Origin of the sequence: Clostridium sp. (assembly GCF_036660475.1) — a bacterium.
Classification (GTDB): Bacteria; Bacillota; Clostridia; order Clostridiales; family Clostridiaceae; genus Clostridium_J.
In genome coordinates, this window is sequence record NZ_JAVXAO010000013.1 from 1 (window position 1) to 57,671 (window position 57,671).

The 57,671-nt window shown below is 30.4% G+C and carries 53 protein-coding genes (1 of these 53 running past the window's edge); 7 read left to right on the forward strand and 46 right to left on the reverse strand.

Features of this window, described 5'->3' with window-relative positions:
• Positions 1–525: 525 nt before the first annotated feature.
• The 12 genes from RSA29_RS15460 to RSA29_RS15515 all read right to left on the reverse strand — a co-directional run bounded on the left by RSA29_RS15460 (position 526) and on the right by RSA29_RS15515 (position 12,645).
• Entirely contained in the window at positions 526–1,761 is a 1,236-nt protein-coding gene (locus tag RSA29_RS15460) for an alpha/beta hydrolase-fold protein (RefSeq protein ID WP_346944135.1), read from the reverse strand.
• A 112-nt stretch (positions 1,762–1,873) separates the two neighbouring features.
• Entirely contained in the window at positions 1,874–3,136 is a 1,263-nt protein-coding gene (locus tag RSA29_RS15465; protein WP_346944134.1) for a nuclear transport factor 2 family protein, read from the reverse strand.
• Between the two features lie 36 nt (positions 3,137–3,172).
• Positions 3,173–3,949: a hypothetical protein gene (locus RSA29_RS15470; RefSeq protein ID WP_346944133.1), complete on the reverse strand. Its 777-nt coding sequence runs from the start codon at positions 3,947–3,949 to the stop codon at positions 3,173–3,175.
• The gene (locus RSA29_RS15475) at positions 3,936–4,652 is read right to left on the reverse strand and encodes a class I SAM-dependent methyltransferase (RefSeq protein ID WP_346944132.1); all 717 of its coding nucleotides are present in this window, start codon (positions 4,650–4,652) and stop codon (positions 3,936–3,938) included. The genes RSA29_RS15470 and RSA29_RS15475 overlap by 14 nt, the downstream gene beginning before the upstream one ends.
• Before the next feature lie 101 nt (positions 4,653–4,753).
• Positions 4,754–5,704 (reverse strand): GNAT family N-acetyltransferase, encoded by a 951-nt coding sequence (locus tag RSA29_RS15480; RefSeq protein WP_346944131.1) that lies wholly within the window; start codon positions 5,702–5,704, stop codon positions 4,754–4,756.
• Positions 5,705–5,763: 59 nt separating this feature from the next.
• Positions 5,764–7,026 (reverse strand): alpha/beta hydrolase-fold protein, encoded by a 1,263-nt coding sequence (locus tag RSA29_RS15485; protein WP_346944130.1) that lies wholly within the window; start codon positions 7,024–7,026, stop codon positions 5,764–5,766.
• Positions 7,027–7,053: 27 nt separating this feature from the next.
• Positions 7,054–7,587: a GNAT family N-acetyltransferase gene (locus RSA29_RS15490; RefSeq protein WP_346944129.1), complete on the reverse strand. Its 534-nt coding sequence runs from the start codon at positions 7,585–7,587 to the stop codon at positions 7,054–7,056.
• Between the two features lie 894 nt (positions 7,588–8,481).
• Positions 8,482–9,339 carry a CAP domain-containing protein gene (locus RSA29_RS15495; protein WP_346944128.1) on the reverse strand — a complete coding sequence of 286 codons (858 nt, stop codon included), beginning with the start codon at positions 9,337–9,339 and terminating at the stop codon, positions 8,482–8,484.
• A gap of 382 nt (positions 9,340–9,721) precedes the next feature.
• Positions 9,722–11,290, reverse strand: coding sequence for a methyl-accepting chemotaxis protein (locus RSA29_RS15500; protein ID WP_346944127.1), 1,569 nt, complete (start codon positions 11,288–11,290; stop codon positions 9,722–9,724).
• 33 nt (positions 11,291–11,323) lie between these two features.
• Entirely contained in the window at positions 11,324–11,767 is a 444-nt protein-coding gene (locus RSA29_RS15505; protein ID WP_346944126.1) for an NUDIX domain-containing protein, read from the reverse strand.
• A gap of 41 nt (positions 11,768–11,808) precedes the next feature.
• Positions 11,809–11,940: a hypothetical protein gene (locus tag RSA29_RS15510; RefSeq protein WP_346944125.1), complete on the reverse strand. Its 132-nt coding sequence runs from the start codon at positions 11,938–11,940 to the stop codon at positions 11,809–11,811.
• A 300-nt stretch (positions 11,941–12,240) separates the two neighbouring features.
• Positions 12,241–12,645: a hypothetical protein gene (locus tag RSA29_RS15515; protein WP_346944124.1), complete on the reverse strand. Its 405-nt coding sequence runs from the start codon at positions 12,643–12,645 to the stop codon at positions 12,241–12,243.
• A gap of 430 nt (positions 12,646–13,075) precedes the next feature.
• Between RSA29_RS15515 and RSA29_RS15520 the strand changes: the two genes are divergently transcribed.
• The 3 genes from RSA29_RS15520 to RSA29_RS15530 all read left to right on the forward strand — a co-directional run bounded on the left by RSA29_RS15520 (position 13,076) and on the right by RSA29_RS15530 (position 14,245).
• Positions 13,076–13,279, forward strand: a complete 204-nt coding sequence (locus tag RSA29_RS15520) for a zinc ribbon domain-containing protein (RefSeq protein WP_346934286.1) — start codon at positions 13,076–13,078, stop codon at positions 13,277–13,279.
• 113 nt (positions 13,280–13,392) lie between these two features.
• Positions 13,393–13,725 carry a DUF1622 domain-containing protein gene (locus RSA29_RS15525; protein WP_346944123.1) on the forward strand — a complete coding sequence of 111 codons (333 nt, stop codon included), beginning with the start codon at positions 13,393–13,395 and terminating at the stop codon, positions 13,723–13,725.
• A 94-nt stretch (positions 13,726–13,819) separates the two neighbouring features.
• Positions 13,820–14,245 (forward strand): DUF2871 domain-containing protein, encoded by a 426-nt coding sequence (locus tag RSA29_RS15530; protein WP_346944122.1) that lies wholly within the window; start codon positions 13,820–13,822, stop codon positions 14,243–14,245.
• 104 nt (positions 14,246–14,349) lie between these two features.
• Here RSA29_RS15530 and RSA29_RS15535 read toward each other — a convergent pair whose 3' ends face one another.
• The 7 genes from RSA29_RS15535 to RSA29_RS15565 all read right to left on the reverse strand — a co-directional run bounded on the left by RSA29_RS15535 (position 14,350) and on the right by RSA29_RS15565 (position 21,743).
• The gene (locus RSA29_RS15535) at positions 14,350–14,595 is read right to left on the reverse strand and encodes a YgjV family protein (protein WP_346944121.1); all 246 of its coding nucleotides are present in this window, start codon (positions 14,593–14,595) and stop codon (positions 14,350–14,352) included.
• Between the two features lie 285 nt (positions 14,596–14,880).
• Complete coding sequence (locus tag RSA29_RS15540) at positions 14,881–15,489, reverse strand: acetate uptake transporter (RefSeq protein ID WP_346934282.1); 609 nt, start codon at positions 15,487–15,489, stop codon at positions 14,881–14,883.
• A gap of 336 nt (positions 15,490–15,825) precedes the next feature.
• Positions 15,826–17,121, reverse strand: coding sequence for a citrate:proton symporter (locus RSA29_RS15545; RefSeq protein ID WP_346944120.1), 1,296 nt, complete (start codon positions 17,119–17,121; stop codon positions 15,826–15,828).
• 305 nt (positions 17,122–17,426) lie between these two features.
• The gene (locus RSA29_RS15550; RefSeq protein WP_346944119.1) at positions 17,427–19,652 is read right to left on the reverse strand and encodes an ATP-binding protein; all 2,226 of its coding nucleotides are present in this window, start codon (positions 19,650–19,652) and stop codon (positions 17,427–17,429) included.
• Positions 19,633–20,328 (reverse strand): response regulator transcription factor, encoded by a 696-nt coding sequence (locus RSA29_RS15555; RefSeq protein ID WP_346944118.1) that lies wholly within the window; start codon positions 20,326–20,328, stop codon positions 19,633–19,635. Before RSA29_RS15555 ends, RSA29_RS15550 begins: the two co-directional genes overlap by 20 nt.
• A 56-nt stretch (positions 20,329–20,384) precedes the next feature.
• Positions 20,385–20,933 (reverse strand): ferritin family protein, encoded by a 549-nt coding sequence (locus RSA29_RS15560; protein ID WP_346944117.1) that lies wholly within the window; start codon positions 20,931–20,933, stop codon positions 20,385–20,387.
• Positions 20,934–21,281: 348 nt separating this feature from the next.
• Positions 21,282–21,743 carry a hypothetical protein gene (locus tag RSA29_RS15565; protein WP_346944116.1) on the reverse strand — a complete coding sequence of 154 codons (462 nt, stop codon included), beginning with the start codon at positions 21,741–21,743 and terminating at the stop codon, positions 21,282–21,284.
• A gap of 396 nt (positions 21,744–22,139) precedes the next feature.
• On the opposite strand from RSA29_RS15565, the gene RSA29_RS15570 reads away from it, so the two are divergent.
• Entirely contained in the window at positions 22,140–23,342 is a 1,203-nt protein-coding gene (locus RSA29_RS15570) for an OFA family MFS transporter (RefSeq protein WP_346944115.1), read from the forward strand.
• Positions 23,343–23,460: 118 nt separating this feature from the next.
• Here RSA29_RS15570 and RSA29_RS15575 read toward each other — a convergent pair whose 3' ends face one another.
• From RSA29_RS15575 to RSA29_RS15625, 11 genes are all read right to left on the reverse strand, one after another.
• Positions 23,461–24,543, reverse strand: a complete 1,083-nt coding sequence (locus tag RSA29_RS15575; RefSeq protein WP_346944114.1) for a glycosyl hydrolase family 18 protein — start codon at positions 24,541–24,543, stop codon at positions 23,461–23,463.
• A gap of 112 nt (positions 24,544–24,655) precedes the next feature.
• Positions 24,656–26,350 carry a glycoside hydrolase gene (locus RSA29_RS15580; protein ID WP_346944113.1) on the reverse strand — a complete coding sequence of 565 codons (1,695 nt, stop codon included), beginning with the start codon at positions 26,348–26,350 and terminating at the stop codon, positions 24,656–24,658.
• The gene (locus RSA29_RS15585; RefSeq protein ID WP_346944112.1) at positions 26,340–28,208 is read right to left on the reverse strand and encodes a glycosyltransferase; all 1,869 of its coding nucleotides are present in this window, start codon (positions 28,206–28,208) and stop codon (positions 26,340–26,342) included. The genes RSA29_RS15580 and RSA29_RS15585 overlap by 11 nt, the downstream gene beginning before the upstream one ends.
• A gap of 82 nt (positions 28,209–28,290) precedes the next feature.
• Positions 28,291–30,858: a polysaccharide deacetylase family protein gene (locus RSA29_RS15590; RefSeq protein ID WP_346944111.1), complete on the reverse strand. Its 2,568-nt coding sequence runs from the start codon at positions 30,856–30,858 to the stop codon at positions 28,291–28,293.
• A 291-nt stretch (positions 30,859–31,149) separates the two neighbouring features.
• Positions 31,150–31,878, reverse strand: a complete 729-nt coding sequence (locus RSA29_RS15595) for an HAD-IB family hydrolase (protein WP_346944110.1) — start codon at positions 31,876–31,878, stop codon at positions 31,150–31,152.
• A gap of 24 nt (positions 31,879–31,902) precedes the next feature.
• A complete protein-coding gene (locus tag RSA29_RS15600; protein WP_346944109.1) occupies positions 31,903–32,685 on the reverse strand; it encodes a pseudouridine synthase in 783 nt (260 codons plus the stop codon).
• Positions 32,686–32,830: 145 nt separating this feature from the next.
• Positions 32,831–33,880, reverse strand: a complete 1,050-nt coding sequence (locus tag RSA29_RS15605; protein ID WP_346944108.1) for an ABC transporter permease — start codon at positions 33,878–33,880, stop codon at positions 32,831–32,833.
• The gene (locus RSA29_RS15610; protein ID WP_346944107.1) at positions 33,880–34,602 is read right to left on the reverse strand and encodes an ABC transporter ATP-binding protein; all 723 of its coding nucleotides are present in this window, start codon (positions 34,600–34,602) and stop codon (positions 33,880–33,882) included. Before RSA29_RS15610 ends, RSA29_RS15605 begins: the two co-directional genes overlap by 1 nt.
• Positions 34,603–34,699: 97 nt before the next feature.
• Positions 34,700–34,864 (reverse strand): hypothetical protein, encoded by a 165-nt coding sequence (locus tag RSA29_RS15615; protein ID WP_346944106.1) that lies wholly within the window; start codon positions 34,862–34,864, stop codon positions 34,700–34,702.
• Between the two features lie 50 nt (positions 34,865–34,914).
• Positions 34,915–35,193 (reverse strand): barstar family protein, encoded by a 279-nt coding sequence (locus RSA29_RS15620; RefSeq protein WP_346944105.1) that lies wholly within the window; start codon positions 35,191–35,193, stop codon positions 34,915–34,917.
• Between the two features lie 14 nt (positions 35,194–35,207).
• Positions 35,208–35,741: a ribonuclease domain-containing protein gene (locus RSA29_RS15625; RefSeq protein ID WP_346944104.1), complete on the reverse strand. Its 534-nt coding sequence runs from the start codon at positions 35,739–35,741 to the stop codon at positions 35,208–35,210.
• Positions 35,742–36,376: 635 nt separating this feature from the next.
• Between RSA29_RS15625 and RSA29_RS15630 the strand changes: the two genes are divergently transcribed.
• The gene (locus tag RSA29_RS15630; protein WP_346944103.1) at positions 36,377–36,565 is read left to right on the forward strand and encodes a hypothetical protein; all 189 of its coding nucleotides are present in this window, start codon (positions 36,377–36,379) and stop codon (positions 36,563–36,565) included.
• A 129-nt stretch (positions 36,566–36,694) separates the two neighbouring features.
• Here the strand turns inward: RSA29_RS15630 and RSA29_RS15635 are convergent, their stop codons facing one another.
• Complete coding sequence (locus RSA29_RS15635; RefSeq protein ID WP_346944102.1) at positions 36,695–36,859, reverse strand: hypothetical protein; 165 nt, start codon at positions 36,857–36,859, stop codon at positions 36,695–36,697.
• On the reverse strand, positions 36,840–37,001 hold the full coding sequence (locus RSA29_RS15640) for a hypothetical protein (protein WP_346944101.1): 162 nt from the start codon (positions 36,999–37,001) through the stop codon (positions 36,840–36,842). The genes RSA29_RS15635 and RSA29_RS15640 overlap by 20 nt, the downstream gene beginning before the upstream one ends.
• 448 nt (positions 37,002–37,449) lie before the next feature.
• Here RSA29_RS15640 and RSA29_RS15645 point away from each other — a divergent pair, with 448 nt between their 5' ends.
• Positions 37,450–39,189: an ATP-binding cassette domain-containing protein gene (locus tag RSA29_RS15645; RefSeq protein ID WP_346944100.1), complete on the forward strand. Its 1,740-nt coding sequence runs from the start codon at positions 37,450–37,452 to the stop codon at positions 39,187–39,189.
• A 200-nt stretch (positions 39,190–39,389) separates the two neighbouring features.
• On the opposite strand, the gene RSA29_RS15650 is transcribed toward RSA29_RS15645, so the two are convergent.
• The 9 genes from RSA29_RS15650 to RSA29_RS15690 form a co-directional block, all read right to left on the reverse strand.
• A complete protein-coding gene (locus RSA29_RS15650) occupies positions 39,390–41,168 on the reverse strand; it encodes an ABC transporter ATP-binding protein (RefSeq protein ID WP_346944099.1) in 1,779 nt (592 codons plus the stop codon).
• 2 nt (positions 41,169–41,170) lie between these two features.
• Positions 41,171–42,874 (reverse strand): ABC transporter ATP-binding protein, encoded by a 1,704-nt coding sequence (locus RSA29_RS15655; RefSeq protein ID WP_346944098.1) that lies wholly within the window; start codon positions 42,872–42,874, stop codon positions 41,171–41,173.
• A gap of 332 nt (positions 42,875–43,206) precedes the next feature.
• On the reverse strand, positions 43,207–43,617 hold the full coding sequence (locus RSA29_RS15660; RefSeq protein ID WP_346944097.1) for a peptide deformylase: 411 nt from the start codon (positions 43,615–43,617) through the stop codon (positions 43,207–43,209).
• A 239-nt stretch (positions 43,618–43,856) separates the two neighbouring features.
• Entirely contained in the window at positions 43,857–45,029 is a 1,173-nt protein-coding gene (locus RSA29_RS15665) for a M20 family metallopeptidase (RefSeq protein WP_346944096.1), read from the reverse strand.
• A gap of 12 nt (positions 45,030–45,041) precedes the next feature.
• Positions 45,042–46,457, reverse strand: a complete 1,416-nt coding sequence (locus RSA29_RS15670; protein WP_346944095.1) for a YfcC family protein — start codon at positions 46,455–46,457, stop codon at positions 45,042–45,044.
• Between the two features lie 122 nt (positions 46,458–46,579).
• Positions 46,580–47,500 (reverse strand): LysR family transcriptional regulator, encoded by a 921-nt coding sequence (locus tag RSA29_RS15675; protein WP_346944094.1) that lies wholly within the window; start codon positions 47,498–47,500, stop codon positions 46,580–46,582.
• A 418-nt stretch (positions 47,501–47,918) separates the two neighbouring features.
• Complete coding sequence (locus tag RSA29_RS15680) at positions 47,919–48,335, reverse strand: bacteriohemerythrin (protein ID WP_346944093.1); 417 nt, start codon at positions 48,333–48,335, stop codon at positions 47,919–47,921.
• Between the two features lie 268 nt (positions 48,336–48,603).
• Positions 48,604–49,728 (reverse strand): radical SAM protein, encoded by a 1,125-nt coding sequence (locus RSA29_RS15685; RefSeq protein ID WP_346944600.1) that lies wholly within the window; start codon positions 49,726–49,728, stop codon positions 48,604–48,606.
• Between the two features lie 358 nt (positions 49,729–50,086).
• Positions 50,087–51,307 carry an FAD-dependent oxidoreductase gene (locus RSA29_RS15690; RefSeq protein ID WP_346944052.1) on the reverse strand — a complete coding sequence of 407 codons (1,221 nt, stop codon included), beginning with the start codon at positions 51,305–51,307 and terminating at the stop codon, positions 50,087–50,089.
• A 510-nt stretch (positions 51,308–51,817) separates the two neighbouring features.
• Here RSA29_RS15690 and glnA point away from each other — a divergent pair.
• Positions 51,818–53,242: a type I glutamate--ammonia ligase gene (gene glnA, locus RSA29_RS15695; RefSeq protein WP_346944050.1), complete on the forward strand. Its 1,425-nt coding sequence runs from the start codon at positions 51,818–51,820 to the stop codon at positions 53,240–53,242.
• Between the two features lie 237 nt (positions 53,243–53,479).
• On the opposite strand, the gene RSA29_RS15700 is transcribed toward glnA, so the two are convergent.
• From RSA29_RS15700 to RSA29_RS15720, 5 genes are all read right to left on the reverse strand, one after another.
• The gene (locus tag RSA29_RS15700) at positions 53,480–53,830 is read right to left on the reverse strand and encodes a DUF1048 domain-containing protein (protein ID WP_346944049.1); all 351 of its coding nucleotides are present in this window, start codon (positions 53,828–53,830) and stop codon (positions 53,480–53,482) included.
• 5 nt (positions 53,831–53,835) lie between these two features.
• Positions 53,836–54,207, reverse strand: a complete 372-nt coding sequence (locus tag RSA29_RS15705) for a DUF1048 domain-containing protein (RefSeq protein WP_346944048.1) — start codon at positions 54,205–54,207, stop codon at positions 53,836–53,838.
• Positions 54,200–54,532 carry a PadR family transcriptional regulator gene (locus RSA29_RS15710; RefSeq protein WP_346944047.1) on the reverse strand — a complete coding sequence of 111 codons (333 nt, stop codon included), beginning with the start codon at positions 54,530–54,532 and terminating at the stop codon, positions 54,200–54,202. The genes RSA29_RS15705 and RSA29_RS15710 overlap by 8 nt, the downstream gene beginning before the upstream one ends.
• 321 nt (positions 54,533–54,853) lie before the next feature.
• Positions 54,854–56,638 (reverse strand): ABC transporter ATP-binding protein, encoded by a 1,785-nt coding sequence (locus RSA29_RS15715; protein ID WP_346944046.1) that lies wholly within the window; start codon positions 56,636–56,638, stop codon positions 54,854–54,856.
• Positions 56,635–57,671 carry the 3' portion of an ABC transporter ATP-binding protein gene (locus tag RSA29_RS15720; RefSeq protein ID WP_346944045.1) on the reverse strand. Its footprint extends 712 nt past the window's final position, so the window shows 1,037 of its 1,749 coding nt (coding positions 713–1,749); its start codon lies off the right edge, out of view; it ends in the stop codon at positions 56,635–56,637. Before RSA29_RS15720 ends, RSA29_RS15715 begins: the two co-directional genes overlap by 4 nt.

Consider the following 57,671-nt stretch of genomic DNA (forward strand, 5'->3'; position numbering starts at 1 on the left):
TTAAGTGTTGCTTAACCCCTTTTTTTATTGTGTCCTTGACAAGGGGTCCATTTTAGCTTTAGGAAAAGTTATTACTAATTTTTTTATCTTAGACATCTTCAAAAATAAATAAGTCAGTATATTCGACTATTTTGTGTTATACTTCATCAACAGAACCCTTAGATAGCTATGCTATATGCGGAACCTGTTTCCTTGTCTAACCCAAAATATTCTTCACATCTTTGACTTATTATTTATTTTCAGATGCCTTAAAAAAAGAGTTCAAAGCACCATAAAGTGGTCTTTGAACTCTTTTAACACAATTTAAAAATTAATTTTTCTGTTATATTTCTTGATTTAATAATTTCTTTCTAACTAAAAACTTTAATGTGATATATAGCCGTTGTAACACCCCCATCTTCTTTAAGTGGAGATACTAGCTGGCACGACCGTCGATAAGTTCTTATACCATTTAGATGAAGTGAGGTATTCCTCTTAAGGAGTCTACAATCTAAATATAAGAATCACTTGATATTAATATCTACATTAATCGTTGCACTTAGCATCATTATTATATCCAATTAATGAGATAAGTCCATTTGCCAAAGTTTCTCCCCAAGATAGATAATCATGTCCACCTTTGAAGTATTCAAAATCAACTTGATAACCTTTAGAAATTAGTAAATCTCTTAGATTTATATTTGTATCAATCATTTTATCCTTATTTTCAACTATACCAATATTTAAATAAAACTTAAGTGGTAGTTTATCTATAGCTTCAAACTGTGTACTCATCCAACAATCACTTTCTGTGCCTTCATAACCATCTGGTTTATACCAATAAGAACCTGACTGTGATAATACATTTCCAAAAACTTCTGAATGTTTCAGACCTAGATATGATGCTGTAAGTCCGCCAAGACTTAACCCTCCAATTATTCCTTCCTCAGGATTACTTGAAATATTATAGTTTTCTCTAACCCATGGAATTAAATCTTCAGCTATTACATGCCCAAAATCATCACTGCAAGTTAATTCTTCATATCTAGTTTTAGTGGAATCTATAAATATTACAACTATAGGTGGTATCTTTTTATCAGCTATTAAATTATCTAATACTGTTGGAGCTGAAAGAATATTAAGATACTCATTACCATCTGTTAATAGTAAAAATCCGTAAGGTTTAGCCTCTTTATCATAATTATGTGGTGTGTAAACCCTAATTCTACGAGTATCCTCAAGCTTTTCACTTTCAAGACTATGTTCGTAGACTATCCCCTTTGGAACATGACTTCTCTCTTTAATCCATAAATATTCCTCTGCTTTTGGCATTACCACATAAGATACTATTTCATCTTCTTCTCCATCTTCTTTAAAAATCAATTTGTTTCTATTCAGTTTATCATAGATTAGTTTAGCCTGCCTAGCTGTCCAATCATCATCAAAGGTATCATTAATTGTCATATCATATCTGAATCTAATATCATTTCTAACCTTATAACTTATATACCATAAGTTAGTTTCTAATAATCTATCCATCTTATTTTTTTCTAAATCTATCCTGTTAAGTGGAGGTAGGAATAATACATTTTCAGTTCCTTCATCCCCATTAAGAACAAATGTTACTAATCCATTCTTATTATCCCCCTTAATTTCCTCAATTATCGGAGTTCCTTCTGTTTCTATTTTGGCCCAAAATTCTTGTAAAGCCCCAATATTACCTTTTTTAATTTCCTCCTCTAAATTTATTATTATCTTGCTTTTTTCCAATGATCTCTCCATGTTAAATACCCCTTTTCTATTGTTATTTAGGCATCTGAAAATAAATAATAGATGAAGTATCAACAGATACTGACCTATTTATTTTTTTAAGATGCCTAGTCAAATGAGTTTATTATTGCCTATCTTTTATTTGAATCCCATCTATTTTGCCTTCAAATATCCAATAGAATGGAAATGAAAAGTGTATACATTTGAAAACTGGCCCATCTTCGCCATTTGTAATTACTGCTGTCATTCTTATTGGACAAGTATAATTTGAACCTGTGGCACATTCCTTTAATACATATGCTATACTCCTTTGTGCCGCAAATAACTTTTCCTTTGATGTGCTGTGAGACTGAAACAAATTTCCTAACTCATCTAAAGACCGCTTAATAAGTTCTTCTTCTGTGAAAGTTTGTTTTAACAGTCCTGTAACTGTCACCCAAGTGATTTTACCTGATTCAGCCCCAATAACATGTTCTACATCTAGTGAAAGATTACACATATCACTTTCAGTGAAAAACTTCCTAATTTGCTCAATACCATAATGCCACTGATTTTCTGTACCAATAACATAAGGCATGCTATCCGTTCCAAAGTATTTATTCACTATTTCCTCTGAAATACCTTCTTTTCCTACAACTTCAATTTCAAAATTCTTTATAAATCTTCCTATCTCCCATGTGATTTGATTATTTTTATATTCACCCATAATAGTTTTTTGCTCACTATAGCTATCTATAAATTCTTTTGAACTCTCAAAACGTTCATCTGGGAAATTAGATTTCACTATAGAAAAGTGCAGATGAGAAATTCTCCATTTACCTTCAGTTTTTAATAGAACCCCACTTAAACCCATTGGCCATAAATATTCTCTCTTAGTTTCCTCTCGTTGATGATAATTTAAAGTTAAAACCCAATTGATAAATGTAATTCTTTCCTTTGGTGTAAGCTCAGTATCATTAGCTTTATCTCTTATAAAATCAACATAACTATCATATCTTTCTGGAGTGTCCTCAAAAGTGTATTTCACAGACCCCTTAGTTGAAATCCATGCAACATCACCATCAATAGATATATTAGGATTTTCACAGTCTATATTTAAATCTCCCCAATATTCCCAATCACCCTTAAGTAATTCCTTCACTTTATCAATACCTAAAAGCATTTCTCCAGTTGAAGTACCTAAAATTGATGTATCCTCTCTGTCTAAAAAAAGCTCTTCAGTGAAATAATCAACTTTACCTAAATCCCTTTCAGTATATCCTTGCTGAAATTTCCTAAGAACATCTTTAACCTGATTGCAATCCTCCATTGAACCTTTAACATATTTAGTGTTTTCTGAAGACCCTTCTGGTGATCCACCTAAATACTGTATACCAAATTTGTTCATAATTATACCCCCTTTATCCCATATGATTATTATTTATCAACCTATCTTTTGAGTCTTACTCCTCAATAATTCTTGACCATACTTAAACATTTCATCTGCCAGTGCTAAATTTTTTTCTATATCTATTAACGCTTTAACTTTATATAAATCTTCTATTCTTTTTACTACATCCTTTGGCAAATGGTCCGATATGTGTACAAGTCCATATTCAGAATGCCTTGGAGTATATATAAGACGGAATAACGTAACTATAGGCTTACATACGTATTTTTCATAATATGCAAAAGCTTCAAGATATTTTTCTCTTCTAATATATTTAATTAACCTAGAACGTTGCTCATATCTTGAAATGCATAACTTATAAGTATCTATAACACTTTTCTCATCCTCTTCAGATGATTCAATGATATTTATAACATTTTCCTTATCAAATAATATTAGTGGATATTCCGCAATATCTCCTTCTACAAAAGTACACCCTTCACTTCCTCTACTGTGACTTTGAGCACAAATATCAATCATCAAAAATTCAGATGTTCCTTCTAGATGTATATTCTTTTGAAATATTTGTGGATGTGGATGATTATAATGTTCAATAAAGTCTGCTTTTGAAATAGTTTCCAATATCGCAATGGATTTATTTAAAATTTCCTCTTCATAGCCATCCTTCACATCAAACCAAAAATCTATATCTGAAAACTCATCAGACTTATTAAGACCATCAGAGCCTTCTAGCCATAGAGCATAAACTTTATCATCTTTAATAAAAGATTCCTTCATAAGTAAAATTATCTCTTCTCTAATATTTATCATCTATATCACTCCCTTTTTTCAAGATGCCTTGTTTCACTTCATAAATGAAATGCTCACCTTGTTGAAATATAATATTAAATTCCCTATTAAATCCAGCTTCTCTAAAAAGCCTTTTTTGAGTATTTATCGAAAATGGAATATCTATATGATAGAGTTTAATTTTTTCATCACCATATTCCTTCAGTAATTCTTCTCTTCGTTTAAGCCACTTTTTTTCATAATACTTGGTTACAACATAATCGCCTTCTATATAACTTCCACCTTCCTTTAATAAGGCTGTCCTTATTTTTTTATACAGAGCTAGTTTTTCATCATATAAAAAGTGATGCATAGTCATTACCCCAAATATATACCTATATTTATTAATGCCGAAGTCATAATCTAAATAAGAATCTACAATTATATTTATCTGATTTAACTTATTTTTATATTTCACCTTAAGAACTTTTAACATTTCTTCTGATAAATCTATACAAGTTATATTTGCATTTGGAGCCTTACTAAGTATCCCTTCTATTTCAAAACCTGTACCACACCCCAAATCAAGTATTTCAATGGGATCTTCAGTATACTCCATAGTTGATGATACTAATTTATAGTACTCTTCAAAAGAATTAACTGTATCTCCCATATGCTTGTCATATCCTCCAGCTCTAGTATTAAAAAAGCTTCCCATTTCCTCTATTTCATAATTTTCGCTCATTTTATCACCCCTCTATTTATTACCATTTAACGTTCCCTAAATAATACTTCAACTCTATAATTTTATTAGTAAAACTTAATTCTTTACAGTACTAATAATATCTAGAGAAAAAGCTTCATTTGTGTTAGTTCAACTCCCTTTAAAAACCCCATATTATAATAAACTTTTTCTGCCTGATTTCCTATATCTACATATAACCTAACTACTGGGTATTCTTCTCTCAAAACCGTTAGTGCCTTTTTAATCATTTTTGTTCCTATGCCTTTACCTTCATAGCTTGGTTTAACGGCTATTTGAGATACAAGTGGCCATTCTTGCCAAATTGATATATAGCAAACACCTACTAATTCATTAGTAGCCTTGTCATATACAAGAGTTGATGCTTCATTTAATATTTCTATGTCTAAATAGTCATCAAAATATTCCTTTACCCATGCAGTATATTCATTCAAGCTATAACTTTTATTAAGATTTAAATTATTCTCAAAAGCCTCATGTATTAACTTTCCTATTTCTAATTCATCTTCTCTTTTAGGAGCTACTATATAAAAACATTCTTCCCAAGTAATATTGAACTTTTCTGTAGGCCTTATCATCCATCTACCACTATCTACTTTTTCAAATCCTATTTTCTCATAATTTTCAACTAAAGATGGCTCTATTACATCTGCTATTATGGCTTTTGTGGTATCCGACCAAAAAACTAAGATTTCTTTTAATTTTTCTAGTAATGAATCAATCTGTGAATAAGGTGGTATCATAAATAATTCAGCTATTGAATTAGGCTCGATTAAAATTCCACCTACCTTAACATCATCCTTAATAATCCAGAAATATTCATCTTCCTCACCAACTATAGTTTTCATTATTCTATAGCTTTTTTTAAACCATCCATCAGCATTTTTCATTTGAAAATAAACTGCATAATAATCAGCAAACTCTTGTTGTTCTGCCCTTTCTAATTTGTACCCCTCCACCAATTCATAACTCATCACATCTTTTGACCAAATTTCATATTTCATAATTTTTTTAGCAAGAGAGACTATACTCATTATGTGTATATCTCTCTTGCTCCCCCTTTCAATTTATAATTTAAAATATTATTCTAAATCTATTTCTTATTTGTAAATAAAGCCTTTATTCCATTAGCTAAATTATCCTGCCAGTCGTAATAAATATGAGCTCCTACAAATGTTTCAGAAGTTACATAATACCCCTTATTAATTAATGTAGATATCATATTATCATTTGCCTTTAAATGACCTTTTGTAAAAGTTTCTAAACTCCCAATGTTAAAATAGAAATCTATAGGTAATTTCTCTGTATCCTTGTATTGTTTTGACAATATTGAACTACCATCCTCATTAATCTTCATTTCTCCCTTATCATCTAGATACCATGCAAAAGCACCTGATTGTGATAAAACTTTCCCAAATACATTAGAATGTTTAAGTGCTGTATAAGCTGCAAACTGACCACCTAAACTAAGCCCTGCAATTATTGTTCTTTCTGGACTTCTTGTTATTCTATAGTTTTCTATTGTCCAATTCATTACTTCTTCTACCACAAATTGTAGGAATTCATTACCACCAATTAATTCTTCACACCGTCTCTCTGAATTTTCAATAAACACAGCACAAGTAGGTGGTATATGCTTATCTCCTATAAGATTGTCCAATACTTTGGGAGCTTCTACTGAATTCACATAATCCCATCCATCTGTAAACACAATTAAATTATTATCGTCCTTACTACTTTCATATCCATAAGGAGTATAAATCCAAATACTTCTTTCTTTTATATCAGCTTTAGGTATAAATTTAATTTTTTCAATTCTTCCAACTTTATTATCTAATCTTTCTTTTACCCATATCTTCTCCTCAGCTTTAGGCATCTCAATTATATTTTCAATAGGTGCAAGTAATGAACATTCTTCTGGGTTTTCATCATCTATAGGTGCTTCATAAGTTTTAGAATTTAAAGGGTCTAATATGACATTATCAGCCTTCCATTCATATTCCTCATCTACATTTGTAACCAATATATATAAACAACGAGCTTCCTTCGATAAAATAGTACTTCTATACCACAAATCACTATTATCTAGCCTATATAAGTTTGTTTTCTTATCACCCTCACCAAACATCCAACCTCCAAATGCTTCACTAAAAACAAATATATTATCTATTTCTCTGTCCTGCTTCCAAACTATAGTTACCAATGAATTTTCATCATCACCTTCAATATCCTCAATAATTGGAGCACCTATCTCCTCAATTTCTTTCCAGAATTCATCCATTACATTAGCTTTTCTAGCATTTATATCCTCTTCAAGTTTTAATAATCTTGGACTTAATATTTTTTCATTATACACTTTATACACCTCTTCTTTCTTTATTTTTCAAAGTACAAATTCTAATTGAAAGTCTCTTGTATCACTTTCATATAACTCTTTATTTACTTCCTCTGCCTCTCTACAACCTAGTGCAAAATAAAATGCAATTGTTTCCTCTGCTGATCCTGCACAGATATAAATTCTGTCTGCTCTCCATTTTCTTACTTCTTCTGTAGCCTCAATGAATAATTTTTTGCCTACTCCCTTATTTCTATTCTCTAAGCTAATAAAAAGCTGATCTAACAAAATATATTTGAATTTTTCTCCAAAGAATTCCCTATTGATAGTTACAAATCCAATTAACTTATTGCTACCATCAAACGCCCCAATAGCAATTCCACCATCTAAAATGGTTTTCTTTAAATTATTTAAGTGATTTCCATAACCATTAGGAAAATCTAAGTCCTCATAATTAATGTCCACTAGCTGACGTTTCCCTTCAACGTCTCTCCATGCTTTACCTATATACTGAGCTGGATTCATTCCTTTTATAAGTTCACATTGATTTACTTCTAATTTTCTATATATAATTTCATCCATAATATTCCCTCCACCTATACCTACAATAAATTTATATGAATCTTCTCACATTTAAAATCATTTTCATTCCTTGCCCCCTTGCAATCAACCCTTTTAGCAAAATTAAAAGGCTATAAGAAAGAATATCTTTCTTATAGCCTAAACTAACACTTTTATTTTACTCATAAATAATATTACATAACTATGCACTGATAAATATAGATATTTATTCTGAATTTTTACATATCAAAATAAGCCTCTATTCTATTTATGCACAAATATATATTAAATTATATTATTATAAACTAACATAGTTATATCATTTACTAAAGTAAATTAATTACCTGCGTTTATAATATTAGGCATCTAAAAATAAATAATAACTCAAAATAGCCTTGATACTAGCTTATTTATTTTTTAAAGGTGCCTTAACGTAAAACTCAAAAATAGCTTAATAAGATTGATTTCGTTTCAATTGTCCTAAAAAGAAGTATCACAAAAAACCTATACCATAGATAAAACTTCCTTAAAGATTAAATATTCTATTTTGCAGAAATTTAAAATATCACTTTTATTTAATTTTAAAACTTCTACTCTCTTGAACTCTAATTAACAATTGATTCTAATTAACATCTCATTAACCCCTTCCTGAATTTCAATTTTTTTAATTTATAAGTATAATTTACCATAAATAATTTCTATAGTCAATTGCATGTTTAAATATGAAAATTTTTCAATTTTTAATGCAGTTAACTAAATATTAGTTGAAATAGATAAGGTTGTGTCACAATACACTTTTAATCCCTTGTGACACAACCTTTACAATTTAAGCGACACTCCAAATTTTATATTTGGCTAGTGAAACTTACTCCTTTGACTGTATATAAAAATAAGTTTTATTATCCGTTGTTTCCATTATTTATAGAATTCTTGGGTAGCATAGTATTTATTTCCTGATTTATAAACACCTACGCCTATGCTTTCAAAGTTAGTCGATAATATATTTTCTCTATGCCCCTGTGAATTCATCCAATTTGTCATGAATTGATCTGCAAGTGCATTTAAATCCGATACTCCGCCTATATAAGCTATATTTTCGCCCCAGGCCCTATACGTAACACCATCATTATCCATCTTAGTAGTTATAAGTTGTCCTTCTGGATTTTTGTGATCAAAGTAATTTCTATCACCCATATCTTTTGATTTAATCCTTGCATATTTCTCCATTAAACCGCTGTAGCTTAACTGAGGCACTCCAGCTTTAGATCTTTCTTGATTTACTTTATTAAAAATCAACTGCTCTACTTGAGATGAAAAATCACCACCATTATTAGGTGTTGTTACTGATGGTATTATCGGTGCTGATGGTTTTTCAGTTGGAGTTGATGGCTTATTAGTTTCTGGTACATCTTCAGTTAAATTATCATTATTGCTAACGATTTCTCTATCATAAGATTCCAATCCATAGCCAGTGGCATTTCCGCTTGAAGTATCTTCACTTGGTGCATGTCCACTTTTTTCATCGACTACTACTTCGTTTTCTTTACCTTCATTATTACCTTGTTTATTTTCATCTTTTTCCTTTGTTAAATCAGTTTCATTCGAAGTGGTTTCTTCTGTTAACCCAGTTTTATTTTCTAAGTTTTCACTCTCATCACTTAGGATTTTATCTATATTCTTCGCCCACTCTTCTCCATTTTGGATTGTCACTCCCACTAATGCGGTACTTGCCAATGCACCACATATCATAAGTGTAATAAACTGCTTTTTCATTAGTATCACTCCTTTTAATTTGTGTTGTTCTTTATTTATAACACAAAACTAGTGACTTTTTATTAGTAGAATTCCCCCTCAACATTTATATTAATACATATTTTCATAATATCTCCTCATGATACTAACTTGTTATAATTTTAATATTTCCCCTTAGGTTACTACCTAACCCCTTTACTCCCAACATTTTAGATTGCTTATTTAATCACAGCCAATAGATATATTTGGCTATAAATTAAAATATATCCATGCACAAAAAGAACCCTGGTAATATTAGGGTTCAAATCCATTTTTATAATTTTAAGTTTATCGATTCTAATACAATTTTATTATATATGTAGACTGTGTTGCTAATTATATTTTCTGTATTTACTAAAAGCATTTAAAAGTTCAATAACGATTCTACTGACATTCCAATTTGTATAATTTTATTTTTTTCATCCTCTATAGCTAAAAATTTAAATAACCTCCCATCTTCTACCCGTTCCTTTATCTTTGTTACTACATAAGGATCTCGACTTAAATTTTCATATATAGCATCAACTTTCCTTAAATTTAATCCTATGGTTTCACGTTCATTACAATACTGAACCTCACCATCAGGCTTAGTTATATAAATCACATCAATTCCCAAATCTTTTACTAACACCTCTAAAAATTGATTACTTACCGTTTCCATCTTAATCCTATTTTTTATAATGTGAACTTCCTTAAGCATTTTCCCTTCCATAGCTTTACTTGCCACATATTCTTGTAAATTACCAGAGCTTTCCTCTAATTTTCCACTTATGCTATATATGCTAGATATAATTGCATCTTCCTTTTGAATTTCATTAGATATTTGTTGTATTTCCTCTGTAAACTCTTTGCTAAACTCTGTTATTTGCTCAGTCAAACTTAATATTTCTTCACCATTGTTATTAATATTTTTTAATTCATTATCCGATAATTTTATCTTATCTGAACAAATTATTAGCAAACTATCAATTTCACTAAATCTTTTAATAGTGTCTTCAATTGTTTTACTTCCATCTTCGACATATTCTTTTTGCTTATATATGTCCATAACAATTTCTTTTATTTCTTCATTTAAATCATTTACCACAGACTCAATTTCTTTTGCTAACTTATTAGTTTCATTTGCCAATTTTCCCACTTCAGTAGCTACCACAGAAAATCCTCTTCCATGTTCTCCTGCTCTTGCAGCCTCAATTGATGCATTTAATGCTAATAAATTAGTTTGCTTTGAAATATTATCAATCAAATCAACCAAATTTACTACTTCATTCACTTTATTATTTAAAACATCTATACCTGCTACATTTTGCGTTAAAGACGCATTAATACTATTTATTACCCCTTTAATAATATCTGTATCCTCAATGCCTATTCTAGCCATGTCAATGGATTTCTCTGTAACCTTAACTGTATTATCCATATTATTTGTCATAACATTTATAGATTCAACTATATTCTTAACATTAGACTTTATATTTTTCATCATATCATATTGCTCTCTACTACTATTAGAAACTTTATTTGAAGTATCACTAATATAATCTATAGATTGCTTTGCTTCTTTAACTACATTATTTAAATTGCCAATTTCTTTATTTATATCTAAAGCCACCTTAACTTGTTGCCTTAAACTTATTTTTAAACCACCTAACAGCTTTTCAACTTGTCCCCAAATTCCATTAAAAACCTTATTTGAGCTCTTTTTAATTGAAAATGTCAAATTGTTGTTGTTTATGTTCTCTAAATTACTGTTTATATTAGAAATTACCTTCATAAATAAGTTTTCTAACGCAACAGTAATTATCCCTGCAAATGCTGCTAGAATTATTATAGTTAAAATTATACTATCTGTTATTTTAGTTAAAATCATAAACACCAATAATTGTATGAAAATAGCTAAAAACATTATTACTCTCCTTTTACCCTTAGACACTATGTATCCCCCCTGTGATCCATTATATTAATACTATTTTATATACTCATCACACACTGATAATAATATACTTTTTAAATTTTTATGTAATGAATTAAACCTTTCATTCAATAGCTCTTGTTTAGTTACCCATGCATATTCTGAATGTTCTTCGTTTATTGTAAAATCCGTTAAGTCATTATTTTTAGATTTAACTAAGTAAGTGTAAACAGTTCTATATATATCTTCTATTGTACTTCTTGATTTGAATGCCCTCACATTTAATTCTTTAATTAACTCCACATTCAAATTTGTTTCCTCCTTAGCTTCTCTATATAACGCTTCAATTGGAATTTCTTCGTACTTAACTTTACCTGCTGGCACACTCCATACTCCTGGTGCAACCACACAATCATCTGCTCTTTTAGTTATCAATATCTTATTCTCATGAATAATTATTACCTCAACTGTTATTCTATAATTCGGATAATTCCCCATATTAACTCCTTCCTGTATTTCACATTTAAAATTTTTAAACCTTACATTGTAAACTCTTTCACACACTTTGATATTGATTCCTCTGTATCTTCAAAATATATCTTACTGCTCCTGTCACTATTACTTTGTCCATTCTTATATACCCCTTCTAATATCTCATGTATTTCATTCATAAAACTCCTATTAAACCATTTTATTCATATTTTAGAATGATCCATATTGCATATTTATTCATATAGCTTTATGAAAATTTCTATTCGTACATTAAAGTTAATTTTAAAATATTCCACAATGTATAATTATTTTTACAATTAATACTTATTATGACTTTAATGCTTATTATACCTCATTTTTCATATAAAGAATATATATGTATGTTTATATAATTAATGTTTCACTTATTTATAGTTATATGTTTTACTTGTAAATTAAAAAGAGTTCAAAGTACCAAAATGGCCTTTGAACTCTTTAAATTATAATTTTACAATTGCTTTCCCTATTGTTTTTCTAGATTTAGTATTTTCTAATATAATTCCATATAAAACATTAAATAATACATATATAACTAAAAATACTGCTACTTTGTCTCCAACTCTATATCCAATAAATCCTATTATAATATTAAATACATATAGTAGTATAAAACTAACTGCTAACCCTATAGCTTGATCTATTACGTTTGCCCCTAGCTTTGAAAAGAATCCAGGATTTTTTATTTCTACAACTTCACTTTCTTGTCCCACCATAATATCCTCTTCTTCTATATATGAATCTATTACTTGCTGCACATCCTCAGTTTCTTTTACTTCTGTTGGAACATGCATTAGTTCCTCTTCATTTTCATTGTCCACTTTTAGATTTTCACCTTTTTCCATCATTGTACATCCTCCTAAAATTACTTTTCCTATTTTATCAAACTCTCTGATTAAATATACTACACTTCACATTATCTGTAAATCAATTGAATGTAAACTTAATATGAACGCAAAAATATTATCTACCGTTAAGCTTTTACATTTCATACATATCTCTAACTTGATAAATTTTATAAATCAGCCTGCTAATATATATATAATTTGTAAATTAATTATTCTTTTATAAACATTCACTATTTATTAAGATTCATCTTATCTTTTTTAAGTTATAATATACTTATGGACACCCTTCTTAAAAACAGTCGAATTAATAAGTTCCACTGTCCAAATTATAACTTTGGAGCAGATTATGGAAACTCATTTTTAAAATAGTTTAACGAGTAGTCCAAATCACAAGTTTGGAGTGTCACTTATATTAAATGGAGGTTTTGATATGACAAACTATAAATGTGTAAAATGTGGTTGTGACCAATATGAACATGACCAATTTCAAGCAACTGGAGGTACCCTCTCAAAAATATTTGATGTTCAGAATAAAAAATTCATAACAATTAGCTGTAAGAAATGTGGATACACTGAGTTATTCAAAGGAACTACCAGTACAGGTGAAAACATTTTAGACTTATTAATGGGATAACATTTATATAAGAAGGGATGTGTCAAATAATTTTGATTCATCTCTTCTTATATTTATCAACGAAGTTGTTAATAATACTTATATAAATAAAATATTTTTATAGGAGTACTATTATGCTTGAAGAAATTTTAATAAACTATCTTCCAATCCTAATTCACATATTTGAAATTATGGGTGTAATAGTTTTAACAATGGGTGCCTTTACAGCCTTTTATCATTATGTTAAAACTAAACTTATAAAAGATCATTATCCAGTTAAGCATCAATTTGCAAATACTATGATTATGGCCTTAGAGTTTAAGATGGCTGCTGAAATCCTAAAAACCGTACTTGTTCAAAGCTTAAATGAACTTATATTTTTAGGTGGTATTTTTCTTATACGAATACTTATGACTTTTGTTCTTGAAAAAGAGATGTCCCAAGGAGACAATGAATCTTCTAAATAAAATTGATAAATTAAAGTAATAAAAATTTGACATATAATAATTATACTGATAATATTTATAGTGTAATAACAATTATTATGTAAGGAGAATTATTATGAAAAAATTAATTAATACATCATTTATATATGCAATTACAGCTATGATTGCAGGAGTATTTTTCCGTGAATTCACAAAATTTAATGGCTTTACTGGGAAAACATCTCTTTCAATTTTACACGTTCATCTATTTATATTAGGAATGTTATTCCTATTAGTTGTAGCATTGTTGGACAAGCAATTTAAAATTTCAAAGAATAATAAATTCAATTTCTTTTTTTACATTTATAATATCGGTATGATTGTAAGCTGTTTAATGTTTTTAGGTCGTGGCATTCTACAAACTTTAGAAATCACTCCATCCTCCGCAATTAATGCCTCTATTTCCGGCTTTGCAGGCATTGGTCATATTATGATTAGCATAGGTATTATCACTTTCTTCCTTATCTTAAAATCACAACTAATATCACTTGAAGAAAACTAGGAATATATATTAATAAATCAGTGGTTAATTAAAAATAACCACTGATTTCAATTCTAATTTTAATTATTTACTTCATAAAAATATAACAATATTTCAAACTATGATTATTTCATTTTTCTAGATGAATTTTCATTAAACAGCCCATATAAATAGTATAAGTTAACAAATACTATTAAAGTATTAAGAATGGCAACAGGATATGCGCCTATAATAAATCCATATATTGCAAATAAAAGGCATCCTATTAAATTTATAAATCTAAGCTTTTCAATATTCTTCATAAACATAGATATAGCAATTAACACCGATGCTAAGTACCCCAACCATTCCACTAATGAAATACCAAACATAAATTTTCCCTCCTAATAGTTGCATGAAATTATTCTATTTTTTATTACACTATTAACATTGATTAATAATTTTAAATATTATAGACTTTAAATGCTATAACTTTAGTTTATGTATAATTTAAATGTTTATACAGCTTTATTTTTTCAATTTAATTTGTATAGTGCCTTAGAATATACTCCCCCTAAAATTCGCCCCATTATTTTAATAGTAACGATTTTTTATGAACATATTTTTAAGCATAAAAAAAGTGATGAATCCTCATCACTTTTTCAAATCTTATAATCTTACTTTTTAAATATCCCAAATGGTTTTCCTACTGGTAGGAATACTCTTCCAAAGTGATTATTAAGTACTGATGCTGCAGAACCGTAGAATGAAACTATTGCTATTGCAAGTTCTGCATATCCCGCTAACATGTGAGTTGCATGGTATGCAATTCCAAATGTTGATAAAGTTAATCCTATGAATAGAAAATCTATCAATACAAATATCGTAAATAAAACCTTGTGAGTTTCCATAGCCCCTATTGTCATAAACAGTGTAAATATTAAGTACCCTAAATATGCAAATCCTAATTGATTTATGTCAACTGTTGATGCTAATGTCGCTCCAAACACACCGTTTTGTATTAACCATGTAAACCCTATTGCATACCAAAAGAATGCATAAGCTCCAAATGCTGTTGCTCCAAATGTATTATCATGTTTAAAATCATTAATACATGCAAATAATTGAGCCGTTGCACCTAAAAATATTGCCCATGGTAAAACCAGAGAGACTCCTGATGTTAATCCTAATTTTTGAGATGATGCTACTAATGTAACCATTGCTAATCCAAATAACCCTAAAGCTGATGGATCTGCTACCACGATTTTAACCTTCGTATCTTGCATTATTGACACTCCTTATTATTGTTTTTTATTCATATAAATTTAATACTTGTTTACAATATCATATGGAATATTTATTGTCAATATAAGCATATACTATTACTTTTGTTTACTCTTGAACTACCAGTATAAAACCATATTAAATTTCCATATCATAAAAAGCCTTTAATTTTCATTTCGAATGCTTTGTCTATTCAATTAAATTTTTCATTTTCCTTATTATATTCACATGTATTTCAGTATAATAACTTTTAATATTTTGCAAGTTAATAATTAATCCATAAAAAAGAACCCTGAAATTCAGGGTTCCCCTTTTCTACATCTATTATATTATTTTAATTATAGAGGAAGAACTCCAATAGCTGCTGCAGCTAGTACGAATATTACAAATATACCAATTGCCCATTTAGCAACGTATCTTTGCCATTCTCCCATATCTACTCCAGTTAATTGAAGTAGTAAGTATATGAATGCAACTAGTGGACTTAGTAAGTGGAACGCTTGTCCTAGTAATGAAGCTACACCTATTTGTAAACTTGTAAATCCAAACTGTGCACCTGTTTGTGCAAGTACTGGAAGAACTCCAAAGTAGAATGCATCATTAGATAAGAAGAATGTTCCTGGTATACTAATTATAGCTGTTATTAATCCAAAGTGTGATCCCATTGAATCTGGAACTACTGACATTAAGTTTTGAGCTATAGCTTCTGCCATTTTTGATTCTGTTAATATTCCCATGAATACTCCTGCAGCAAGAACCATAACTAAAACTTGCATTGCTGCTCCAGCATTTGCTTCTATTATTTCTCTTTGAGTCTTTAACTTAGGATAGTTGATAAGAAGTGCTATTGCAGTACCCACTTCAAATATTATTGCTGATGGAACTTTTCCGCTGATTAATATAGTAACAACTGCAACTGTTAATATAAGGTTAATCCATATAAGTTTTGGTCTTTTAAGTTCTAATTCTTCTTCACTTAAAGTCGCTGCCATTTCATCAATTACAGCTGAACTGTTGTTAACCCCTAATCTCTTACGCTCTTTTAATCCTAGGTAGTAAGCTACACCGATTACATAAAGTACGCCTAAAATCATACCTGGTATTAATGGTCTAAATAATGCTCCCCCATCAAGGTTTAAAACCGCCATAACACGAGCTGTTGGTCCCCCCCAAGGTATAAGGTTCATAATTGAGTTTTGCATTATAATTATTGCTGCTAAATGCATCATTTTCATATTTAGCTTTTTATAAACTGGTATTAATGCTGTACAACAAATCATTGTTGTTGTTGAACCGTCTCCATCTAAAGATACTACTGCTGCCAATATTGCTGTTCCTACAAGAACCTTTAATGGGTCCCCTTTAACAAACTTTAATGTTGCTTTAACTAATGGATCGAATAATCCAGCACTTATCATTATACCAAAGAAAAGTATTGCAAATAATAACATAGTTGCTGTGGATGCCACACTTTTAACACCTGTCATGGCAAACTGACCTAAATCTAACCCGAATCCCCCCAAAAGACCAAAAACTATCGGTACTGTAATAAGTGATGTAAATGCTGTCATCTTCTTACTCATGATAAGTACCATAAACGTGATTACCATTCCATAACCTAAAATGGCTAACATATTAAAAACCCCCTCGAATTTTGAATTAATATTTATTGCGGTTAGCTAACTTAATTACATTATATACACAGAAATTTAATATTTCAAGAACATTTTCAGAATTTTTTTAATTATTTTAATAATCTTAAAATAATCTTAAAATATCTTTAATATATTCTTAAAATTTAAAATTTGTTGTTTTTTAATAAATGTTAATAGGTTAAATTTCTGTTATCCATAAATTTACAACACATATTTTTCTCTATTACTACAAAATATAAAAAAATCACTAAACTTATTTATTAATAATTTAGTGATTTTTGCTTCTACTTTAATTCTTTAATTACTTTAGCTAAATTTGCAAGCTCTATAGGTTTAGAAACATATGCATTAATATACTCCACTTCCTTACTATCCATATACCCCGTTATTAGAATTATAGGAATATCATTTCTAATATTTCTTACCTCTTTAGCCAATTGATTCCCTTTAATATTAGGCATAATATAATCAGTTATTACTAAATCAAATTTACTATACTCATCGCTAAAAATCTTCAAAGCCTTACTTGGATCTGTTTGCGTAACTACTATATATCCTAGATGTTGCAAACCTTTTTTCAGCACCTTAATAACTTTTTCATTGTCATCCACAATTAGTATTCTTTTAATTTTATGATTTATATCAGTTGATGTAACTTTATCCTCAATCATAATATTATTATGATTATCATCTAAAGGCAAATAAACTTTAAAAGTACTACCTTGTCCTTGTTCACTTTCAACCATTATTATACCTTCATATTCATCTACAATACTTTGCACAACAAATAACCCTAGTCCCGTTCCGTCACCTATAATTTTAGTTGTAAAAAAAGGTTCAAATATTCTTCTTTTAGTTTCCTCATCCATTCCACATCCAGAATCTTTTATAGTAAGTTCTAAATAATTTTTATTAACTGAAAGCGTATTATTTATTTTATTTGCCAATATACCCATTACATTATCTAAAGATATTTCAATAGTTCCTCTATTATCCTTTATCGATTGATAAGCATTTATGCATAAATTAAATATCACTTGATGAATCTGTGAGTAGTTTATATGAATGAATCCACAATTTTCTTTAATTTTTTCTTCAATTAGTATATTCTTAGGCAACAATACCTTTAACATTCTTATTGCCTCTCTAAGTGAGTTATTTATATTAATTGACTCCACCTTAATTATGTTATTATCATTCCTTGCAAATACTAACATCTGCTGAATCATTTCTTTCCCCTTTTGTGAAGCCTTAAATATTTCTTCAATATCCTGATATGATTCACTCCCTTTTGGAAATCGCATAAGCAATAATTCTGAATATCCTAGGATTGGAGTCAACAGATTATTTATATCATGTGCTATACCTCCTGCAAGGGTACCAATCATCTTTAGTTTATGAGAATGGTATATCTCAGCTTCCTGCTTTCTTAACTTTTCCGAGCTTTCATTTAACTTCTTTAGATAGTTAGTCTCCTTCTCAAGGTCTTCTTTATTTTTTTTCATACTTAATAATGCCGCTAGGAACATAGCTATAACTATAGCTACTATAATAGAACTACCTATTATTTTCATTAAAAATTTATTTATTGGTGCTGCAATTTCGCCATAAGAAGTAGTTAACGCTACCACCCAAAAATAATCCCCAAATTTTACTGGTGTATATGCATTTAACTTTTTAGTTTTCTTTAAAACATTATCTCCCCACCAATATGAATGATAAATTTCTGTACCTTCCTTACCCGTTAATTGATTCTTCACTAAACGTTCAAGTTCTTGGTACTCCAGTCCTGGAAACACTTCTTTTCTTGTCTCAATAACATCCATTCCAACCTGCTCTTTTACAGGGTGCATTATTATGATACCATCCTGATCTTTTATCATTACATATCCTTTTTCTCCTACCTTTGCCGGAGCAACTAATATATCATATATAACATCAAGACTTAAAGAGACTGCTATGACTCCCTTAAATTTTTCTTCCTCAAATACAGGTTGATATATATTTAGGATAAACATACTTGAGTCTTCATCCAAATGAGCTCGTCCAACATGAGTTTTCTTCGTATTCAATGCAATATTTATGTCATAACTATTTTGACTGTATATATCTCCACTATGACTTGGATACTTTATCAACATATCTCCTTCATCATCTATGAAGTAAACCCTATCAACAATTTCACCCTTTGATATATAATAGGATTCAAACTCATCTGTAACTTTTTTACTTTCAACACCTTTAGCCATTTGAGAAATTCCATCAATAAAATCTTTATCTCCTACAATTGCCTCCATACTATCAACTATACTATTAATGTATAAATCTATACTTCGACAAATAGACCTAGTGATTCCTAGCATATTTTCTTGTTGCTTTGCAATAATAGTGTCTCTATATTCATCATAAACGAAATATGTTCCTAGAATATATATTAATATTAAGAAAATACATAAAATAATTCTTATTTTCTTTTTATCAATAGAGATTTTATTCCACATGAAATTCATACCCAACTCCCCATAGAGTTTTTATATGTTTAGGTTTATTAGGCACCTCTTCTATTTTATTTCTTAAGTATTTTATATACACCATAATACTATTATCATCACTTACTTTTTCACTCCATACATTTTGATAAAGTTGATCCTTTGAAAATACTTTATTGGGATTCTCCATGAAGAATTTAATCAACTTAGTCTCCTTTGATGATAGTTTAATCTCTATATCATTCTTATAAAACTTATAACTCCTTAAATCAAATTTAAATGGTTTATGATTTATAACCTCACTTTTAACTTCCTCTTTTATAATCTCACGCTTTCTCTTTATTTGAGATTTTACTTGGGCACAAAGAACTGTTGGACTAAACGGTTTCGTTATATAACTATCTGCCCCACTATCTAAACCCTTTATTATATCTTCATCTTCCCTTTTACCACTTAAAAATATTATTGGAACCATAATATCTTGTTCCCTAATAATTTTAGCTACATCATATCCAGAAATATCCTCCATTAAAATGTCTAGTATAATTAAATCATATTTATGATTATCCAACATTTCAAGACATTGACTCCCATTTTCTGCTTGATAAACCTGCATTTCCTGAGATGATAATATTTTACATATTAATTTTCTTATAGGTTCTTCATCCTCGACAACAAGTATTTTTATCTCTTCCATATTCTTTCCCCCTAGTTTAAATTACAGAAAATTTAATTGGTAACCCTATAAACTCTCTATCTTATGATTGATATATGATCATTTTCTACTTTTATTAATGCTTCAAACACTTTAACTACGCTTTCATCATTAACTATTTTTTTATATTTTTCATAATACTCAATGGCATGTTTTTCTCTTTGCCTTGCTAATTCTAAAAGAGCTTCATCACTATCATATTTATCATAGTTTATTTTATTCAAATTATATGTATCAGTAATTCCACCTAATCTCATATGTATTTTCGAATGAAACATTTCTATTCTTCCAAGTGCTTCAAATAATCTTGAAACTTCTTGACTTTTAGCCATTTTAGATGCCCTGTTATAAAAATCACCATTGAATAGTTCAAGCTTTGAAGCATGATCCAAAATTTTAATAGTCTCTTCATTTAAACACTTACTATTTACCTTAATCATATCCCCATCATTGCTTAAATAACATTTATGAGCTCCGCAAAATGGACAATACACAACGTGGTTTATTGAATTTTTCTCTAAGAATGCCTCCCTATTTAAATCATAATTTTTTTCATTTATATTCATTCCACATATTTTACATTTCATGTTACTACCTCCAACCATCTCTAAATATATTATATATTACATTGACCATATTATATATAATTTTACATTACAAAACTCATAATTTGTAATAATATTTTAAAATTAGTTATATAATACCCCCAGTATAAAACATCTAAGCTCTTTACTAGGGGTAATCAACTATTTTTCATTTATATGAATTAAATTTTTCTAGAACCTCTTCTCAATATATACTTAAGTTATGTCCTTTGTCACCATTGACATACCTCATTCGAGTTAATTTTATTATCGCAATTTTGATAAAGGACTTTATTTGTTAATATGCGGTAATTATTTTACACTTAGGTTCACCCACATACGAACTTTATATTATCTGCAGCATCCACATGAATAGTCATCATCAACTAAACTTTTATAACAATTTGCAGCTTTGTAGAAGTAAGCATTTGATTCATTTACTAAACAATATGCATAATCATTTAACTGATTATATTCATCCCAAATTTCATCAGCTTCTTTTTGAAGAGCAAGTATTTTTTTTGTTAAGCATTCTATTTCATTCTCAATACATTCAGCTTTTTTTGCTTTTTCTTCTGCTAATTTTTTAACTTCACAAGACTCTTTAGCAAGTGCTTTTCCTTTACATAAATAAGCGTTACATTTTTCTTCATTATTTCCACATGAATCTTGACCGCATCCATAGCCACAATTTTGTGCTGCCTTTGGTGCTACACAATTAACTTCCTCTATATTCCAGTCACAGTCACAGTCACTATATCTATTTCCACATGAATATTCTGAACATCTATTACAACCTTTATTGTTTGACATATAATTGTCCCTCCATATTTTTATGATTTTATTGAATATACTATACTGTATGATAGTAGACTATTTTTTGTGATTTACAATAAGAATCTTTTTTGAAAATTTACTTTAAATATTAGTAGCATATATCTAAATATTAATACACACCTTATACACATAGATTTAATTAAAAATCTAGCTGCATATTATATGCTTCTCCTATTTGTTATTCACTTTTAAAATATTAATCATTCTTTTAAGCCTTTGTTAATTAGTTCTTTAATATATTGCAATTAGTTATATACCATAGTATTCTTAAATATAATAATTATTTAAAATTAGTAATTAGGCAATCTCTAGTAATGCTATTATCTATATTAATAAAATAAAGAATATTATTTTCAAAGGGGAATACTTTAGATGAAGAATACTAATAAGAAATGGCTTGTTGTATTTGGAGCTGTCCTTGTACAGCTCTGTATTGGTGCAGTTTATTCATGGAGTTTGTTTAATCAACCTCTTATAGACAAGTTTCATTGGCAAAAAAATGATGTCATTTTCACATTTTCTATTACAATTTTTATTTTTGCTTTTACTACAATTTTTTCTGGTAATCTTCAAGATAAAATTGGTCCCAGGAAAGTAACAATGATTGGTGGTGTACTTTACGGTGCTGGCTTGATTCTAACCTCTACTGCTACTACGATTACTCAGATGCATATTTATTATGGAGTTATAGGTGGGCTTGGTGTAGGATTCTGTTACGTATGTCCTTTATCAACCTGTGTTAAGTGGTTCCCTGCTAAAAAAGGGTTTATCACAGGCATTACTGTAGGTGCCTTTGGTCTTGGAAGCTTGGTTTTCAAGTCCGTAATTGAATTTCTATTAAATTCAAAGGGTGTTTCTGAAACCTTCTTTTACATTGGTATTATCTACCTTGTTATCATAGTTATTGGTGCTCAATTCTTATCAACTCCGGATGAAGAATTTAGTTCAATCTTAATAGAAAAGAATTCATTGAATAAATTAAAAAACTATACAGTGACTGAAATGATAAAAACTAGATCCTTTCCTTTGATTTGGATAATGTATTTATTCGGTTCTTTAGGCGGTCTCCTTATTATTGGTTCAGCAAAAGATATCGGAGTTCAATTAGCTGGCCTTTCCCCTCAGATTTCTGCAAATTCAGTATCAACCATTGCATTTTTTAACGCTGGAGGAAGACTAGTATGGGGAAGCTTATCTGATAAACTAAGTAGATTAAAAGTAATATTTATACTCTTTTCAATCACTTGTATTTCAATGTTTGTCATGAGTGTTGTGGATTTAAAATTCTTTACTTTCTTTGTATGTATTTCAAGTATTACTTTTTGCTTTGGTGGATTCTTAGCTATCTTCCCAACTATTACTGGAGATTTTTATGGGACTAAAAACTTAGGTGCAAACTATGGTATTATTTATCAAGCTTATGGATTATCAGCATTACTCGGTCCAGTTATTATATCAAATACTAATAATTTTAAGACTACATTTATTATTCTAACTATTCTTTCGTTGCTTGGAGCGTCTTTAACTTTTCTAGTAAAAAATCCAAATAAGGCTACTTCTAAATCAGCCCAATAAATAATTAAGTTATCTTAAAATAAATAACAAGTGGCGCATACTGACTTATTTATACTTTAAATATACTAAAGCTCATGAACCTTACTTTAATAAGATTCATGAGCTTTAATTAAATATATTAATTTTCATCTATTTCTTCAAACACATTTCCGCCTAACCTCCAAAGGTTAATACCATATCCTGCTTCTGATATGACCTTCATCCATGAATTTAAAGTATCCTTATCTGCATACCAAACCTCATGTCCAACACCAGCTTCATCTGTATATTTAAATACCTTACATTGACTTTCACCGTCAACCTCTTCAGTTACCTTATATTTTTCCATTAAAGCCTTAGCCTGAATTTCTGTCAAAGAGGTAACCTTACCATTTGAGCCCCAGTTAAAACCACCAGTTGCAACTGCAAAACTCTTCTTCCCTGGAACTTTTTCCATTTTATTCATCAAATCTTTAATAAACTTAGGATTTGCTTTTTCTCCTGGTTTACTAAACCCACCATTAAGATTGTAACACATCATTACATAAGTTGGTCCCTCGGTAAACTTTAACTTTTCAAATGGGGTGTTAGGCTCAAGTATTACTCTTACTTTTAGCCCTGCAATTTTAGATTCATTATATAATTCACTGATAAATAATATGTAATTATTCCATAATGACATATCACCTTTAATCTGTTCATAATCAATCTCTATGCCATCAAAGCCATATTCAGATGCTAAATTTATAATATCTTTAACATGTTTACTTCTTAAATTGGAATCTGTTAATAATGACCTTAGTAAATCAGTATCCTTTAGTAATGATGTACCATCAGTATTTATTTTATCATTAACAATAGTTAGATATTTAATATAATCACTATCCTTTGTTTTATCATAGTAATTTACTAGTTGTTGTGGCATTGTCAATTCATTGTTATCATCAAAGCAAGCCGCAAAATAGGAAATTTCCTTTAACTGTTTATCTAACGCTTTAATCTCTTCATTAACATCTAAGTCCCAATAAGTAATCCATGCTGATAAATTTTTAACCTCTTTATCAAACACTAGCTTCGGTTCAGCTTTAAGTGTTTCCTCTACTTCTATGTTTTTCTGATTTTCTGCACTCTCCTTGTGTATTTTTGAACAACCAGAAATAACTACACTTACTATTAAAATCATCCAAACAAGAACCCAGTTATATTTTATACTCTTATTCATCTAATACTCCTAAATACATCTAAACTTTATGGATACTTATTATTACAATTCCAAGCTATTATTAATATTTGTTAAAACCGCTATTAAAACTTTATAACATATAAGCTTTATCCTATAGATATTTAATAAACCAATCTACTGTTTTATTGAAGTAATTTTTAATAGAATATATCACCCTATCTATGCCATTTAGTGAATTATCATATAACTCATCATCGTTAATATCCGTTATCTTAAGCTCTTTAAATATACCATCGTAGACATCATCTGCAATTTTTCTTTCACTGTAACCATATTCTCCCCATGCAGACTCTAAATAAACGCTTCCCTCTAAATCATCCTTTATTTCCAAGTCTTTAACTATTATAGCTCCATCCACTTTTAACGTAATTTTATCACTGATTAATTTTATTTCAATATCTCTACTTCCTGAATCTTTAATATCAAATTCCTCTTCCTCTTTTCTATCACGATTCTCACTTAAATTCAAGGAAAATATCACATTTTTCTTCCCCTCTGAAATCTCAATAATATTTATTACATTATTCATAAGCTGAACACATATGCTACTGCTTTGATCTTCATTAGCTCTTAGATAAATAGCTTGAGAACCTATAACATTACCATTTAATTTTGTTGACACTTTAATATTCTTATAATTATTACTATCTAATAACTTAAGAATTCCCTTTCCTTCAGGTAGTGATGTTAAAATAATATCATTATCTTTATACTCTGCTTTTCCAGATACTTGTTGAAATTTACTTGCTTTCTTCTCATCTCCAACTATAAAATCAATATCACTCTTTGTGTCATCCCAAATTCTCATTAGTAAATGATTCGTTGACCAGTAGGCTTGTGGTTGAATTCTAGTTAAATCATAAATTGAACTCTCTCTAGAGTTTAATGAATAGCCTTCTCTATTAAAATTCATACTAAATGAATCTTTAATAAGTGCACCATTTATTTCACTCACCTTAGCGTTAGTACCAAATTGCCCTGTATTAGAATGCATTAATGCATATAATTTAGGTACTTCCCCAAGCTCCTCAGTATACACAGTAGATAAGGCCTCATAATCACTATTAATACGGGACCTCATCTCTTCATAGGATTCTATAGGAATGTTATACTCATCCCTAATATAATCCATTAAGTAATGATTATATTCTCTATCGATATTTGAAGATGTCTCAGCAAATTCTATAGGTGTTAATCTCCCTAGGTACTTTAATTTCTTATCAAATACATTTATATATTCCAGCCTATATCCATTTGTTCCCAACTCCCAATAAGATGTATCCACTAAATCTAGTAAATCGTCAGCTTTCAAAAATTTACTATCTTTCTTTTCAAATTTATTAGCATAAGTTAACATAGTTGCTTTCAAATTATATTTTTCAATGACTTTTTGTGCAAATATGGCTGTATCTCTTCTTCCATCCTCAAATAGCAAAAATAGCGATTTAGGTGGTAATGTTTTACCCTTCAAGTAATAATCCATAATATCCTTTTGTGTAATTGTTACATATCCATTATCCTTTAATGCTTTAAGCTGTTCCTCTAATCTTTCATCACTAATTAAAGTTTCACTTCCACTTCTGTCCACACCAAAATATGATAATGCAATAAATCCATTATCTTGATTATTAATTAACTCCGTGGAATCAAATTCCTCATATTCAGCAAATGAAAATAATGCCTTAATTACAATTATTAAAAGTATAATTAGAGTAATTCCTTCTAATGTTCCTCTTATTTTTTTTATTCTATCTTTCCTTTCAGGAGAAAAAGTACTATTCCTCATGCTTCTTTCCTCTCCTTTTCTTCAACTTATTCGCAGCAATTCTTTTCTCTTTTTTCTCTTTGGCTTCTATGTCACTAGGTGTCATTCTTGTACCCCATGTGGATTTCCAAAAGGTTACCCACGCAATAGGCATTTGCCATAATAACACTGCTTCATAATAAATACAAAATATCATACCAAAAATCCAAGTTGTGCTTTTTCTAAAAAACATTTGAGCAAAACTCATCATTAAAGACATCATAAGTACTCCTACTAGGAAGGTTGTTGGAAATACCTTATACATGATAGGAACATAAATTAAATTGTATGTAACAACTATTGGAGCCACAATTGGGACTATTACTCCAATATAAAACAATACCGCCATAAATGGCTCCTTCTTCCACATGAAGGTCCCCGTAATCATGGATTCCCTAAGCCAAGAACGCTTCCATCTCATTTGCTGTTTAAGAAATACTTTATAAGTATTAGGTACAACAGTGGAACATATTGCAGTATCTTGATAGCTTGTTCGATGACCCTTTAATACAAAATTTGTCATGGCACGATCATCTCCAAAGGTTGCTCTTTGTCCTAAGAATTTTTGATTTAACCATGAATCCATGTTATCCATAACAATTTCCTTTTTGTAACAAGCCAACGGCCCCGATAGACATGTAACTGCATCAAAATATGCTTCAGCTGCCTTCATAATCCTAAAAGCTATGTAATAACGTACAGATTGCATCTTAGTTAATACATTAGTATAGGTATTGGCCACATCAGTTCTTCCAGATACTCCCCCCATTTTAGGGTCTTTAAAGGGCTGAACTAAATTTCTTATAGCAAATGGATCTAAAAAGCTATCCGAATCAACGAATACAACTAAATCGTGTTTAGCTTCCTTAACCCCTCTGCTAAGAGCATCTCTTTTACCTAAATTTTCTTCTTGCACAAAATATTTTACTCTATTCTTTGCATCAAATCTTTTTGCCTCTTTACCTAGTTTTTCAACAGCCTCTTTAATTTTTTCTACTGATTTATCATCGGAACAATCATCAACTACTATAATTTCCAAATTATCAATAGGATAGTCTTGATTAATACAACTTATAATTGTTCTCTCAATCCATTCTTCCTCATTAAAGCAAGGAATAATAATTGTTACACCTGGTGTATAGTCAATGTCTATGGGTACAGGCTTATAGACCATTCCAAACAAATATCTGCTAAGTAAAAATACTGCTGCGATGATACTATATAAATATATCCACTTATTAAATTTAAAATAAATAATACTCTCTGCACGCATTAATATAATAAACAATGTAATAAATAATAAGAAGAAACTAGACATACCTAACATATATCTATCTTTCTTACCATTAGAATACTCTGATAGAGTTTGCTCAAATTGTATTCCACAGATTCTCTTACCATCTGGTAATATTGAGCTTCTAACAACCTCCCCCTTGATTTTCACCTTCATTTCATGCCCCTCAGGCATAGATCCAGGTAATATTTTAAACTCTAGCTTAATTTCCCTAGCATTACTTAGCATATTGACTTGTGATTCATTTTCTAATTCTAATAAAACCCCTGTAGTAGATATATCTGAAGATTTTACCATGAACTTATCTTTTCCCTTACTACTTCTACATATAACATTAATGTCAGTTTGCATTTCATATCTTATGCCTGCATTCCTACTAACTATAAATGCATTAGGATCGCCATCATGTTCATCTAATACCTGATGTCCTCTTCGATCAATATTATTCCTTACTTCTTCTTTATCTGGAACATTTGACAATAAACGTCTATCTCTACGAGGCCTTAAAAGAACATCATTGATTTTTTTATCTTTAGTTTTTTTCATATTCCTTTCATGTCCTTTCTCAATACTCGTCTTAAAGTCCTTGTTAAATTACCCGTTAAATACTTTGTTAAATTTCAAAGGATTATTTCTCTAGATACTCGCTTAACCTTGCAATTTTATATTTTTCTCCATATACTCCATTTTCATTATTAGTTAAGAATATATCCAAAGCTTCTGCGGTATAATAACTTTGATCATTCATGTGCATTACAATAATATTGCCTACACCTTTAATCAAATTCTTTTCTAAGGAATTAACTATTTCTTGTGAAGAACTACTTTCATAATCATGGGTAGATATATTTCCACTAATAGAGTATTTAAATCCACTTTCAAATACAGTTGCCAATCCTTCTCTTTTTATAAGTAAAGTTGGTGGTCTAAAATACGGTCTTAATGAATCTAAATCACCTATAACATTAGCCATGCCATCATAAGATTTAGTTAATGAAATTTTCAATTCTTCTTTACTAGAATCTAAAATTTCATGATTATAGTTGTGACTTCCAATATCATGACCATTAATTGCAATAGTCCTAAGTAAATTGGGATTAACATTAGATATTCCACTGTTTATATCACTATACTTTGATATTGCAAAAAAGCTTCCCTTTACTTTATGCTTCTCAAATATATCTAATATCTCATTAATAATAGGATCGCCACCCCAGTCATCAAATGTAAAGAAAATCACATTTTCACCCTTTGTATCAATAGTGCCACTTTTATCCATTACTAACTGCTCTTCCTCTGTTAAATCACTTAAATTTACGTTTTTATTACCAATATAATTGTTCTTCATTATTGATATAGCTTCTTCATAAGGTTTTCTAGTTAATGATTTAATATTATTTCCCTGAAAGCTATACCTACCTAAGTTATTATCTACTTCCATTGTGCTTTGTAATTCATTTAAAGTCACAACAGAGTAACCCAACGGTTTTTGAACTAAATCATAGGATTCGGATAACTTGTTATACCTATTAGCATGTCCATTTTTCACATAGTTTGTAGTAATCACTTCAATTATATTTGCCACAGTACTATTATCATGGAACAAATTCGTGTCCATTCTAAAATAAACAATTTCTCCCTTTCTTAATGACATATAAGTATTTATATTAAGATAATCAGCGACGATTTCTTCTGCATTCATATTTTCATACTTATGATTAATCGGTGATTTAGAATAAGTAACTAATTCATAATTTTTATTCTTATCCATACTATTTATTACAGATAACGCCTCTTGAACCTCTGCATCTACATACCCATATCCAGGCATATATGATTTTGTATTTATTCCTTCCTTCTTTAATAATTCATCTACTTCATATATTTCTTTGCAAATCTCTTCTGTAGATTTATCAAGTAAAGTTGAACTAGTTGTTATTCCTCCATTCGCAATTTCATGACCTGCTTTTAAAATCTTCTGAATTCTATCTGGATATTTCTTCATTTCATCCTTTGTAACAAAAAACGTTCCTTTAGCACTTACTTTCTCCATAGATAATAAAACTTCATCTAACACCACTTCGTTACTTAATCCTCTAAAAGTATATGACAAAGCTTCTTTTGTAGTATAAATTTCTGAAACTACAGGTGCAACCTTACCATTATTTTTTTCTATTAATCCCTTAAAATCCACTGAATCTATAGGTTTTTTATCCTGATTATTTATTTGTGAATCACCTTTTTCATTACCTTTATCTATATAAATTTCCTCTATATTTGATATATTATCAATTAGCATTGACCCACTTACTTTCGGCATATCCACTAATTCACTAATTTGTACAACCGATTTTTCTTGATTCTTTATAGCTTTCAATACCCATTCTACTATTTTTATAATAGTTATTTCTTCCTTTTGTTCCTTTGTAGGTTCATCTAAACTAGCTTGTTTACCTATAGTTGATTTTTCTTCTGCTTTTTCTATTTCATATTCAAAAGCATCAAGAACCCCGTCAAGTTTAATAGAAATAATAGTTCCATTATCTAATTTATCTACATAACCCTGGACCTGTTCATACTCTTTAAAACTTTGATAACTAAGATAGTTATTACTCTGAACTACATATTCATTACCTGATGCATAAGCAGCCCTTAAAACTTCATCAGTATATACAGTTGATTTGCATTTTAATAAAACTGGCTTCTCTTTAATTATAGTTTCTAATACTTTGTTAGCACGACAAAAGTCAGTAACTAATTCCTCCTGTGACAATCTTTCCATGTGTTTAGTCTCTGAAAGAGTTGCACTTCCTATTTCATGACCAGCTTTCTTAATTCCTTTTACAGTTGTGGTGTCCTCACCTGCCTCAATTGCAGGAATGAAGAAAGTTGCCTTTATTCCATTCTCATCTAACAATTCAATTATTCTTTTCATTGTAGCAGCGTCACTCATACCCTCAAAAGATAATGCCACTACCTCCGCTGAAGTTTCCACATTAGTTATAACCTCTGCCCTTTTATTGCTATTTAATAATTTTAATGAATTCTTTATTTCCTTTGATGCATCATATTTATTTTTTGTACCTTCACTCATACTTCTTGTGTCATTGTTGTTTATATACTTCCTATAGATAAAAATACCTGTGCATATAGTAACTATTAAAATTACAATTATGCTAATCCATTTTTTCTTCATAGATTTCATTCCCCATTTACTCTTAATTTATATTTTGCATTACTTTTCATTTTACTCCCATAAACGACTTCTTTCAACAATCAATTTTTACTATAAAAACATATTTTATTCATATTTTGTGTATAATTAAAACTTTTAATAAATATTTACATATATAAAGTCATTCTCAATTTAATATAGCTCTTTACTTTAAATTGCAACACTCTAAAACTCTATCGCAAATATATTTAATAAATAATCACCATAAAAAAATCCCCCAAATTTACTCTGGGGGAAAATCAAGATAATTATTTATAATAGTTCTAAATTATTAATATCTAATTTATATGTAACATCTTTTCTTTCTACGATTACATTTATTTTTCTCTTCACATCTTCATCTTCTATTATTTTTGAAATTAATTCTCTAGTTGGATTTATCGCATAAGGAATTCCTACTGATTTAAACATAGTTAAATCTCCAGAGGTATCTCCATATGCATAACTCTTACTTAAATCTATTTCATATTTTACTTTTAATTCCATCAAAGCATTTTCTTTACTAACCGAATCCCACATTGGAACAATTCCACCTGTATATTTATCATGTTCATCAGCCTCATAAATAGTACCTCTAAAATCATCCATTTCATATTTATTAGCCATTTCACGAACAAGCTCTATGGGAGACCCAGAAATTGCAATAACAACATGACCTTGATCTTTATGCCACTTGATTCTTTCCCTTGAAAATGTATATACCCTATCACCCTTTTGATTAATAACTTGCCTAGCTATATGTTCTATATGGACTTTACTTAACCCTTTTGTGGCTTCAACATAAACATCAATCATTTTAAGTAAATATGTATCATAGTCACCTTGTCTTATGTCCCATTTTGAAAAGGCTGGTCTAACTTCGTTATACCACTTATTTTCTTCTACCAATTCATATTTTATAATTTTTTTGAAAACTTCTGTTATTAATCCTTCTCGATATATAGTTCCATCAATATCAAAAAATGCCGCAATTTTTTTCATAAAAACACCTCTCTCCTTATATTGTTACTTTAATAGTAGCTTCTCAACCTCACTTTCTGTTAATCTTCGATATTGCCCTTTTCCAAGAGTTTCATCTACTACTAACCCTCCAATGGAGATTCGCTTTAAATATATTACATAACAGCCTACTGCTTTTAGCATACGCTTTACTTGATGCTTACGTCCCTCTGAAATTGTAAGATATCCTGATACAATAGGCTGATTATAACAATTTGTCTCTATATTATAATACTTTCTAATATCCATTTCTTCTTCGAATTCTTCATAGAGTCCAGATTTTAACACTTCTATTTTTGCTGGTTTTGTTAATGGTTCACCATCCCCGATTGAAACCCCTTGCTCTAACTTCTTTCTATCTGCACTATCCAACGTGCCTAATGCTATGAAAAAATAGGTTTTTTCTACATGTTTTTCAGGGCACATTAACCTATGATTAAATTCACCATCATTTGTGAATAGTAATAAACCTTCAGTATCCTTGTCTAATCTTCCAACATGAAAAACCCCATCCATATTAACTTCTTGAAAATAGTCAAATACCGTTTTGTTAACCTGATCCCTTCTTGCAGTGATACACCCCTCTGGTTTATGAAACATATAATATACTTTCCCCCTATGGACAACAACTTTATTACAATACTCAATAACATCAGCATCTTCTTTAATGTCCATCGCAGGCTCTGTTACAACCTTCCCACCAACCTTTACCAGCCCATCTGTAATATATGTTCTAACACTCTTCCTAGTTCCAATTGTGGATTCTGCTAAAAACTTATCTAACCTCATTAGTTCCTCACTTCTGTTCATTCCAAAATTTATTTCTAGTCATAACTTTAAATAATTATAATCTCTTCTAACTAATTTAATCCTTCGCCCTTGGTATAAATTTTATTATGAACCTTTTTTTCAATCATCTATTTTAATATTGTAATTATAACTTACGATACTTCTTTAAAGCAAATATATTTAAAACAATGAATACTAATGCAAAAATAGTCAGTATTAATAGATTTCCTTTAATATCACTAAATCCTAACCCCTTATACATTACATCCTTTAATGAATTTGCACCGTAGTATAAAGGCATTATCTTTCCTATTGATTGCAACCATGAAGCCATGTTATCTATAGGGAAAATACCTGAAAAGAATATTTGTGGAACTACTACTAGAGGTATGAACTGAATCATTTGAAACTCTGAGGCAGCAAATGTTGATAACAAAATCCCCAGTGATAATGCAACTAGAGCTAATAATAAATTTATTAATAACACAGTCCATATAGATCCTACTATTACAATATCTAAAATATTTATAGAATAAACTACAATTACAACAGTTTGAATTACAGCAAATATCCCATATCCAACTAAATACCCTGTTATAACTTCCCATCTACGAATAGGTGTGGACATTAATTTTTCTAAAGTCCCTGTAGTTCTTTCTCTTAAAAGACCTATTCCTGATATAAGGAATACAAAAAAGAATACAAAGAACCCAACTAGTATTGGATTTAATATATCAAATATACTGGTATCACCATTTCCATAAATATAAGTTGTAGCTACAGTGGGAACATTAAAATTAACTTTTAGAGTTGCTAATTCTGCTTTTTTAATTTGTTCTCCAATAGCTTGATTTACTTTCATCTGCAATGTTTTAGACATACCTACATCACTATTTTCTAAAGTTAATTTGAAATTTTCACCATCCATTTCTAGAATTCCATGGAGTTTATCATCTACAATTATATCATTTGTTACTTCCTCATAATTTATTACATTAATATCTAAGCTCTCCAACGATGCTACTATATTTCCATCAACATTAACCACACCAAGGTTTGGGTAACTTGTATTACCATTAAAGATAAAGTACATAAGGGTTAATACTAATAGTGGGGCAACTAACAACAGTGCTAGGGTTCTCTTATCTCTTAACATTTGCATAGATATTCTCTTGATTAATGCTACTACCCTCATTATTTATTACCCCCTGCTTTTAGGAATACATCCTCTAACTTTTCAACTTTATATTCCCTCATTAATTCCTTTGGTGAACCACTAGTTATAATTCGTCCTTCTCTAACCATGGCAAGATAATCACACTTTTCTGCCTCATCCATAACATGAGTTGTAATTATAATAGTTTTATTTTCTTCATCTCTAAGACGTATTAATTCATTCCATATTGACAATCTTAATTCCGGATCAATACCAACTGTAGGCTCGTCCAATATTAATATCTTAGGATTTTGTATTAAAGCCACCGCTAAGGATAACCTACGCTTCATTCCTCCTGAATATGCAGATACTCTCTTCTTAAGCTCACCTGTCAACTTTACAAGTTCTGCCGAATAAGCTATACGTTCCTTTTGCTGTGTTTTATTTAACTTAAATAAAGATGCAAAAAACTTAAGATTTTCTTCCCCTGTTAACTCACCATATAAAGAATCTGCTTGAGCCATATACCCAATATCCTGTAATATATCTAAATTAGGCATATTCACCCCTAACACTTCTATTATACCTGAATCAGCTCCTTCCATTCCAACTATGATTTTAACAATAGTTGTTTTACCAGCTCCTGAGGGACCTATAAGTCCGTAAATCTGACCTTGTGAAATATTCAAATTCACACCATTTAATACCACGGACTTACCATAACTCTTACTAATATTATTTAATTGTATAACCCCATCCATACTTATAAATACCCCCTAAAAAAATGAGCAACCACTATTTAAATTTTAGTGGTTACTCATCAATTATATAAATCCATTTTAATCCAGTCAAGCCACTTCATAAATTTATAGATATACTAATACAGTTTACCTGACCTTTTTTATAATTTGAATATTTTAGCACCGCTCTAAGGTTTTCAATTTCAAACCCTTCAATAATGTTTTTTATATCCTTTAGCTTAGTGTTTTTATCAACATTATCCTCTTCCCATAGTGATAACAAACACTACTTAGAAATAAATCCCAAGTAGTGTTTATTATATAATTCTCTTATTAATTATTAACTTCTAATATAAAATCATCATTCAAATAATTTGAAGCTTCTTGTAATGTATTTAATAGAGCATTACAATATTCACCTAAGTATTTTTTACTTTCATCAAAATTATTCCAAGTAATTTTTATTGGAACTTCAATTTCTGTAGTTAAACAATCCCAAAGAGCATCTAAATTTTCTCCATAATAAGAAGGCAATTCCAAAGTTTCCTTCAGAATTTTATGCACCATCTCTTTTGTAGTAAAATCATTTCCATTAAGGATAAAACTTTTCATATGGATACCTCCAGTTAATAATACTGTTTAAAGGTTTTGTAATGGTCGGAGGTTCCATAGATTAATCCATCATTTGAAAATACTATTCTGTCCCCACCTCTAGATCCACCATTATAATTTATATCACACTCTGTCCATTTTCTACCAGACTTTGAAGGTAATGTTCCTTCATGATTACCAAAATAATCTCCACCAATACTTTTGTCTGGGGCATACTTCCATAAGTCTTCACCAGGATTCCAACCAAGTTTTTTAGCCTCATCCTTTGTTATGAAATTATTTGGAAGTGCATTATTTTTATGTATATAATCTGCTACACCTTGAAAATCATTGATAATTGACTCCTTTGATGAGTCAGGTTTCTTTTTATCACTGGTTGCTACTGCATCTTTTTCCGATACATCTTCTTTTCCAGTTAAAGTATTACTCCCAATTACAGTATCATTAGAAAAATAATCTAAAACTTCTGGGGATACTACTCCAAATACACTACCTAAAATTAGTAATGAAACTAAAATTATGGAAAACTTATTTTTAAATTTCTTCATATATCTATCACCTCATAATAATCCATTATATCAAAAAAAGTTCCTTTGCATCTATGGTAAAGTATTCCAAAGGAAGAGGCTATCTTAATTTAAATATGTTTTATCACAATATTAAAAGTATACTTTCAACATTAAAATAAAACATAAATCAATAATTTTAAGACAGCCTCTTTAAAATAAGACGACACTTTTATATTAGTTCCTATATTAGTTCCTATTTTCTTATTTAGACATAATATATTCTTTTCTCTAAATTATATTTTCCTATTTATTTTTATGCCTAAAAGTTTTTATTGCATTTATAAATGGAGCTCCATCAAACAATATTATCACAAGCATTAGAACAAATAACATCCATAATACTTCAACTCATAGATTTCATGAAATTATTTCCTTAAATTTTTAATATCATTATTATATACGATATATATTATGTAGATAGTACTCCCAAATAAAAATATGACTTTATGCATAAATAGCCCTATATTTAGTTATAATTTATATATTTCACAATAAGGTTATTTACAATAAATAGTAGTATAATGTAATTACTTTAAATATGAGCTTAATTTTTAACTAGTTTTGTTTTCACATTATTTTAAACCGTTATCTTATAGAAAATAGGAGGGATTTTAATGTATGGTTTTAATATAAATGGATTCCAAAAATTTAAAGAGGCAGAAGCTAATGAATCTAATAGTAATATAAATAAAAATAGAAATAGAACTATGAATGGTAACTGGAAAATTAGCGACAGTTTAAAAGTCACTATTATCTCCGGAATTGTAATTATAGTTGGTATCTTTCTTTTAAGATTATTATAAGTATAGCTATCTATAATATAATTTTAACTTTATTAAGTCATATACTATTAATTTAATTTATAAATCCTTTTAATCTAATGTGAAAACAGTGAACCTGCAATATTTTAGCATTGCAGGTTCTTAAAATTTTTATATTTTTATCTTATCTATTTTCTTTACTAATGATTCATATTCATTATACAGCCCATCCTCTATTTTTGGTCTTTCAAAATCTAGGTATTTTATCATTTTTGATGGATTATTAAGCATATTCTTTAATAAATGTATTATGCTTTTATATTTGAAATGCTCCATCTATATCATCAGCCTCACTTGCATTCTTTGGTGTAAACGCACCTAAATTTATAACCGTACCAACCTGAGTTAGTTTGCTATTTAATAGCTTCTCCTCAGTATAAGTGTAATTTTCATGATTTATGTTTATACAGTTTCTCATTTATCTGGGCGTTAATGAATAGCAAACACTATGATTATATTCTACATTTTCATTTATCATACAAATTAAATTTTTATCTACAAAGCCGTTAGTACCAGTCATAAGTAAATTCATTCTCTATAAGGGTATACTCTACTTCACAGGCTTCAAATAATTCAGAAAAATCATGGGTAGAATAATCAATTACATATCCATAACACGCCCCGCTAAAATACTCATCTGCTTTAATTATATGGCTACTTTATCTGTGAAACTTACTCAATTATCTTTGATATATGAATTATATTATCATCATTGAAAGAAGTCGTAAAAAATGTTATACTGCTAACAGTAAATTCAAAAGAATATCTTTGCCCTATAACAATCTATTATAGATTAGGATTGGGGAAATAATATACCGAAGAGCTTAAATATAAGCTCTTTTTTAATAATAAAGCGAGGTAATAATATGATAAAAGTTGATAACTTATCCTATTCATTCCCACAAAAGGACCTATATAATGAAATTTCATTTACATTAGAAGATGGTCAGCACTGTGCTTTTATAGGCATAAGTGGTAGTGGAAAAAGTACACTTATAGATTTAATTTTAGATCCAGAAAGATATATGTTCGATGGAAAGTTAGAGATAACTCCTGGTTGCAAAACTGGGTATGTAAGTCAGTTCTCCGATGCAAATAAAACAAAAGAAATTACGGTATTCGAATATATAGGTGGAGATTGCATTAGACTCCAAAAGGAATTAGCAGCAATTTGTACTGAAATGGAAACGTCCTCTGATATTGATTCCTTACTAGAAAAGTATCAAGAAACCTTAGATGCTTTTGATTCACTTGGTGGTAATGACTTCGAAAGCATCGTTAATAAGAAATTAAATTTAGCAAACCTAATGAAGCATAAAGATCTAATGGTATCTCAGCTTAGTGGTGGAGAATTTAAACTTATCCAAGTTATTAAGGAAATGCTTAGTAACCCAGACTTACTGATTATGGATGAACCTGATGTGTTTTTAGATTTTGAAAACCTTAATGCCCTTAAAAATCTAATTAATTCTCACAATAGAACATTACTAGTTATTACACATAATAGATATCTACTTAATCATTGTTTTAATAAAATTATTCACCTTGAAAATATGGAGCTACAAGAGTTTGATGGTAGCTATATTGACTATAACTTCTCACTACTTGAAAGCAAAATTGAGTTACAAGAGCTAGCTACTGCTGATGCTGAAGAAATTGAGAGAAATCAAATTCTAGTTAATAAACTAAGAGTTATGGCTACAGATCATGATGAAGCTTCTAAAGGTAAAAAACTAAAGGCTAGAGTTAAAATTCAAGAACGATTGGAAGCACGCAAAATTAAAGCACCCTTTGTAACTATTAAGCAACCTGATATCCATTTAGTTACCTATAATGAAATCGAAGAAACCATTGCATTAAAAGTCACCGATTACAATGTTGCCTTTGATGATATTCTCCTTGAAAATGTTAACTTTGAGATTAAATCTAATGATAAAGTGGCAATCATCGGTTCAAATGGTACTGGAAAAACCACCTTGCTTAGAGATATCTTTAAGAACACTAATGATTCTATTGAAATAAATGAAGATATTACAATGGCTTATTTATCTCAACTTCAAGGCGAAATGCTAAATGAATCTAATACAATACTCCAAGAATTCTTCGATGCTGGACTTAGAACTTCTCATGAGATTACATCTTACCTTTCAAAGTATGGTTTTGATGAAGAAATCCTTAATCAAAAAATATCATCTTTATCTGGTGGAGAAAAAAATATACTTCAATTAGCTAAAGTTTCTACCACTAAAGCAAATATGTTGCTTCTTGATGAGCCAACAAGTCATTTAGATACATATTCACAATTAGCTCTTGAAAAAGCCATAGAAAACTATAATGGTGCTATCCTCATGATTTCTCATGATTTCTATTCTATAGTAAATTGTATGGATTATGTTTTAATAATTGAAGATAAGACCATTAGGAAAATGCGTATGAGAACATTTAGAAAGATGATTTATGCTAATCATTTTGATAAAGACTACTTAGAACTTGAGCAAAAGAAAAAATTAGTCGAAACAAAAATAGAATTAGCTTTAAAAAATAATGATTTTGAGCTTGCCAAGGTTTTATCGGAAGATTTAAAATCACTAATTAAATTATTTTAAATGGCATATTCTTAAGCAGAATACGCCAACCGCATTAAATTCATATTAGGTTATAAAATAAAAAGTACCCAGTAAAGCAGGCAATTATAGTTGTCTACTCTATTTGGTACTTTTTATTTTTTTGACCTATAATACTATTATCTATTGCTTAATATCACATGATCTTTACTACTCTCTAAGAATATATCTACATAAATTATTTATTCAAACTGTGAGTAATACATCTGATTATAGAATCCCTTTTGTCCAAGTAGGTCCTTGTGATTTCCTTGCTCAACTATATTACCATCCTTAACTACTAGGATGTGATCAGCACTTTTTATTGTTGATAATCTATGTGCTATGATGAAACAGGTTTTATCCTTCATGAGATTTCTCATGGCTTGTTGAATTTGAATTTCTGTTCTAGTGTCAACGTTTGAGGTTGCCTCATCTAGAATCAGAATTTTTGCATCTAAAAGCATTGCTCTTGCTATTGTTAGAAGCTGCTTCTGCCCTTTAGAAATATTAGTTCCGTCATCAGTAAGAATAGTATCATACCCCTGTGGAAGTCTCTTGATATATGAGTGGATTTTTGCAGCTTTTGCTGCCTCTATAACCTCTTCCATTGTTGCATTTTCATTTCCATATGATATATTTTCAAAGATACTTCCTTCAAAAAGCCATGTATCTTGAAGAACCATTGCATAGGCTTTTCTAAGACTTGCTCTAGTTACATTCTTAACATCATTTCCATCAACTTTAACGCATCCTTCACTTACATCATAAAAACGCATCAATAGATTAATTAAAGTAGTTTTACCAGCACCTGTGGGTCCTACGATTGCTACCATGCTTCCTTCTGGTGCATCCATTGTAAGATTTTTAAGAATTAACTTATCCTTAGAGTACCCAAATGAAATATTCTCTACTTTTACATTTCCCTCTACATTATCAAGTAACTTTGCATCTGCCTTATCTGCCTCTTCTGAAAATTCGTCCATAAGGTTGAAAATTCTTTCCGCTGCTGCTAGTGAAGATTGAAATTCACCCACTATATTAGCCGCTTCGTTGATTGGCCCTGAAAACTTTCTTGAATATAGTACAAAGGATGAAATATTCCCTAAAGTCATTTGCCCAAATAAATACATAAGAGCTCCGAACATACTTATAAGGGTTAAAGATAAATTGTTCATAAAGTTAACTGATGGTCCAACCATGGAACCATAATAATCAGAACGATAGTATGCATTTACTGCCTCTTCATTCTTTACAGCAAACTTTTTCTTAGTATTTCCCTCCTGGTGATATGCCTTAATAGTTTTTTGACCTGATACAAACTCCTCCACCATTCCATTTAGTTCTCCTAGCTTTCTTGAACGTCCACGGAACATTGGTCTAGTAATCATGGTTATTTTCTTTGTCATTACAATTGAAATAGGCACTGTTATTACAAATACTAATACCAGTCTTTTAGATATCATAACCATTGATATAAAAGATACTACTACTGTAATTACACTGGAGCATATTGCAACTAAATCCGATGTTAAAGTTGAATTTAGCGTATCTACATCATAGGAAATTTTACTAAGAATATCTCCCGTTGCATGGGTATCAAAATATCCAACTGGAAGAGATAATAGCCTGTCAAATAAGTCTTTTCTAAGTCTAAATGATATTCGTTTACTTATTTCAAGCATAATTATAGCTAGAATGTAGGCTAAGATTGCTGATGCAACATAAAATGCAATCATAAGTCCACAATAAAAATATACCTTGGAAAACTCTACTGCACCCTTACCCAAACTTATATTATCTATTGCATAACCTGAAATCATTGGTCCAACTAAGGCGAACATATTCGAGCCTATAGATAGTAGGACTGCAACAATCATTAACGCTTTATATTCAAATAGATAGGACATTACTCTCTTTAATGTATGTTTCTTGTTTTTTTTCGTAGAGGCCTGTTGTCCTCCTTCACCTTTAGTCATCATAATTATTCCCCCATCTGTGATTTACTAATTTCATTATATATATCACAGGTTTCTACAAGCTCATTATGGGTCCCATAACCAACAATACATCCATCTTCTAGAACACAAATATGGTCTGCCTGCATGATGGAACTAATTCTCTGAGCAATCATTATTGTGGTTGTCCCCTTAAAGTGATCTCTAAGATTTTTTCTTAGTGCTGCATCTGTCTTATAATCTAAAGCACTTGATGAGTCATCCAGAATTAAAATTTCCGGATGTGCTGCAAGAGCCCTTGAAATTAACATTCTCTGCTTCTGACCGCCACTTAAATCTGCTCCTCTAACAGCTACCTTTGTTCCAAAACCATCACCCTTACCATTTATAAAATCTGTAGCCATGGCATAACCTGCAGCATTTTTAATACCCTCTTCATCTATCTCTCTTCCAAATCGAATATTCTCAGCAATTGTTTCTGTACTAATAAAATCATTTTGGAATACAACCCCGAATTTTTCCCTTAAAATCTTAGTATCAATAGAACGAATATCTTCACCGTTAATATATATAGCTCCACTACCTACGTCATAAAATCTCATCAATAGCTTAATTAAAGTCGATTTACCTGCACCTGTAGAGCCAATAATTCCAAGGGTTTCACCTTTCTTAATTGCAAAATTAATATCACACACATTCTCTTCTTTATTGTTATAAGAGAAGGATACTCCTTTAAATTCAATGGCATACTCCTTGTCCCCTAATGGCTTATCTTCAATTAATAGCTCCAGTGGTGCATTTAACACCTCTGTAATACGTCTTGCTGAAGCACTGGCCTTTGAATAGTTGGTAAAAAATCTTGAAATAAATAAAAGTGCATTTAAAATAAGGGTTACATAAGTTAAAAATGCAATTATTGTTCCTGGCTTAATTGCCCCACTATTTACTCTGTAGGCTCCAGCCAAAATAACAAGTACTGTTCCAACATTAAGACATAAACTCATCACAGGATTTAGAACTGACATTACCATACCAGCCTTCTTTTCCTCATCAACAGTAGCCTTAATTTTTTCACCAAACTTACTTTTCTCGTAATCTTCCTTTGATAAAGCCTTAATTATACGAATCCCTGTTACATCTTCACGAAGAACCCTTACAAAGTCATCTGTCCTTTTTTGAACCTCTGTATATAATGGCACTCCAACCTTTGAAACATACATAATAGCAAGGAATATAATAGGCATAACAGCTATCATTACAAGGGTTAACACTGGGTCTAAGGTAAGAGTTATTATAATTCCACCAATAAGTATAATTGGAGCTCTAACTCCTAACCTCTGCATCATACCTATGATTTGATGAATATTATAGGTATCACTTGTAGCTCTAGAAATAAGAGATGATAAAGTAAATTTATCCACTTGACTGTCCGAAAGACTAATCATCTTAGAAAACAAATCATTTCTTACTCTTTCAGTAGTATCTCTAGCCACCTTAGCTGCCATCTGATTAGCTATAATGTTAAAAGTAACTGCAACAACAGCACATAGAAACATAATACCTCCCCACACAATAATTAAGTTAACTTCTTTTAATGGAATAACATCATCAATAATATGAGATAAAATCCAAGGAAGTGCCAGTTCCACAATAGTTCCTGTAAACTTTATAGAAAGACCAAAAATCATTCCCCATTTATAGGGTTTTAAATACTTAAATATCTGTTTCATATATCATCCACCTACATAATTAATTTATTATAATATGTTGCACAAAATCATTTTTAAAATATATTTATATTATCGTCCTTAACTATTTTAAAAATATATTTCGTTACACTAAATATTATATACTAATTTTGCATTAAAATCCATACTCATCAAATATTGTAATAATAATTTTATTAATTTAATTATCTATTCTTAATCACACTAAACCAACCACATTAAATTCAGATTACATCATAAAATAAAATATATTTGGGTAAAAAATAGATTTTCTTAAAAATCTAAACTAAAAAATGCACCTACACACCAAGCTATAGGTACATCTATTATTATCATTAAATTATTATGCCATCACAATGATCAACTTCATGCTGAATAATCTGTGCAGTAAATCCAGTAAAAATCTGTTTTTGCTTCTTGAAATTTCTATCAAGATACTCCACCTCTATTGTTTCATATCTCATGGTTTTTCTAAAACCTGTTAAAGATAAGCAACTTTCTTCTGTGTCATAACTTTTTTCCTTCTTTAGTATAACCGGATTTACCATAGGAATTATAAGTTCCCCCATACTAAATACTATTATACGTTTTTTAACTCCTATCATATTGGCAGCCATTCCAACGCAATGCTGTAAATTTGCCTTTAAAGTATCCATCAAATCATCTATAACTTCTATATCATCCTTTGTTGCTATTTCTGATTTCTGCCCTAAGAATAATATATTCTTCATAACTGGTCTTATCATCTTTATTCCAACCCTTCTCATTTTTTTATTTATATATGTAGACTCTCGTAAATATACCAAATATTATCTACGGGTACCTTATTACGAGAAAACACTTCAAACTACATCTATGATTTATTATAACCTATAGAAAACTATTAACATATACAAAATAATTCCCACAAATCAAAATCCCTCAAACTACAGTCTGAGGGAATCTCTAAACACATATCAATAATTGAGGCTATTTATGATGCTATTTATGCTAAACTCATTTTAGACTTTGTATCCTTAAATTCTTGCTTTACTTCAAGAAGTATCCTAGGGTTATCAATTAAGTCAACGGCAGTTCCTGCTAATATTTTAGCTGCGTTTATCACTGCTTCATGTCCTCTTTTTGTTTTACCGTCATCTAAAAATTCTTGTGAGTGAGATGAAGCATTTTCATCTACGAAAGAAATTCTTATACATGATCCAGGTATAAGATACATTACATTACCAAAATCTGAAGATCCAGTTTTTTCTCTAGCAGATTTAATATTAGGCGCATTTACAATCTTTGCGTTATTCATAACTACATCATTTAAGCAATATACTGGCACTTTACTATCCAAATCTTTCTCTCTTACAATCTCATAAGTAGTTCCTGTCATTAGCGCAGCACCCTTCACAATATCTTCAAATCGTGCTATTACAGACTTTAAATATGAGGAATTATAAGATCTCAGACTGAAGGAACCAGAAGCCATTTTAGGTACTACATTATTAGGACCCCCTGCATCAACTACTGTATAATGCATTTTTGTATCTTCTAAAACGTGTTCCCTTAAAAATTCAACTGCTTGGAAAGTTAATAACAATGCATCTAATGCACTTCTTCCTTGCTCTGGCTTTAAAGCAGCATGAGCACTCTTCCCATGATAAATTACTTTGATGCTGCTAGCTGCTAAGGATTTAACATCTACTTGAGTAGCTGGCCCTCCATGCATCATAAGTGCAACATCTAACTCTTTAAGATAGCCATCTTTTATCATCTTTATTTTGCCGCCGCCACCTTCTTCTGCTGGAGTTCCATAAACAGTTAATTTATATGGTTTGTCTTTATACTGTTCTTTTATTGCCAATGCAGCCCCAATAATTGCAGGTCCCTGCATATGATGTCCGCAGCCATGTCCCATTGGTAATGCATCATATTCACATAAGAGTCCTATATTAGGTCCTTCTATTCCATTTTCATAAACTGCTTTAAATGCTGTATCAAGGCTTCCTAAACCTAATTCAACATTAAAGCCTTGTTCCTTTAAATAATCTGTAAGCAATTTACTAGCTTTGTATTCCTTAAATGCAAGCTCTGGATTATCAAAAATATAATCAGCCATTGCTATTAAATTACTACTTCTATCATCTAGATTTTTAAATAAGATCTCTTTCAATTCTATCTCTCCTTACATAGGTCCATAATTTATCATTTGTGCAACTACCATTAAAGCGCATCCAACCACTACCCATATAAGGAATAGTTTCCACATAAATTTCATCCATCTATCATATGGTATATTCGCTGCACCAAGTATACCCATAAGCGCCGAAGATGTAGGTAACACATAGTTCCCGAAACCATCACCAAAGTTGAATGCTAAAACTGCTGATTGTCTTGTAACTCCAACCAAGTCAGCTAAAGGTACAAATAAAGGCATAACAGTATTGGCTAGTCCACTTCCTGATGTTATAAATAAATTCAGTATAAGATTAGCTATATACATTGCTGCTCCCTGTATATAAGCTGGTATTAATCCTAATACCTTAGCCATTCCATAAATGCATGTATCCATTATATTTCCTGCAGTTAGTATTCCTGAAACTGAACGAGCAAGACCTATAATCAGAGCGGCTCCTATCATTTTTTTGGCACCCTCTACCATACACTTAGCAATCTTACTTGGTCCAAATCCAGCACATACACCTGCTATTATACCCATCCAAATGAATATAGAAGCAGTTTCTTCTAGATCCCAATCAAGCCTTATTCCACCGTATACTATAACACCTAGTAATGCAAATAGTGTAAATATTACAAGCCACTTTCTTATATCCATTGGCTTATCAAACTCTCCTGCATTCCCCTTATCAGATTCACTTGCTAAATCTAAATCATACATATGACTTGATTCTGGATTGAGCCTAACTTTTTTTGCATATCTAATAAGATAAATATTAGTTACTATATAGAATACAACAAAACAGAAAGCTCTGTATCCTATTCCTGAATAAGGTGGTAACCCTGCTATATTTTGAGCAACTATAGTGGTGTTTACATTTAATGTCCCTGTTGAAAATCCTACTGCACCACCTAAAAGTATAATTCCCGCACCAACTATAGAATCAAATCCTAAAACCCTCGCAAACATTACCATGACTGGTGCAAATCCTATAAAGGTATTAACTCCTTGAGTTGTACAAATCAAAGCAAATATTAAAGTAACAATTGGAATAAATATTGTTTCTTTAGAAGATAGCTTTTTTGAAACCATAGCTATAAGAGACTGCAATGCTCCGCTGGCTACTATTACGTTAAAAGCAGCTCCAGAAAACAAAATTACAAATATAAGACTTGCTGTCTCAATATAACCATTTATTGCATAATTTCCAATTTCGAAAATATTCACCGGGGTATTTGCTATATATTTAAATGATTCAGCATCAATAACTTTTTTTCCAGCTGAATTTACTATTTTAGCATATTCACCCGCTGGAACTATCCATGTTAAAATTGCCGCTACAAATACAATAATCGCAATAATTACTAGGGAATGTGGCATTTTAAACTTTTTTTTCTTTACTTTATCAACCATTTCACTCATGTTGAAAAACTCCTTTACAAATTTATCGAAATAACTTATACGGCCGTACAGTTTAATGCCATTGTAATCATTTTACATTTATGTGTAAAGGTTTTAAATTTTATATTTATTATAAGATAAACTTATATATTGCCACTGAATATGTCCTTTATTGAATTAATGATTTTATCAAGATTATTGATTTCCATTGAAATATTTGGATATGCGATGACTAACTCTGAAGCTATATCATCCTGTATTACATTATAATATTCAATATTCTTTATATGAGACATATAGTTTATATAACTTACTCTATTGAATCCTACACCAAAATTTGCTGAAACCAGATTCATTATAGTTTCAATATTTCTAATTTCTATAATTTTTTTAGGTATTATTCCACCTTTTTCAAAAATAATATCACTAGCATCTCTTAGACTTTGTCCTTTTTGAGGCAAAATAAACGTTTCGTCCTGCAACTCTTTAAAATCAATATATTGAAAATTCCCATTTTCTCCCCATTTAGCCTTTCTCCTTAGTCCACTATGTGAATTAACAGCTAAAAATAAATTATCATTAAATATATGCACATAATTTAAATCTTTTCTTCTTTTCATGCAACTATAAATGATTATATCCAATTCATAATTTGCAACCATAGCCTCTAATACATTTGTATTAGATTCTGTAAACACCAATTCTATTTTTGGATACTCGTCCCTAAAATAACTTGCAATTTCAGCTACTATGTATGGTGATCTCCTCAATTGTACCCCTATTCTTAATCTTCCTGAGCTACCATTAAAGAAATTGTGTAATTCAGCATTAAATTCACGTTCTAAGAAAAGTATTTCTCTAGCCTTTGCAACATATTTTTCTCCCACGTAGGTTAATGTATAAAAATTATCCTTTCTTATAAATAATTTAGTTCCTATAATCTTTTCTAAATTATTTATATATAGACTTAATGCTGGCTGAGAAATAAATAATTTCTTTGCTGCCTTTGACATGTTCCCTTGCTCTGCCAAAGTACATACATATAGTTGTTCCTTTAAATTCATATTATTTCCTCCGTATATAAGTTAAACAAATATAATATATAATAAAAGCTAATGTAACTATATTAGCCTCTATTGGTAATAGTTTCAGTAAATCGTAGTTGCTAGGCATCCTTGCCAGCGACAAATTCTGAAATAGACTATTAAAAATGATACTCTTTTTGGACTTTTTTACCTTTCGTCTACTAATTATACATATATATCTAAATACCCTTCTTTTTTTCCTTTCTTCTTACACATTTCTACATTAAATTACTACACTTTTTCTAGAGTCCCTTACTTTTTTAAAAATGAAAAAGACTAGGCTTCCCTAGTCTTTTTATTAAACTTATATTTCACTATTGCTATTGCAACACCCACATGTTCTGTCCCATCATTCTCTCTAATAACCCCAATAAAATAAGCGGGTAAATAAATTGAATTAATTTACCCGCTTATATTTATTAATGTATTCAAAAATTTTTTTATCCTCATTGGTTATATGATTAAAAATCCAATCATACAATATGTTTTTAAGAAAATGCATATCATTATAATTTTCAATACAGATATTATTTATATCCAATTTTAATATTTCACTTTTTAATTTTTCATGCTCAATTTTATGACTATTCAAATTGTCGAACCCAATATTTTCCATGATTTTTTCTTCCGTATAAAAATGAAATGTAGTGTATTCACGCAACTTACAGATAAGGTCTATTGCTTCATCAACCTTATACACTTCATTTGGTTTGTCGAGAAAAAGTTCTAACTCCCTGCAAATTTTGAATAAATGCTTATGATGTTCATCTATTTCCGATATTCCTATATTCAAGCTATTATCCCATTTAATCATAATTATCCCCTTAATTTTAACTTTTATATTATTATATATCTATTTAGATATATATTCAACAAATATGTTGTAAAAGTTACAATATAAAGAAGTTATATATATTCTTTACGCTAGAATATAATAAAAAAAGACTTCATTTAAAACATTCAATATATCCCTGCATCAAATCGCTTTGATAATAAGTAATAACAAGAAAAGGCCCCTGATTCATAGTCAGTAGCCTTTTCTCTTATTCTAATCTTAACCACATTATAATTTACAAGACACTCTAAAAAATCAACTCTCCTGGCTTATATCCATAAGGTAATTCTTCTTCACTTAAGAACTTGAAATTATCATCACGTAGTATCGGTAAAAATGCTTCGTATGGTGTTCTTGTAAATTCACAAGCATAATTACTAGCTCCGAACCATTTACCTTCTTTACTACTCAAATTTAAATTTCTAGCAAATTTCGTACTATTTGAGCAATCATGAACTGCTAAATCCCAGTTTTCTTCATCAGCTATCTTCATGAATTTCAGTGTTAATTCTCTACTCCAAATTGGCGAAATATATCCATGTCTAGAAATATACATATTTTCCTCGTTATAGTTGTCTATGTTATTCTCATTTAAATGTAATTCTGCACAATTTATAAAATCTAGTTTTGTATCTAACATTACTTGCTTTTTCTTTAAAAATCCTTCGAAAAACTCAGGAGTCATAGGAGTTTCAATACCTACTTTTTTAATATATTTTTTCGCTATTGCCATATTTTCAATAACCTTATTCGAACAATTAGTTGCACCCATGTTGAAACGTATCTCATCAAGACCTGCTTCCCCTAATGCTTTCAAAGTCTCTTCTGTTGCTAACATACCATTTGTATATAAATGCTGATGAACCCCAGCAGCACTAAATTTCTTTATAACTGAATAGTATTTTTCAATTTCCATAAATGGCTCTAAATAAACATAGCATACACCTGTAGGTTTATTATGGATAGAAAGAAGTAAATCTATATCCTTCTCATAGAACTTTGTGCCTCCAATTTCCCACATACCTTCACCTATAGGAGGCTGATCATCTAATTCTCCATAGTTATAACAGAACTTACACTCTATGTTACATTTATTAGTTTTTCTAATAGCGCTTAGTCCTGTACCCATAAGACATGAACGACACCCCATTGGGAATTTGTTATCTTTCCCCACATAATAAGTTCTATTTCCTAAAGTTTTCAAATCCTTTATTTCTGACATTAACGTATCATTTCTATCATTGATGGCTGCCTCAATTTGTGCAAAAGTAGAGTATATGATCTCTTGTTGTTTTATCATAACATCCTCTTCCTCTGGCAACATAGCAAAAAATTCAAACCACATCAATGCATCTTGCTTGGAAATTTTCATAAAGTATCCTCCTCAAATTATCTTCTTAAGATTTAAATCAAATCTTATTAGTATTTCTTTTCAATTATTCTTTTGCTTTATAATAGCTTATATCATAAAATATGTTGTATTTTTGGTATTTTACCACCTATCATTCACAACATAACTCTAATTATACCTCATTAACTTATTATAAGTAAATCTTTAATACCATTGTACAATGATAATTCTTTCATCTTTTCTTTATTTAATTCAATTTGATGGAGGATATATCTGCATGAGAAAAAAAGCCTTATGCTCTACATAAGACTTATCCTTGGTAATTTACTAGATCTTTAAGGTCATTCTTCAAATATATACTTCCCAATATTTTTTCTGGCTAGATTCCATCAAATCTATCTATTCTAAATAACTCTAAATCATCATCCTTTTCCCCCATATATAGTTTAGAGAGCATCATCCCACCCAATATAGCAAATAAAATTCCATTAGCTCCATATCCTAAGCAATACCATAAATGTTTATGTTTTAAATCAGGCCCTATAAAACCTAAGTTATCCTGAGTGGAGGCAAAAGCTCCGCAATAAGCATAATCTTTTTCAACATCTAATATATTGGGGAACATTTCCTTTATTTTCTGTTCTAATCTATCATATCTTTCATTTGCTGCCTGTTCATTAAATATTCCTGGATTAAAAGGAGTATCTTCCCCACCTGCTAAGATTCTATTGTCTTTTGTTGTTCGATAATAGTGATAAGGATCATTGTTATCACGAATAAGCACTTTATTCATCCACCCTTGTATGGTACTTACTGGCTTTGTCGCTATATTATAGGTTACCGTCTTAGTACCAAAGTTTCTACAACAAAATCTATCAGTATCATATCCTGTTGCTATAACAACCTTTTTAGCCTTCACTTTATGATTATACATGGTTTCTAATTCTACCCCATCAGCTAAGTAGTTAATCTTAATTACTTCTGTATTTTCATAAATCTTCAAACCATTGTTACAACTAACTTCTAATAAATGGTGCGTATACTTATAGGGATCTAGTTGAGCCCCTCCTTCATGTGAATATACTCCTCCTTTTAGCTCAAAGCTAAAAGGATTATTTTCATCACAAATAAAATCCACTTGTAATCCTGCATTCTTTCTTACATTATATTCCTCTTCCATTTCTGCTATCTCTATTTTTTTATTTGTATAAAGTAATGTGTCCCTTTTGATATATTCACAAGTATTCCCATAAGTTTGAATGAAATTATCTATCTCTTTTAAAGCTTTAAGTCCTAATTCATAAGAACGTATAACTTTTTCTAATGGTGTATATTGTTCTAATTCTCTTGCATTACTATCCAACTCATACTGTAGCAAAGAAGTATTAATACTAGTACTTCCATGGGCTATACGGGCTTTTTCTAAAAGTGTACAGTCAATCCCTGCTTGATTCATATAGTAACTCACAATAGCACCTGTTACACCCCCACCAATTACTACAACTTCTGTCTCTATATCTTCTGTTAGATATGGATATTGTTTAGGTACTTTATTGATTCTCGTAAAAATAGGTTTCCCTTGTGTATAATGTAAATCCATAAATTATACTCCTTCTTCTTTCATTATTTGTTCTAGTTTTGTTCTAGTTTTTGATCCTAGGCTTACTCTAAAAAAACATCCCATATCGTGAAAATTTTTCTCAATATTTATACAGCTGGTTAACATTTAATAAATGCACCCCTGTATATGAATTGAGTAAACAATGTTTGACTATCACAAAATTTCTCTTTTGTAGTAGGCTTTAATACTCTTTTCAATAAAACAATTTATAAGTTTATTATTAGTCTTATTTAAAAAGAAATACCTACAAGTTTCTTATAAACTTGTAGGCATTTCTTTTATTATTATTTATGGGTTAGTATTTGCACCTTGTAATCACTTGACATCTGAGGTGTTTATTTGAATGAAATAAATATTCTGTTAAGGTAAAATATACACGCCCATTTTATTTATAAAATTACTTTATTGTAATGAATTGACAAGGATAGCAGCAGTGATATACTTTAAATAACGAGTGTAAAACAATAACAATACATAAGGAGGAAAATTATGTTTAAAAGTTATGAAGAGCTTACAAGGTATATTGAAGAAAAGAACATTAGGATTATCGACTTTAAGGTTATAACCCTTGAAGGTAAATGGAATCACCTATCAATTCCAAGCGTGAGAGTAAATGAAAGATTATTTACAGATGGTATCGGGTTTGATGGGTCAAGCTATGGGTATTCATCTATAGAAAATTCAGACATGTGTTTTATACCAGATTATACAACTGCATTCATAGATTCTTATTGTAAAGAGAATACCTTAAGTATGATTGGAAACATATATACCGTTGGAAACGTTGAAGAAAGATTTTCTGGAGATCCACGTTATATTGCTGAAAAAGCAAATGAATATCTTAAAGCAACTAATATAGCCGACGAGTTTGTTATCGCACCAGAGTTTGAGTTTTATATATTTGATAATATGGGATATGAAATAAGCAATAAGCATCAAGAGGTTACTATTAACTCTAATCAGGCTTATTGGAGTAGTAATAACAAAGAAGACAATGGATATAAAGTACCATTTCAACATGGTTATCATGCAGGGTTGCCTAATGATACAGATAATGATTTGAGAAATAGAATGATTTTGAAGCTTGAAGAAATGGGAATTAAAGTTAAGTATCATCATCATGAAGTTGGATCTGCAGGACAGCTAGAAATTGAAGTAGAACTAGATAATATGCTTCATATGGCAGATGGAACCATGATGGCCAAATATGTTATAAAAAATGAAGCTGTGGCAGATGGTAAAACAGCTACCTTTATGCCTAAACCACTATATAATGAAGCTGGCAGTGGTATGCATATTCATATGTTGCTTAAGAAAGATGGACGTAATTTATTTTATAATGCAGATGGTTACTCAAAGTTAAGTGATGAGGCATTATATTTTATCGGAGGAGTATTAAAACATTCAAAAGCACTTCTTGCATTTACAAACCCATCAACGAATTCTTATAAGAGACTTATTCCTGGATTTGAAGCACCAGTATCAATCTGCTTTGCAACAGGTAATAGAAGTTCAGTTATTAGAATTCCAGGCTATGTAAAGGACCCCGAAGTACGAAGATTTGAGTTTAGACCATCAGATGCTACCTGTAACCCATACGTTGCATATTCAGCTATTTTAATGGCTGGAATTGACGGTATTAAAAATAAAATTAATCCTACAACAGAAGGTTTTGGTCCATTTGATATAAATGTGTTTGATTTGCCAGAGGAAGAAAAAAATAAAATAGGAGCTCTTCCAACATCTCTAGATGAAGCATTGAAAGAATTAGAAAAGGATCATGAATTCTTACTATCAAATGGAGTATTTGATAATCATTTTATAAATAACTGGATAAATGTTAAACGTGGAGATATAGCAAGGATAAGAAATGTACCTTGCCCAATCGAATTTGAATTATATTATGATTTGTAAAATGTGATAGAAGCTTAAAATAAAACTGTATTATTTAGCAATCTTTTAAAAATAAATAAGTCAGTATGTTGGAATATTTGATTTATTATTTATTTTAAGATGCCTTAAAAAGATATGAAGATGATTAATTTCATCTTCATATCTTTTTTGTCATAGAATATCTTTTTTAAGTAAAATGCTGTCTTCCCCATTTACAATAAATTTTTCACTTCCAATATAGTAACCGTACAAATATCTTTATTTAACATCATTTTTATTCCCTAATTTATTCAACATGGCACGGTTTAATTTTTCACCATAAAAGTCCGTCCATTTTTTCGTGTCACGTAAAAACTCATCGCAAAACCCAGCCACATCTTCACCTGTAACTTCAAGAACATGCTTGCCCTCCGCTGCGCTGATTTCAAACAACTCTAACAATTCCTGCTGAGTTTTCAACATATCAGACCCGTCTCCACCTGCGAAACCCCACATATATCCATGAATTTTTTCAAATACAAACTTATAGTCTTCTGGTAGCTCTTCTGCCCTTACCATTTGATCCTTATACTCTTTTTTGTCACCAAACATTTTTTTGATTAGCTTCATCACGGTTATTTTTCCTCCTTCTTAAACTTTTCTATAATCTCTTTATTTAGTTTTTCTCGTTGAGTTTCTTCATTAGTAATATAAGCACTCATAAACTCATCACTAAAGCTATCCACGTTACTACCAATCACATCAATAACCAGTCTACCTTCTACCGCACTAGCTTCGAATAAATCTATCAAATCTGTAAACATAGTCATATCCTTAAATATACTCATGTCAGCGTTAATTGAGCCAACGGTGTATATATAATTTTGAATTTTGTGAAATGCAAACTTATAATCCTTCGGTAGTACATCCACCCTTTTCATCATTTGTTTATAAGCTCGTTTATCATCAAGATCACCTATAATAAGTTTAATAATAGAATCAAACATCTTTTCCTTCCCCCTTTAATTGATTAATTTTTGTTGAAACAAATTCCCATTTTCCCCAGAACTTCTTAAGTTCCTCACGTCCAGCCTCATTAAGCGTAAAAAACTTTCTTGGAGGTCCCATCTCTGATGGCTTTTTCGTTGTTTCCACCAATTTATTTTTCTCAATCCTCACCAAGATGGTATACACAGTTCCATCTACAACATCTGAAAAACCAAGGGCATTCAGCCGCCTTGTAATTTCATAACCATATATTTCTTCATGGCTGATTATTTCAAGAACACAGCCTTCAAGTACACCTTTTAACATTTCCGTTATATTTTCCATTGGTATCACCTCTCACTATATAGTATCACTTGTATTCAGTATTACTTACTACCACTATATAGTATCACTTAGTAGTGGTAGTGTCAATATACTATGTTTATTTTTTACGTTTATCTCCACTTTGGAATTTTAAAAAATCACAATACATCTTATAATAGATTTTACCTGTATTTTCATTATGTTTACTGCCTAAAAATGGGTATGAAAAAAGCACCTCCTATGAGATGCTTTTTTAAAAGTTTTAAAATATACCATTATGATTTAGCAAGAGCCTACCACCGGCAAACTCACATTCTGCGTGGTATATAGTATTTATATGTATTATTCAAAATCTTTCCCCATATAAATCCTAGCAAATTCCTCACACCGTATTGACAATTCATCTGCCTTTCCGTAGTCAATTACATGACCATTCTTCAAAACCATAACTTTATCTGCCCGGTCTAATACATGTTTTTTGTTTGATGCAATTATACAAGCGAATTGCTTTCTAGCAATATTGTCCTCAAACCGGTTCCAGAATTCCTTTTCCGTTTCGATATCAATTGCACTAGAGCTGTCATCCATAAGATACAACTCGGCATCATGAATGAACATTCTTGCCAGTGCAAATCTTTGCTTCTGACCTCCCGAAAGTCTATTGCCACAGCTACCAGCCTCTGTATCAAGTCCTTTTTCCATTTCGGCAACATCACCTTCAAATACTGCATTGTACAGTACTTTGATGATTTCCATCTCACTAGCAGGTCTGCCGAGTAGTAGATTTTCACGTATAGTATTGCTGAACATTTTCGTAATCTGTTGTGTGTATGCTACATTAGGTGGTACGAAGAACTTCTTCTGATGCTGAATATCAGTATTATTCCAGAAAATCTGACCCGAATCTTTTGGAAGCACTCCCATTAAAACATTGAGCAAAGTTGATTTTCCAGAACCAATACCACCTGCCACCACCACAACCTCTCCCGGCTTCAACGTAAAGCTTATATCGTATATACCATTTCTGTCATCATGGCAGTATGTAAGATTCCTTACATCAAACTGCTTCATTGGCATTCTTTCCATAGGTTCATATTGGAATTTTGCCATATCCCCAAATACTTTTAAATCATAGTCTTCGGTGAGTTCACTTTCATTTTCGTTCCCCACAAGTTCAATAATTCGGTCATATGAAACCTCTGCCTGCTTTGTTTCAGACACAAGTTCCGTAATCCTATCCACGCAACTTACAAGAGTTCCGAGATAATACACGAACATACTGAAGTCTCCTATAGGAAACTCTCCCTGCATCATACTCTTCGCAACAACAAATAACATAATAGCCGTACCAATATATACAGTGCTACCCGTTACAGCCTGCAGACTTGATTCAAACAACTTATCCTTCAACACAACATGAAGCCTTTCTCTGTTCAACTTTTCATAATGTTTCAGTACACTTTCCTGCTCACCAGAAATTTTAATTGTTTGAACGACATTGGCTATGTCACTGATTGTCTCGCTCACCTTTTCTTGAATTTCACGGTTTAACTTACGGTTTCCTTTGATCTTCTTTGAAGCAATGCTAATTATCAGTATTGCAATGGACAGTGGGATAAATATATATATCGTTACTCTCCAGTTGATTATCAAGAGTGATGCCATTGCAATCAAAGAATACACAACAAATCCCATCACTTCCGACAGAAGTTCCACTGGAAAAGCGCAGGCTGGAACATCATCGTCAACAACTTCAAAAGCCTTTTCTGACTTACCTGTGATATTTTTGATATTATCCTTCTTATATATAATTTTCATTATGTTGTTTCTCAGAAGATTTTCATAATAGAATTTCTGAAGATTATCCATTACTGCACATACCATAATGGCACCAATTCTCACCAAGGAAACCCCAAGAATACCTACAAGTAGCAGCTCTACTCCCATAAGTGTACTTGACCCGCTACGTACCCCAACTTCAACAGTGTTTAAAATCTCACGTACAAAATATGCCACTGCTGCGGCTTGTGAAAAAATCAATATATTGCAAAGTAGGCTAATAATGAAAATCCACGGCTTATAAACTAGTAGACGCCGCAAAAGCTTAGAAAACCCTGATTTTTTCATTTCTTCTCACCTCCCTGTTCAGTTTCCATTACTTTGCACAGGCTGTAAAACCTACTAGATTCATCTTCTTCTAGCTCTTCTTTTCTACCGTATTCAACTATTCTTCCATGGTTTAGTATCATTATGTCGTCACTCCATCTCAGTGCAGAAATCTTATGAGCAATGGTGATTACCGTCCTGTGATTTGTAAGAGCATCAATTGCAGATAAAATTCTCTGCTCAGTCACATAATCCAGCCGTGAAGAAATTTCGTCCAGAATAACTATTGCTGGATCTTTAAGGAATAGACGGATTATAGAAATCAGCTGAGCCTCACCTGCTGATAGATTGTTTTCACCCATCTCTAAGTATGTATCCAGCCCTTCAGGAAACTTTTGGAACCACTTCTCCAGACCCATTTGTTTTATGGCATTATATATGTCCTCATCTGAAAAATCATCGTTGTATATTGTAATGTTGTCCCGTAAGGTTCCGTGTAGAAACTGAACATCTTGAGTACAGTATGCAATTGTATCCCGCAGATTTTTACCTTTCAGTTCTTTTACACTGACTCCATTTAGCAGTATCTCACCCTGTTTAAACTCGTACAGTCTTGCTAGAAGCTTAGCCAGTGTGGTTTTTCCTGACCCCGTCTCACCCATAATACCTAGTCTTTCTCCACGCTTCAACTGAAAGCTGATATCATGAAGCACATCATTATTCTCAGAATACCCAAAACTTAAAGCCTTTACTGTAAGAGTTATATCTTTCCCGTCTATTTCTCGTATTCCTTCAGCAATTCCACTCTCAATATCTAACATTTCCATAACCCTTATAATTCCAGCTTTTGCCTCCTGCATACCACTAAGATTATTTCTGAATTCCTGAAGGGGGTTATAGATTAATTTCGAATATGAATAAATAAGATATACTGTTCCCAAGGTAATAAGACCCTTGCCAAACAGCACAACGGCAATACCTAACGTACCCACCGTTGAAACTGCATCGAGAGCCGTTGACGCACTCCAAAGCTTTGAGTACATCATCCCTGCTG

Coding starts and splice junctions, on each gene's coding strand:
- RSA29_RS15595 (WP_346944110.1), bottom strand. CDS start 31,878: ATGAAAAAAATTGCGGCATTTTTTGATATTGATGGAACTATATATCGA.
- RSA29_RS15650 (WP_346944099.1), bottom strand. CDS start 41,168: ATGATGACTAAAGGTGAAGGAGGACAACAGGCCTCTACGAAAAAAAAC.
- RSA29_RS15610 (WP_346944107.1), bottom strand. CDS start 34,602: ATGGATGGGGTTATACAATTAAATAATATTAGTAAGAGTTATGGTAAG.
- RSA29_RS15505 (WP_346944126.1), bottom strand. CDS start 11,767: ATGGGGAATTATCCGAATTATAGAATAACAGTTGAGGTAATAATTATT.
- RSA29_RS15570 (WP_346944115.1), top strand. CDS start 22,140: ATGAAGAATACTAATAAGAAATGGCTTGTTGTATTTGGAGCTGTCCTT.
- RSA29_RS15690 (WP_346944052.1), bottom strand. CDS start 51,307: ATGGATTTACATTATACACAAGGGAAACCTATTTTTACGAGAATCAAT.
- RSA29_RS15680 (WP_346944093.1), bottom strand. CDS start 48,335: ATGATTAAATGGGATAATAGCTTGAATATAGGAATATCGGAAATAGAT.
- RSA29_RS15645 (WP_346944100.1), top strand. CDS start 37,450: ATGATAAAAGTTGATAACTTATCCTATTCATTCCCACAAAAGGACCTA.
- RSA29_RS15715 (WP_346944046.1), bottom strand. CDS start 56,638: ATGAAAAAATCAGGGTTTTCTAAGCTTTTGCGGCGTCTACTAGTTTAT.
- RSA29_RS15525 (WP_346944123.1), top strand. CDS start 13,393: ATGCTTGAAGAAATTTTAATAAACTATCTTCCAATCCTAATTCACATA.
- RSA29_RS15585 (WP_346944112.1), bottom strand. CDS start 28,208: ATGAAAAAAACTAAAGATAAAAAAATCAATGATGTTCTTTTAAGGCCT.
- RSA29_RS15700 (WP_346944049.1), bottom strand. CDS start 53,830: ATGAAGCTAATCAAAAAAATGTTTGGTGACAAAAAAGAGTATAAGGAT.
- RSA29_RS15520 (WP_346934286.1), top strand. CDS start 13,076: ATGACAAACTATAAATGTGTAAAATGTGGTTGTGACCAATATGAACAT.
- RSA29_RS15625 (WP_346944104.1), bottom strand. CDS start 35,741: ATGAAGAAATTTAAAAATAAGTTTTCCATAATTTTAGTTTCATTACTA.
- RSA29_RS15620 (WP_346944105.1), bottom strand. CDS start 35,193: ATGAAAAGTTTTATCCTTAATGGAAATGATTTTACTACAAAAGAGATG.
- RSA29_RS15685 (WP_346944600.1), bottom strand. CDS start 49,728: ATGAAAATTTCCAAGCAAGATGCATTGATGTGGTTTGAATTTTTTGCT.
- RSA29_RS15670 (WP_346944095.1), bottom strand. CDS start 46,457: ATGAGTGAAATGGTTGATAAAGTAAAGAAAAAAAAGTTTAAAATGCCA.
- RSA29_RS15705 (WP_346944048.1), bottom strand. CDS start 54,207: ATGTTTGATTCTATTATTAAACTTATTATAGGTGATCTTGATGATAAA.
- RSA29_RS15655 (WP_346944098.1), bottom strand. CDS start 42,874: ATGAAACAGATATTTAAGTATTTAAAACCCTATAAATGGGGAATGATT.
- RSA29_RS15630 (WP_346944103.1), top strand. CDS start 36,377: ATGTATGGTTTTAATATAAATGGATTCCAAAAATTTAAAGAGGCAGAA.
- RSA29_RS15575 (WP_346944114.1), bottom strand. CDS start 24,543: ATGAATAAGAGTATAAAATATAACTGGGTTCTTGTTTGGATGATTTTA.
- RSA29_RS15535 (WP_346944121.1), bottom strand. CDS start 14,595: ATGTTTGGTATTTCATTAGTGGAATGGTTGGGGTACTTAGCATCGGTG.
- RSA29_RS15540 (WP_346934282.1), bottom strand. CDS start 15,489: ATGCAAGATACGAAGGTTAAAATCGTGGTAGCAGATCCATCAGCTTTA.
- RSA29_RS15565 (WP_346944116.1), bottom strand. CDS start 21,743: ATGTCAAACAATAAAGGTTGTAATAGATGTTCAGAATATTCATGTGGA.
- RSA29_RS15475 (WP_346944132.1), bottom strand. CDS start 4,652: ATGAGCGAAAATTATGAAATAGAGGAAATGGGAAGCTTTTTTAATACT.
- RSA29_RS15605 (WP_346944108.1), bottom strand. CDS start 33,880: ATGAGGGTAGTAGCATTAATCAAGAGAATATCTATGCAAATGTTAAGA.
- RSA29_RS15555 (WP_346944118.1), bottom strand. CDS start 20,328: ATGGAAGAGATAAAAATACTTGTTGTCGAGGATGAAGAACCTATAAGA.
- RSA29_RS15640 (WP_346944101.1), bottom strand. CDS start 37,001: ATGAGAAACTGTATAAACATAAATCATGAAAATTACACTTATACTGAG.
- RSA29_RS15590 (WP_346944111.1), bottom strand. CDS start 30,858: ATGAAGAAAAAATGGATTAGCATAATTGTAATTTTAATAGTTACTATA.
- RSA29_RS15675 (WP_346944094.1), bottom strand. CDS start 47,500: ATGAATTTAAAGGAACAACTATATGTATGTACTTTGGCAGAGCAAGGG.
- RSA29_RS15550 (WP_346944119.1), bottom strand. CDS start 19,652: ATGAATTTCATGTGGAATAAAATCTCTATTGATAAAAAGAAAATAAGA.
- RSA29_RS15530 (WP_346944122.1), top strand. CDS start 13,820: ATGAAAAAATTAATTAATACATCATTTATATATGCAATTACAGCTATG.
- RSA29_RS15600 (WP_346944109.1), bottom strand. CDS start 32,685: ATGAGGTTAGATAAGTTTTTAGCAGAATCCACAATTGGAACTAGGAAG.
- RSA29_RS15480 (WP_346944131.1), bottom strand. CDS start 5,704: ATGAGTATAGTCTCTCTTGCTAAAAAAATTATGAAATATGAAATTTGG.
- RSA29_RS15710 (WP_346944047.1), bottom strand. CDS start 54,532: ATGGAAAATATAACGGAAATGTTAAAAGGTGTACTTGAAGGCTGTGTT.
- RSA29_RS15490 (WP_346944129.1), bottom strand. CDS start 7,587: ATGGATGAAATTATATATAGAAAATTAGAAGTAAATCAATGTGAACTT.
- RSA29_RS15515 (WP_346944124.1), bottom strand. CDS start 12,645: ATGATGGAAAAAGGTGAAAATCTAAAAGTGGACAATGAAAATGAAGAG.
- RSA29_RS15660 (WP_346944097.1), bottom strand. CDS start 43,617: ATGATAAGACCAGTTATGAAGAATATATTATTCTTAGGGCAGAAATCA.
- RSA29_RS15465 (WP_346944134.1), bottom strand. CDS start 3,136: ATGAACAAATTTGGTATACAGTATTTAGGTGGATCACCAGAAGGGTCT.
- RSA29_RS15510 (WP_346944125.1), bottom strand. CDS start 11,940: ATGAATGAAATACATGAGATATTAGAAGGGGTATATAAGAATGGACAA.
- RSA29_RS15470 (WP_346944133.1), bottom strand. CDS start 3,949: ATGATAAATATTAGAGAAGAGATAATTTTACTTATGAAGGAATCTTTT.
- RSA29_RS15495 (WP_346944128.1), bottom strand. CDS start 9,339: ATGAAAAAGCAGTTTATTACACTTATGATATGTGGTGCATTGGCAAGT.
- glnA (WP_346944050.1), top strand. CDS start 51,818: ATGTTTAAAAGTTATGAAGAGCTTACAAGGTATATTGAAGAAAAGAAC.
- RSA29_RS15460 (WP_346944135.1), bottom strand. CDS start 1,761: ATGGAGAGATCATTGGAAAAAAGCAAGATAATAATAAATTTAGAGGAG.
- RSA29_RS15560 (WP_346944117.1), bottom strand. CDS start 20,933: ATGAAATGTAAAATATGTGGAATGAATATAAATGAAAAAAATTATGAT.
- RSA29_RS15580 (WP_346944113.1), bottom strand. CDS start 26,350: ATGAGGAATAGTACTTTTTCTCCTGAAAGGAAAGATAGAATAAAAAAA.
- RSA29_RS15635 (WP_346944102.1), bottom strand. CDS start 36,859: ATGGAGCATTTCAAATATAAAAGCATAATACATTTATTAAAGAATATG.
- RSA29_RS15545 (WP_346944120.1), bottom strand. CDS start 17,121: ATGTTAGCCATTTTAGGTTATGGAATGGTAATCACGTTTATGGTACTT.